The organism is Arthrobacter sp. Soil782, from assembly GCF_001428435.1.
GTDB lineage: Bacteria > Actinomycetota > Actinomycetes > Actinomycetales > Micrococcaceae > Arthrobacter_D > Arthrobacter_D parietis.
Map to the genome: position 1 here is coordinate 1 of NZ_LMSO01000009.1, position 56,812 is coordinate 56,812.

At 64.5% G+C, this 56,812-nt stretch carries 55 protein-coding genes (1 of these 55 cut by a window edge); 11 read left to right on the forward strand and 44 right to left on the reverse strand.

The features are described 5' to 3' along the window. Positions 1–393 precede the first annotated feature (393 nt). The 3 genes from tyrS to ASH00_RS10750 are packed head-to-tail and all read right to left on the reverse strand — an operon-like array spanning position 394 to position 4,734. A complete protein-coding gene (gene tyrS / locus ASH00_RS10740) occupies positions 394–1,716 on the reverse strand; it encodes a tyrosine--tRNA ligase (protein ID WP_327019690.1) in 1,323 nt (440 codons plus the stop codon). Between the two features lie 12 nt (positions 1,717–1,728). After that, on the reverse strand, positions 1,729–3,981 hold the full coding sequence (locus ASH00_RS10745) for a HelD family protein (RefSeq protein ID WP_056548399.1): 2,253 nt from the start codon (positions 3,979–3,981) through the stop codon (positions 1,729–1,731). A 36-nt stretch (positions 3,982–4,017) separates the two neighbouring features. Next, on the reverse strand, positions 4,018–4,734 hold the full coding sequence (locus ASH00_RS10750) for a DNA-3-methyladenine glycosylase (protein WP_082566057.1): 717 nt from the start codon (positions 4,732–4,734) through the stop codon (positions 4,018–4,020). Between the two features lie 92 nt (positions 4,735–4,826). On the opposite strand from ASH00_RS10750, the gene ASH00_RS10755 reads away from it, so the two are divergent. Continuing rightward, the gene (locus ASH00_RS10755) at positions 4,827–6,350 is read left to right on the forward strand and encodes an AlkA N-terminal domain-containing protein (RefSeq protein WP_056548400.1); all 1,524 of its coding nucleotides are present in this window, start codon (positions 4,827–4,829) and stop codon (positions 6,348–6,350) included. After that, positions 6,347–6,877 (forward strand): methylated-DNA--[protein]-cysteine S-methyltransferase, encoded by a 531-nt coding sequence (locus tag ASH00_RS10760; protein WP_056548402.1) that lies wholly within the window; start codon positions 6,347–6,349, stop codon positions 6,875–6,877. The genes ASH00_RS10755 and ASH00_RS10760 overlap by 4 nt, the downstream gene beginning before the upstream one ends. Here the strand turns inward: ASH00_RS10760 and ASH00_RS10765 are convergent. From ASH00_RS10765 to argC, 10 genes are all read right to left on the reverse strand, one after another. Beyond that, positions 6,844–7,710 (reverse strand): SRPBCC domain-containing protein, encoded by an 867-nt coding sequence (locus tag ASH00_RS10765; RefSeq protein ID WP_056548403.1) that lies wholly within the window; start codon positions 7,708–7,710, stop codon positions 6,844–6,846. The genes ASH00_RS10760 and ASH00_RS10765 overlap by 34 nt on opposite strands. A 139-nt stretch (positions 7,711–7,849) precedes the next feature. Further along, the gene (locus ASH00_RS10770) at positions 7,850–8,617 is read right to left on the reverse strand and encodes a maleylpyruvate isomerase family mycothiol-dependent enzyme (RefSeq protein ID WP_235563271.1); all 768 of its coding nucleotides are present in this window, start codon (positions 8,615–8,617) and stop codon (positions 7,850–7,852) included. A 77-nt stretch (positions 8,618–8,694) separates the two neighbouring features. Then, entirely contained in the window at positions 8,695–10,152 is a 1,458-nt protein-coding gene (gene argH / locus ASH00_RS10775; RefSeq protein ID WP_056548406.1) for an argininosuccinate lyase, read from the reverse strand. A gap of 3 nt (positions 10,153–10,155) precedes the next feature. Then, on the reverse strand, positions 10,156–11,358 hold the full coding sequence (locus ASH00_RS10780; protein WP_056548408.1) for an argininosuccinate synthase: 1,203 nt from the start codon (positions 11,356–11,358) through the stop codon (positions 10,156–10,158). Between the two features lie 57 nt (positions 11,359–11,415). Beyond that, positions 11,416–11,973, reverse strand: a complete 558-nt coding sequence (locus ASH00_RS10785; RefSeq protein WP_082566058.1) for an arginine repressor — start codon at positions 11,971–11,973, stop codon at positions 11,416–11,418. After that, a complete protein-coding gene (gene argF / locus ASH00_RS10790) occupies positions 11,970–12,917 on the reverse strand; it encodes an ornithine carbamoyltransferase (RefSeq protein WP_056548410.1) in 948 nt (315 codons plus the stop codon). The genes ASH00_RS10785 and argF overlap by 4 nt, the downstream gene beginning before the upstream one ends. Then, positions 12,914–14,218 carry an acetylornithine transaminase gene (locus ASH00_RS10795; protein WP_056548412.1) on the reverse strand — a complete coding sequence of 435 codons (1,305 nt, stop codon included), beginning with the start codon at positions 14,216–14,218 and terminating at the stop codon, positions 12,914–12,916. The genes argF and ASH00_RS10795 overlap by 4 nt, the downstream gene beginning before the upstream one ends. After that, positions 14,215–15,126, reverse strand: a complete 912-nt coding sequence (argB, locus tag ASH00_RS10800; protein ID WP_056549186.1) for an acetylglutamate kinase — start codon at positions 15,124–15,126, stop codon at positions 14,215–14,217. The genes ASH00_RS10795 and argB overlap by 4 nt, the downstream gene beginning before the upstream one ends. A gap of 44 nt (positions 15,127–15,170) precedes the next feature. Then, positions 15,171–16,340, reverse strand: coding sequence for a bifunctional glutamate N-acetyltransferase/amino-acid acetyltransferase ArgJ (gene argJ / locus ASH00_RS10805; RefSeq protein WP_056548413.1), 1,170 nt, complete (start codon positions 16,338–16,340; stop codon positions 15,171–15,173). Further along, a complete protein-coding gene (gene argC, locus ASH00_RS10810) occupies positions 16,337–17,368 on the reverse strand; it encodes an N-acetyl-gamma-glutamyl-phosphate reductase (protein ID WP_056548414.1) in 1,032 nt (343 codons plus the stop codon). Before argC ends, argJ begins: the two co-directional genes overlap by 4 nt. 130 nt (positions 17,369–17,498) lie before the next feature. On the opposite strand from argC, the gene ASH00_RS10815 reads away from it, so the two are divergent. Further along, positions 17,499–18,464 (forward strand): quinone oxidoreductase family protein, encoded by a 966-nt coding sequence (locus ASH00_RS10815; RefSeq protein WP_056548415.1) that lies wholly within the window; start codon positions 17,499–17,501, stop codon positions 18,462–18,464. 104 nt (positions 18,465–18,568) lie between these two features. Here the strand turns inward: ASH00_RS10815 and pheT are convergent, their stop codons facing one another. Both pheT and pheS read right to left on the reverse strand, forming a co-directional pair. Next, complete coding sequence (gene pheT, locus ASH00_RS10820; protein WP_056548416.1) at positions 18,569–21,109, reverse strand: phenylalanine--tRNA ligase subunit beta; 2,541 nt, start codon at positions 21,107–21,109, stop codon at positions 18,569–18,571. 2 nt (positions 21,110–21,111) lie between these two features. Continuing rightward, the gene (pheS, locus tag ASH00_RS10825; protein ID WP_056548417.1) at positions 21,112–22,191 is read right to left on the reverse strand and encodes a phenylalanine--tRNA ligase subunit alpha; all 1,080 of its coding nucleotides are present in this window, start codon (positions 22,189–22,191) and stop codon (positions 21,112–21,114) included. 162 nt (positions 22,192–22,353) lie between these two features. Between pheS and ASH00_RS10830 the strand changes: the two genes are divergently transcribed. Next, the gene (locus tag ASH00_RS10830; protein ID WP_056548418.1) at positions 22,354–22,845 is read left to right on the forward strand and encodes a hypothetical protein; all 492 of its coding nucleotides are present in this window, start codon (positions 22,354–22,356) and stop codon (positions 22,843–22,845) included. Here ASH00_RS10830 and pcp read toward each other — a convergent pair. Next, complete coding sequence (gene pcp, locus ASH00_RS10835; protein WP_056548421.1) at positions 22,781–23,422, reverse strand: pyroglutamyl-peptidase I; 642 nt, start codon at positions 23,420–23,422, stop codon at positions 22,781–22,783. The genes ASH00_RS10830 and pcp overlap by 65 nt on opposite strands. Before the next feature lie 61 nt (positions 23,423–23,483). On the opposite strand from pcp, the gene ASH00_RS10840 reads away from it, so the two are divergent. Further along, positions 23,484–24,542, forward strand: a complete 1,059-nt coding sequence (locus tag ASH00_RS10840) for an Rv2578c family radical SAM protein (RefSeq protein WP_056548422.1) — start codon at positions 23,484–23,486, stop codon at positions 24,540–24,542. A gap of 22 nt (positions 24,543–24,564) precedes the next feature. On the opposite strand, the gene ASH00_RS10845 is transcribed toward ASH00_RS10840, so the two are convergent. Together ASH00_RS10845 and ASH00_RS10850 are read right to left on the reverse strand one after the other, a co-directional pair. Beyond that, positions 24,565–25,014 (reverse strand): (deoxy)nucleoside triphosphate pyrophosphohydrolase, encoded by a 450-nt coding sequence (locus tag ASH00_RS10845; RefSeq protein WP_056548423.1) that lies wholly within the window; start codon positions 25,012–25,014, stop codon positions 24,565–24,567. Between the two features lie 30 nt (positions 25,015–25,044). Further along, the gene (locus tag ASH00_RS10850) at positions 25,045–26,607 is read right to left on the reverse strand and encodes an FG-GAP-like repeat-containing protein (RefSeq protein ID WP_056549188.1); all 1,563 of its coding nucleotides are present in this window, start codon (positions 26,605–26,607) and stop codon (positions 25,045–25,047) included. A gap of 293 nt (positions 26,608–26,900) precedes the next feature. Here ASH00_RS10850 and ASH00_RS10855 point away from each other — a divergent pair, with 293 nt between their 5' ends. Further along, positions 26,901–28,127 (forward strand): MFS transporter, encoded by a 1,227-nt coding sequence (locus ASH00_RS10855; RefSeq protein WP_056548425.1) that lies wholly within the window; start codon positions 26,901–26,903, stop codon positions 28,125–28,127. A 41-nt stretch (positions 28,128–28,168) separates the two neighbouring features. Here the strand turns inward: ASH00_RS10855 and ASH00_RS10860 are convergent, their stop codons facing one another. The 4 genes from ASH00_RS10860 to infC all read right to left on the reverse strand — a co-directional run bounded on the left by ASH00_RS10860 (position 28,169) and on the right by infC (position 30,981). Further along, on the reverse strand, positions 28,169–29,071 hold the full coding sequence (locus tag ASH00_RS10860) for a TrmH family RNA methyltransferase (RefSeq protein ID WP_056548427.1): 903 nt from the start codon (positions 29,069–29,071) through the stop codon (positions 28,169–28,171). Between the two features lie 42 nt (positions 29,072–29,113). Continuing rightward, entirely contained in the window at positions 29,114–29,497 is a 384-nt protein-coding gene (rplT, locus tag ASH00_RS10865; RefSeq protein ID WP_056548429.1) for a 50S ribosomal protein L20, read from the reverse strand. 92 nt (positions 29,498–29,589) lie between these two features. Next, on the reverse strand, positions 29,590–29,784 hold the full coding sequence (gene rpmI, locus ASH00_RS10870; protein ID WP_026545492.1) for a 50S ribosomal protein L35: 195 nt from the start codon (positions 29,782–29,784) through the stop codon (positions 29,590–29,592). Between the two features lie 111 nt (positions 29,785–29,895). After that, positions 29,896–30,981 carry a translation initiation factor IF-3 gene (infC, locus tag ASH00_RS10875; protein ID WP_056549190.1) on the reverse strand — a complete coding sequence of 362 codons (1,086 nt, stop codon included), beginning with the start codon at positions 30,979–30,981 and terminating at the stop codon, positions 29,896–29,898. 325 nt (positions 30,982–31,306) lie between these two features. Between infC and ASH00_RS10880 the strand changes: the two genes are divergently transcribed. Next, complete coding sequence (locus tag ASH00_RS10880; protein ID WP_157359090.1) at positions 31,307–31,717, forward strand: DUF1844 domain-containing protein; 411 nt, start codon at positions 31,307–31,309, stop codon at positions 31,715–31,717. Positions 31,718–31,746: 29 nt separating this feature from the next. Here the strand turns inward: ASH00_RS10880 and ASH00_RS10885 are convergent, their stop codons facing one another. From ASH00_RS10885 to ASH00_RS10915, 8 genes are all read right to left on the reverse strand, one after another. After that, entirely contained in the window at positions 31,747–33,054 is a 1,308-nt protein-coding gene (locus ASH00_RS10885; protein ID WP_056548433.1) for an MFS transporter, read from the reverse strand. Between the two features lie 39 nt (positions 33,055–33,093). Continuing rightward, positions 33,094–33,960, reverse strand: a complete 867-nt coding sequence (locus tag ASH00_RS10890) for an SseB family protein (RefSeq protein ID WP_157359091.1) — start codon at positions 33,958–33,960, stop codon at positions 33,094–33,096. Between the two features lie 2 nt (positions 33,961–33,962). Further along, positions 33,963–34,715 carry a bifunctional 1-(5-phosphoribosyl)-5-((5-phosphoribosylamino)methylideneamino)imidazole-4-carboxamide isomerase/phosphoribosylanthranilate isomerase PriA gene (priA, locus tag ASH00_RS10895; protein ID WP_056548434.1) on the reverse strand — a complete coding sequence of 251 codons (753 nt, stop codon included), beginning with the start codon at positions 34,713–34,715 and terminating at the stop codon, positions 33,963–33,965. A gap of 44 nt (positions 34,716–34,759) precedes the next feature. Next, complete coding sequence (locus ASH00_RS16890) at positions 34,760–34,915, reverse strand: hypothetical protein (protein ID WP_200954798.1); 156 nt, start codon at positions 34,913–34,915, stop codon at positions 34,760–34,762. A 3-nt stretch (positions 34,916–34,918) separates the two neighbouring features. Beyond that, entirely contained in the window at positions 34,919–35,557 is a 639-nt protein-coding gene (gene hisH / locus ASH00_RS10900; RefSeq protein ID WP_056548435.1) for an imidazole glycerol phosphate synthase subunit HisH, read from the reverse strand. After that, positions 35,554–36,171, reverse strand: coding sequence for an imidazoleglycerol-phosphate dehydratase HisB (gene hisB, locus ASH00_RS10905; protein WP_056548436.1), 618 nt, complete (start codon positions 36,169–36,171; stop codon positions 35,554–35,556). Before hisB ends, hisH begins: the two co-directional genes overlap by 4 nt. Positions 36,172–36,238: 67 nt before the next feature. Beyond that, entirely contained in the window at positions 36,239–37,348 is a 1,110-nt protein-coding gene (locus tag ASH00_RS10910; RefSeq protein WP_056549192.1) for a histidinol-phosphate transaminase, read from the reverse strand. A 120-nt stretch (positions 37,349–37,468) separates the two neighbouring features. Then, positions 37,469–37,858 carry a LysM peptidoglycan-binding domain-containing protein gene (locus ASH00_RS10915; RefSeq protein ID WP_082566061.1) on the reverse strand — a complete coding sequence of 130 codons (390 nt, stop codon included), beginning with the start codon at positions 37,856–37,858 and terminating at the stop codon, positions 37,469–37,471. Positions 37,859–38,148: 290 nt separating this feature from the next. Here ASH00_RS10915 and lexA point away from each other — a divergent pair, with 290 nt between their 5' ends. Next, positions 38,149–38,880, forward strand: coding sequence for a transcriptional repressor LexA (gene lexA, locus ASH00_RS10920; RefSeq protein ID WP_056549196.1), 732 nt, complete (start codon positions 38,149–38,151; stop codon positions 38,878–38,880). A gap of 20 nt (positions 38,881–38,900) precedes the next feature. Here lexA and ASH00_RS10925 read toward each other — a convergent pair whose 3' ends face one another. Further along, a complete protein-coding gene (locus ASH00_RS10925; RefSeq protein ID WP_056548437.1) occupies positions 38,901–40,922 on the reverse strand; it encodes an ATP-dependent DNA helicase in 2,022 nt (673 codons plus the stop codon). Further along, complete coding sequence (gene hflX, locus ASH00_RS10930; protein ID WP_056548438.1) at positions 40,915–42,480, reverse strand: GTPase HflX; 1,566 nt, start codon at positions 42,478–42,480, stop codon at positions 40,915–40,917. Before hflX ends, ASH00_RS10925 begins: the two co-directional genes overlap by 8 nt. Positions 42,481–42,625: 145 nt before the next feature. Here hflX and ASH00_RS10935 point away from each other — a divergent pair, with 145 nt between their 5' ends. Continuing rightward, complete coding sequence (locus tag ASH00_RS10935; protein ID WP_056548442.1) at positions 42,626–43,255, forward strand: class I SAM-dependent methyltransferase; 630 nt, start codon at positions 42,626–42,628, stop codon at positions 43,253–43,255. On the opposite strand, the gene dapF is transcribed toward ASH00_RS10935, so the two are convergent. The 6 genes from dapF to ASH00_RS10965 all read right to left on the reverse strand — a co-directional run bounded on the left by dapF (position 43,252) and on the right by ASH00_RS10965 (position 48,848). Further along, entirely contained in the window at positions 43,252–44,193 is a 942-nt protein-coding gene (gene dapF / locus ASH00_RS10940) for a diaminopimelate epimerase (RefSeq protein WP_056548444.1), read from the reverse strand. The genes ASH00_RS10935 and dapF overlap by 4 nt on opposite strands. 1 nt (position 44,194) lies before the next feature. After that, on the reverse strand, positions 44,195–45,130 hold the full coding sequence (gene miaA / locus ASH00_RS10945; protein WP_056548446.1) for a tRNA (adenosine(37)-N6)-dimethylallyltransferase MiaA: 936 nt from the start codon (positions 45,128–45,130) through the stop codon (positions 44,195–44,197). 1 nt (position 45,131) lies between these two features. After that, entirely contained in the window at positions 45,132–46,673 is a 1,542-nt protein-coding gene (miaB, locus tag ASH00_RS10950) for a tRNA (N6-isopentenyl adenosine(37)-C2)-methylthiotransferase MiaB (protein WP_056548449.1), read from the reverse strand. Positions 46,674–46,745: 72 nt separating this feature from the next. After that, positions 46,746–47,342, reverse strand: a complete 597-nt coding sequence (locus tag ASH00_RS10955; protein ID WP_082566062.1) for a regulatory protein RecX — start codon at positions 47,340–47,342, stop codon at positions 46,746–46,748. A 6-nt stretch (positions 47,343–47,348) separates the two neighbouring features. Continuing rightward, positions 47,349–48,410 (reverse strand): recombinase RecA, encoded by a 1,062-nt coding sequence (gene recA, locus ASH00_RS10960; RefSeq protein WP_056549200.1) that lies wholly within the window; start codon positions 48,408–48,410, stop codon positions 47,349–47,351. A gap of 219 nt (positions 48,411–48,629) precedes the next feature. Beyond that, positions 48,630–48,848: a DUF3046 domain-containing protein gene (locus ASH00_RS10965; RefSeq protein ID WP_056548451.1), complete on the reverse strand. Its 219-nt coding sequence runs from the start codon at positions 48,846–48,848 to the stop codon at positions 48,630–48,632. 41 nt (positions 48,849–48,889) lie between these two features. Here ASH00_RS10965 and ASH00_RS10970 point away from each other — a divergent pair, with 41 nt between their 5' ends. Next, a complete protein-coding gene (locus tag ASH00_RS10970) occupies positions 48,890–49,363 on the forward strand; it encodes a MarR family winged helix-turn-helix transcriptional regulator (protein ID WP_056548452.1) in 474 nt (157 codons plus the stop codon). A 66-nt stretch (positions 49,364–49,429) separates the two neighbouring features. Here ASH00_RS10970 and ASH00_RS10975 read toward each other — a convergent pair whose 3' ends face one another. The 6 genes from ASH00_RS10975 to dapA all read right to left on the reverse strand — a co-directional run bounded on the left by ASH00_RS10975 (position 49,430) and on the right by dapA (position 56,626). After that, on the reverse strand, positions 49,430–49,870 hold the full coding sequence (locus ASH00_RS10975; RefSeq protein ID WP_056548454.1) for a helix-turn-helix domain-containing protein: 441 nt from the start codon (positions 49,868–49,870) through the stop codon (positions 49,430–49,432). 94 nt (positions 49,871–49,964) lie between these two features. Continuing rightward, positions 49,965–50,498, reverse strand: coding sequence for a CinA family protein (locus ASH00_RS10980; protein WP_442854352.1), 534 nt, complete (start codon positions 50,496–50,498; stop codon positions 49,965–49,967). Next, a complete protein-coding gene (gene pgsA / locus ASH00_RS10985) occupies positions 50,495–51,085 on the reverse strand; it encodes a CDP-diacylglycerol--glycerol-3-phosphate 3-phosphatidyltransferase (protein WP_056548456.1) in 591 nt (196 codons plus the stop codon). Before pgsA ends, ASH00_RS10980 begins: the two co-directional genes overlap by 4 nt. A 9-nt stretch (positions 51,086–51,094) precedes the next feature. Continuing rightward, a complete protein-coding gene (locus ASH00_RS10990) occupies positions 51,095–53,941 on the reverse strand; it encodes an FtsK/SpoIIIE family DNA translocase (RefSeq protein ID WP_056548459.1) in 2,847 nt (948 codons plus the stop codon). 51 nt (positions 53,942–53,992) lie between these two features. Further along, the gene (locus tag ASH00_RS10995; RefSeq protein ID WP_056548460.1) at positions 53,993–55,684 is read right to left on the reverse strand and encodes a ribonuclease J; all 1,692 of its coding nucleotides are present in this window, start codon (positions 55,682–55,684) and stop codon (positions 53,993–53,995) included. An 18-nt stretch (positions 55,685–55,702) separates the two neighbouring features. Next, positions 55,703–56,626, reverse strand: coding sequence for a 4-hydroxy-tetrahydrodipicolinate synthase (gene dapA, locus ASH00_RS11000; RefSeq protein ID WP_056548462.1), 924 nt, complete (start codon positions 56,624–56,626; stop codon positions 55,703–55,705). A gap of 43 nt (positions 56,627–56,669) precedes the next feature. Here dapA and ASH00_RS11005 point away from each other — a divergent pair, with 43 nt between their 5' ends. Further along, on the forward strand, positions 56,670–56,812 hold the 5' portion of the coding sequence (locus tag ASH00_RS11005) for a heparan-alpha-glucosaminide N-acetyltransferase domain-containing protein (protein WP_056548464.1). The gene runs 1,039 nt beyond the window's last position; the window shows 143 of its 1,182 coding nt (coding positions 1–143); it begins with the start codon at positions 56,670–56,672; its stop codon lies beyond the right edge, outside the window.

The window sequence follows — 56,812 nt, forward strand, 5'->3', positions numbered from 1 at the left end:
CCAGCCACCCCACGGGATGAGATGACCAGCAAATCAACCAATCAAAAAACAATCGGTATCAACAAACATGGCACACTATTGAGTTCTCAAACAACAGAAGCAATTCACATAGTTTGTAAAGTTTTCATTTACATTTCCGTGCTGCGGTGTTACTAAATCTATTTCATCCGAATTGTTTCTGTCAAATCGGCTTATTTGCCGGAATTCGACCGAACAATTCGAATCCGCCCACCACAAACTGCCTGGCTTTGGGCTTTCACGCTCAGCGCACGCCCGAACCATTCGGTTTTAGGAGGGGGTTTGTCACCACTCAGCGGCGGCGACTCAGAAAACATTACACGGCCTGCCGGCCCCTTGCAAATCGCCTTCTGACGAGCGGGAAACCGGCGGGAATTAGCTGACTTCGACGGTTGCGAGTGTCCGCTTTCCGCGACGGAGCAGCAGGAACCGACCGTGCAACAGCTGCTGCGGATGGACGGTGGCGTCAGGATCGGACACCTTTTCGTTGTTCACGTAGGCACCGCCTTCAGTGACGGTTCGGCGGGCTGCGGAATTGCTGGGAGACAGCCCGCTGCTCACGAGGAGATCGATGATGCCAAGCCCGCCGCCGTCGACCTTTGCGGTTGGCAGCTCAGCGGTTGCAGCGCGAAGAGTGACCTCGTCCAGCTCGGTCAGGTCGCCCTGACCGAACAGTGCCGCAGAGGCAGCAATCACCTTGTTTGTTGCCTCGACACTGTGAACCAGTGAAGTGACGTCGAACGCGAGGGCGCGCTGCGCCTCACGCAGGTGCGGTCGGTCGGCCACGGATTCCGCCAGCTGATCGATGTCCGCACGGCTTCGGAAGGTGAAGACCTTCAGCCGGTCGATGACATCTGCATCCGACGTGTTCAGCCAGAACTGGTACATCGCGTACGGTGTGGTCATTTCCGGGTCCAGCCAAACGGCATTGCCCTCGCTCTTGCCGAACTTGGTGCCATCCGAGTTGGTGATCAGGGGGGTTCCGATTGCGTGGACGGTCTTACCCTCCACCTTGCGGATGAGTTCCGTACCACTGGTCAGGTTGCCCCACTGATCAGACCCGCCGGTCTGCAGTACACACTGGTGGTCGCGGAAGAGATGCAGGTAATCCATGCCCTGCAGCACCTGGTAGCTGAACTCCGCGTAACTGATGCCTTCCTCGGAGTGCAGACGCTTGGCAACTGTTTCCTTCTTGACCATGGTGCCGACGCGGAAGTGCTTGCCGACCTCGCGCAGGAAATCGATTGCGCTCATTGGCGCAGTCCAGTCGAGGTTATTGACCATTCGGGCGGCGTTGTCGCCCTCGAAGCTCAGGAACCGCTGCACCTGCCCCTGTAGGTATCCGACCCACTCTGCAACGGTTTCCTTGGTGTTCATGGTGCGCTCAGCGGACGGCCTGGGGTCTCCCACCAGCCCCGTGGATCCACCGACCAGGCCAATCGGCCTGTGACCGGCAAGCTGAAGCCGGCGCATTGTCAGCAACTGGACGAGGTTTCCCAGATGCAGGCTCGGAGCCGTGGGGTCAAAACCGCAGTAGTACGTGATGGGTTCGCCGGCGAGAAGTTTCTCCAACTCCGCCTCATCAGTGGAAACGTGGATCAGCCCGCGCCACTTCAGCTCCTGCCAGAGGTTCTCGAAGGAGCTGTCGTTTTGCTGCTGGTTCACGACCGCGTGCGCGGCTTCGGTAGGTTGTTGCACTGCTTCAAAATATCAGCCCTCAATGCCCTCCGGAATTTCGCCCGTCGAAATGAGGCGGAGACGCTGGGTCGGCCTGGTCATTGCGACGTACAGGTCCCCTACCCGGACGGCTTCCTGCTTCAGCATCTCGGCCGGTTCCAGGACCACTACGCCGTCAAACTCCAGGCCCTTTGCCTCGCGTGGTGTGGTGACCACGATGTCCTGGCCCAGCCCGCCTGCGCCCCTGCCGACCCGGCTGCCGTACGCCGCCGTGACGGCGGCCCGGACCTGCTCGACGATGCGCGCAGGCGCGATGACGGCAAGAAGACCATCGGAAATGGCATCCAGTTCCTCCGGCAAGGCAGACAGTAACGCCGGTTCGAGCTCCGAAACCTTGTCGATCACCGGATCCCACCGCCCTTCGCGGACCGCCTTCGGGGCAGACACGACGAGGCCTGCGGCATTAGCCATGCGTACTGCCGCCTCGGCAATCTGTGCCGGCGTCCGGTAGTTGACCGTCAGTTCCTCAAGCTGCCACCGCTCCCCCACGAACGGCTCGAGTGCCTGCTGCCACGAGTGGGAACCGGCGATGGAGCTGGTTTGGGCAATGTCACCGACAATCGTGAAGGACTTGAGAGGGCATTTGCGCATGAGCAGCCTCCACTGCATCGGCGAAAGCTCCTGCGCTTCATCCACTACGATGTGCCCATACGCCCATGTGCGGTCACCGGATGCACGCTCGGCAGCCGTCAGCCGCGATTCCGCAACCGTGTTGTGCTCCGCGAGTTGTGCGGCACTGAGCATGCCGTCAATGCCGGCGTCCTCAAGTGTGCCGCTGACGTTCTCCAGGGCGCGCTCGGCGTTTGCTAGGTCCCGGCGTCGTTCCTGTTCCTGTTCCGCGGCGTTGCGTCCTGCGGACGCATCAAGCTCACCCAGCAGTTCCGCAGCCTCATCGAGGAGAGGGACGTCCGCTTCCGTCCATGGCGCGTCTTCCGTTCGGTGGAGCAGCTCCAGCTCGGCATCGCTCAAGTGGGGTGCGGCGGCCTCGAGCTGGGCAGGCTTGGCGTAAAGGTCCCGCAGGAGTTTCTCCGGCGTCATGGGCATCCAGGCGAGATTGAGCGCGATCCGCACGTCCCGCGAGGTCCGTACGTCCTCGGTGAGATATGAGCGGTCCGCGGTGTTTCCGGCACCCGAGGATTCTTCGAGCTGCTCAGTCAGCTGCTCGGTGAGCTCGCGCAACATGATCTTCACGAACGTAGTACGCGCCTCATTGTGCGGTTTCCCGGTGGCGCGGGCGCGGTCCCGCGCCCGGCGGACCTGCCGGGGAGTGAGGGTCAGGGTGGTCCCCTCGACGTTGAGCTTTCGGTTCTCAGCCGGTATGCGCTGCCGGTTGGCCACAGCCTGCTTGATGACGCCGGCCATGTCCAGCCTGCCCTTGAGCTCTGCCGTCTCTTCTGACTGCTCCTGAACAGCCTGAATCCCCGGCATCAGGCTGCCGATGCTCGCCATCACCACTCCGGTTTCACCCAGCGAGGGCAGCACGCGCTCGATGTACTTCATGAAGGCATTGGTAGGACCGACCAGCAGCACTCCGGCAGATTTGAGCCGCTCCCGGTGTGTGTACAGCAGGTAGGCAGCCCGGTGCAGGGCGACGGCCGTCTTGCCTGTACCCGGACCGCCCTGTACGACGACGACGCCCGGCAGCGGCGCGCGGATGATGCGGTCCTGCTCGGACTGGATAGTTCCGACGATGTCCGACATCTGCCCGGTGCGCCGCGAATTCAGTGCGGCCAGCAGCGCTCCCTCCCCCTGCAGCGAGTCGGCGTCAGTAAGCATGGAAGCGTCGAGGACATCATCTTCCACAGCGACGACGTCCCGTTGGGAAAGGATCAGGTGACGACGGCGGCGGACGCCCATCCGCTCGAAAGCTGTGGCCTGGTAGAAGGTACCCGCTTCCGGTGCACGCCAGTCCACCATGAGCTGCTGCAGATCCTCGGAGGACAGACCGATGCGGCCTATGTAGCGCTCATCACCGCTGTCCAGATCGAGACGCCCGAACACCAACCGGTCATCGACCGCATTCAACTGGGCGAGGCGGTCCTCGTACATGGTGGCGAACGCATCGCGCTCGGACCGGTTCTGATGCGATCCGGCCGATGTTGTCCGGCGCACCTGATCGAGCTGGCGCTGCTTTTCGGCCCGCAGTTCATCAAGCCGTTGATACAGGCCGGCCACATAACCCCGCTCGTGGTCCAGCTCGTTCCGGGCTACTGACATTTCATGCATTGCGCGTTTCCCTCTCGCCAAGGCGGACCGTCAATTCTATCCCCCTTCGGCGCGAATTTCCTTTATGCCGCTATGCACGCTGCCGGATGTTTCGCCCGATGCGGTTCTCCGTGCGGGATCAGCCGCCCTCCGGGCGCCTCGGGGCTTGGCGGCCGGCCGGTACACGGAGACGCTCGGGTCCCCGGCCAGCCAGTAGCGCCAGGGGTAGGCCGGTGATCCACCGGGTCCACTCACGCCGACGCGCGGGCCCGTCTGAAGACGCAGGGGGTCTGCAGGATGGTCCGGCAAAGTGAGCTGGAGCCGGTCAGAGAAAACATCCGTTCCGTCCAGCTCCCGGTCGATCCCGAGGGCCTGCGCCAGGCGCGCCGGACCGCGCGCAAGGTCCCGGTCCAGGCGGGGGTTGCCCCGACGGCGCCGGGCCGCGTCCACTCCGCCGACGATCTCCCCTGCGCGCAGGAGCAGTCCGGTGGCATTGCCTGGCCACCCACAGACCACGTTGGCGCAATAGTGCATGCCATAGGTGAAGTACACGTACAGGTGCCCCGCTTCACCGAACATTGTCGCGTTACGGGCCGTCTGTCCGCGGAATGCATGGGAGCCCGGGTCTTCTGACCCCATATAGGCTTCCACCTCGGTGATGCGCACCGTGACCGGCTCCGCGCCGTCGTCATGGGTCAGGTGCGCGCCCAGCAGGAGCGGTGCAACCTCGATGGCCGGGTGCGCAAGCCGGGTGCGCTGGAGAGCTGGATCCACGGAAAGACCGTATCAAGACGCAGGGACTCAGCCTGCACGGTCATGTCCGATTTCCGCTAGCAGCACACTCGTCCGCCTGCGAGGATGGACTCATGGATTTCTGGCAGCAGTACCGGGCGATCGAATCGCGGGACACCCGGTTTGACGGGCAATTTGTCACCGCAGTGGCGACGACGAAGATCTACTGCCGCCCGTCCTGCCCTGCACGCACTCCGAAACCGGCCAACGTCAGCTTTTATCCGACCTCTGCGGCGGCACACGAGGCCGGATACCGTGCCTGCAAGCGATGCCTGCCCGAAGCGGTGCCCGGTACGCCAGCGTGGAACCTGCGCTCGGATATCGCTGCGCGGGCAATGAGGCTGATTTCCGACGGCGAGATTGACCGCGTCGGCGTTCCGGGGCTGGCGCTGCGGCTCGGCTACTCAACCCGCCAGCTTGGCCGGATCCTCCACCACGAGCTGGGTGCCGGCCCGCTCGCGCTCGCGCGCGCCACCCGAGCACRAACGGCGCGGACACTGCTCACCGCCACCGATCTGGCGCTTTCCGACGTAGCCTTCGCCTCCGGATTCAACAGCATCCGCCAGTTCAATGAGACGGTCCAGGAGATCTACGACCTCTCCCCCTCGCAGCTGCGGCACCGCAGCCGTACTCTTTCCCATGCATCGACGGCGGCCGGCTCCCCGACGTCCCTCAGCCTGACACTGCCCGCGCGCATGCCCTACGACGACGGCATCTTCTCCTTCCTGCGCGCCCGCGCCGTCAACGGTGTTGAGCAGGGTGATCCGGCAAGTTATGCCCGCCTGCTGCGCCTGCCCGGCGGCGAGGGTTGGTTCAAGGCCGAACCAGGACCGCGCGGACTCGATGTCTCCGTGACGGTGGAGCAGTTGAAGGACCTGCCCATCCTGCTGTCCCGCATCCGACGCCTGTTCGATCTGGACGCTGATCCCGCGGCCATCGACGATATCCTCTCGGCAGACCAGATCCTGGAAACCCGCGTGCAGCAATATCCGGGGATTCGCCTGCCGGGTGCCGTGGATCCGCAGGAGATCCTGATCCGCGCCATGGTTGGCCAGCAGATCACCGTAGCGGCCGCCACCGGTATCCTGGACACTCTCAGCGTGCTCGGCGAGCCCTCCAGGCTCGGCCGTCCCGGTCATACCCGGCTGTTTCCCACCGCTGCTGCCCTGGCCGATGGGGCGGGCCCGCTGCTGAAGGGACCGGCGCGGCGCCGCTCGAGTCTGCTTGCCGTCTCAGCGGCCCTGGCCGACGGCAGCTTGAGGATCGGCGTGGCTGACACACCCGGTGAACTGGCGGAGAAGCTCCTGCCGTTGCCGGGAATCGGGCCGTGGACTGTCCGCTACGCCGCCATGCGGGTACTTGGTGCTACAGATATCCATCTGGACAACGACGCCGCGGTCCGCACAGGTTTCGCCCGGTTATCCGGACGCACCGCCGATCCGCGGGAAACAACCGCCTGGTGTGAACAGTTCAGTCCCTGGCGTTCCTACGCGACCATGCACCTCTGGCGCCTCGCCTCCGAGAAACCGCTCGCCGCTGATCAGCAATCACAAACCCAGGTAGCACCCGATACCCCGAGAAAGGCGCTGGCATCATGACCACCCAGACCACCACCGTTCCCACTCCCGACGGGCCGTTTACGGTCGTGGAACGGGACGGTGCAGTCCTGGCCTCCGGCTGGACCGCTGAGCTCTCCGAGTTAACGGGTCAGATTCACCCAACCCTCAGGGCGGAACCTGTTCAGTCTGTACGAAGTCTCGCGTCCATCACGGACGCCGTGTCAGCCTATTACGACGGCGACCTCGCCGCCATCGAGAGGGTACGGGTGCATCAGCTGTCAGGACCTTTCCGTAACCACGCCTGGGACGTGCTGCGCACCGTTGCCCCCGGAAGGCCTGTGACCTATTCGGAGTATGCCCGGCTGGCCGGCCGGCCCGCCGCCATCCGTGCCGCCGCCGGAGCCTGCGCCTTCAACGCTGCTGCGCTGTTTGTTCCGTGCCATCGAGTGATCCGGACGGACGGCAGTCTCGGCGGCTTCCGCTGGGGCGTTGCAGTCAAGACCAGCCTGCTGGCCCGCGAGAAAACAGCCTCTCAGTCCGCTGACCCGGTAAGCGTTGCACGGTAGAAATCTTCGAGCGCGTGCAACTTGCGCATGCTGGTATGCGGCTGGTCGCCGTCCACCGACACCGCGACAGCATCCAGATGGGCGTGCCACTGAGCCAGCAGGGCGGGAGCTTCGTCCTGGCCCTCCACGACGTGCCGGACGGCCACCCGGGTACTGCCGCCGTCCGCAGTGAAATCGACCTCAGCCTGCTCAACCCTCGGCTGTTGTTCGGGATCCGCAGTGAGCGCATCCTTTACGAGCGGCAGGGTGGAAGGGAGGCGACGGTCGAAATGGACCATGGTGACGCCGTCGTCCGTTTCCACCCATCCCATGGTGTTGGACACGTTGAACTCTTCGGCATAGGCGTCCCGCAGGGCCGCCCAACCTCCATCGGGCGCCGGTTCCCGGCCGGCGGCGACGTCCTCCAGCGCGGCGAGGATCTGTTGCCAGCCGGCTGCTCCCTCGGTCAGGAAGTCCGGTGTCTCGGAGCGTGCGCGCAGCTGCAGCAGGGCGCCGCCCCTGCACTCAAGCACGCGCCATTCAAGGATCGATTCGAGACCCAGTGCATCATCCCAGGTGATCTGGAGACTGGTGGGCGGATTGAGCTGCAATACCGTACCCGTGGTGACCCCGCCACCCATATCCAGCGAGTATTCCTTCCCCAGTTCCCAGTGGCCGGCCAGTTCTCCCAGCCATAGGCGCACCTTGCCCGGGTCCGTCAGCAGGTTCCAGATGTATGAGCGCGGGTAATCGAACTGGCGGTCGAAGGCGAGCACGTAGCCGCCGCTCAAACGCTCGATGCGGCCACGCGGCACCACGGGATGAGCCGCTGATCGATCAACATCCGACGTCATGGCGTCTGCCTTTACCTCGTCCTGAACCTGCGGTAGTTCTGCTCGCGTGCTTCCCAACTTAGCGCAGTGCCGTGCGCCTGATAAGAGTTGCGCGGCGCAGATCCGAATCTTTCAGACGCTGCGACGTGCAGCGTAGTCCTCAGCCACGCGGCGCCATGGCTGACGGCCAGGGCAGCAGCTCTGGAAGGTCAACGCCGTCCGCCGCGGCGGTCGTGTTCAGCCCGCCCAGCGGCTTCCGACCTGCCAGCCAGGCGGCGATGTCCTGCAGGAGGCCGGTGACGACGACAGTGCGTGCGGGGGTTCCCGAACCGTTGAGGAGGGTGCGTGGTTGCTCCCCCAGCGGCTGAAGCTTGAGTGCGGTGCCTGCGGGAACCCGTGCTGTGAGGAACTCGAAAAGGTAGTGGCAGAAGGCGCTGTCCCAGTCGAGGGAGGTGCGTCGGAGGCCGAGATCGGAGGCGTGAATGACCAATTCCCGCCAGAGCGCGAGCGCGCCGTCGCGTACGGTGCCGTCCCGGTAGGAAATACGACTGTCCCACTCGCTGCCGGTCACGCCGGCAAACACCGCCACGGCGGTGCTGACGGCGTCGGTCAGGGTGTTAAGTTGCTCTTCTGCAGCGCGCTGTGCCCGCCGCTCGATGTCCCGGTTGCGGCCGTCGTGCCCGTCGTCGTAAAAATCGACGGTTTCACCGCGGGCAGCGAATTCGAGCTGACGCGTCATCGCCCGGCACACGCCCTCGACGTGGGCGATGACGAAGGCGCGATTCCAGCCCGGGAGGTCAGACGGTTCCGCGAGGGCGACGTCGCTGAGCCCGGCCGCTGTTGCCAGCAGTTCCCGGCCCGCGTCGGCAAGGAGTCCCGGAAGTCTCCGGGGATCGTGCTGGGGTGCTTCCGGCTGTGACGTGTTCACGGACATCCTCGGGATCGGGATCGGGTGGTGTGTCCCGAGGATACCCGCAACTTCCAGCGCTGTGCCTGTATCTGGAGCTAGGACAACGCCGGCGCCGATCGCGCCTGCGCCACCTGCTCGGCCAGTTCATCCAGCTGGCGGCGTACTGCGGCCGGGGCGGTTCCGCCCTGTGAGTCGCGGCTGTTCAGCGACCCTTCGACGGTCAGTACCTCCCGGACACCCGGCGTCAGCTGCGCGGAAATGCCGGCGTAGTCCGCATCGGTCAGGTCCCACAGTTCGACGCCGCGGCTTTCAGCCAGCTTGACCGCTTCGCCGGAGAGCTCATGCGCCTCCCGGAACGGCACACCCTGGCGAACCAGCCATTCAGCCACGTCCGTGGCGAGAGCGAATCCGAGCGGCGCAAGCGAGGCCATCCGTTGGGTGTGGAACGTCAGCGTCGCGATCATGCCCGAGACGGCAGGCAACAGCACCTCGAGGGTGTCGACGGCGTCGAACACCGGCTCCTTGTCCTCCTGCAGATCCCTGTTGTACGCCAGTGGCAGTCCCTTGAGCGTTGCCAGCAACCCGGTCAGGTTACCGATGAGCCGGCCTGCCTTGCCGCGGGCAAGCTCGGCCACATCGGGGTTCTTCTTCTGCGGCATGATCGATGAACCGGTGGAGAAGGAGTCATGCAGCGTGACGAAGGAGAATTCCTTGGTTGCCCAGATGATGACCTCCTCGCTGATGCGCGAGAGGTCAACTCCGATCATTGAGGCCACCCAGGCAAACTCCGCATACACGTCCCGCGCCGCAGTGCCGTCGATCGAATTATGCGTCGCCGAATCGAACCCCAGCTCGGCAGCGACCGCCTCCGGGTCAAGGCCGAGCGACGATCCCGCGAGCGCGCCGGAGCCGTACGGCGAGACCGCCGCCCGGCGGTCCCAATCCTGGAGCCGCTGCACATCGCGCAGCAGAGCCCAGGCGTGGGCGAGCAGGTGGTGGCTTAGGAGCACCGGCTGCGCGTGCTGAAGGTGGGTACGGCCCGGCATCGGCACCTCCAGATGCTCCTGAGCCTGTTCGACCAGTGCGTCAATCGTGGCGAGGACGCCGCCGGCAATGATGCGGGCGTGTTCCCGCAGGTACATCCGGCCGAGCGTGGCCACCTGGTCGTTGCGGGAGCGGCCGGCACGGAGCTTGCCGCCGAGGGCCGGCCCCGCCCGCTCGATCAGGCCCCGCTCAAGCGAACCGTGCACGTCCTCGTCGGAGTCCGCCGGCACGTACGCGCCGGTGCGGACGTCGTCGTCGAGCGTATCCAGGGCGGCCAGCATGCCGGCCAGCTCGCCGTCGTCGAGCAGGCCGGCGCGGTGCAGGACACGGGCGTGCGCACGTGAGCCGGCGATGTCATGACGGGCGAGTCGCCAGTCGAAATGCGTCGACTTGCTCAGCGCGGCGAGGGCGTCCGCGGGACCGCCGGAAAACCGGCCGCCCCATAGCGACCCTTCGTTCGTCCCGTGTGCGGCAGTACCGTGTGCGGCAGTACCGTGTGCCTCCGTCACCGTTCAGCTTCCTGCGCGCTGATCGCGGCCTGAGGCCACCTTGGAGGACAGCCCGAAGATTTCGATGAAGCCGCGGGCCATCGATTGGTCGAAGGTGTCTCCCGTGTCGTAGGTGGCAAGGTTGAAGTCGTAGAGGCCGACGTCGGACCGGCGCCCGGTGACGGTTGCCCGCCCGCCGTGCAGCTCCATCCGCACGTCGCCGGACACGTAGCGCTGGGTATCGTCGATGAAGGTTTCCAGCGAGCGCTTCAGCGGGGAGAACCACTGGCCGTCATACACCAGCTCGGTCCAGCGCTGGTCAACGGTCTTCTTGAACCGGGCCTGCTCGCGTTCAACCGTGACGTTCTCCAGCTCGCGATGGGCGGTGATCAGGGCCATGGCTCCGGGCGCCTCGTAGATCTCGCGGCTCTTGATACCCACCAGGCGGTCTTCGACGATGTCGATCCGGCCTACGCCCTGTGCGCCCGCGCGGCGGTTCAGTTCCTCGATGGCCTGCAGCGGCGTGACGGCGTGGCCGTCAATCGCCACCGGAATGCCCTCGCGGAAGGAGATGACCACCTCATCGGCCGCCGGTGAGAACTCGGGCGAATCGGTGTAGTCGTAGACATCCTTGGTGGGGCCGTTCCAGATGTCCTCGAGGAAGCCTGTTTCGACGGCGCGTCCCCAGACGTTCTGGTCGATCGAGAATGGGTTCTTCTTGGTGGTCTCGATCGGCAGGCCTTTCTCCTCAGCGAAGGCGATGGCCTTGTCGCGGGTGAGTGCGAGGTCACGGACGGGTGCGATGCACTTCAGATCCGGGCCGAGGGTCTGGATGCCGACCTCGAACCGGACCTGGTCGTTACCCTTGCCGGTGCAGCCGTGCGCAACGGTGGAGGCGCCGAACTCACGCGCCGCGGCGACGAGGTGCTTGACGATCACCGGCCGGGAGATGGCGGAGACCAGCGGATAGGCGTCCATATACAGGGCGTTCGCACGCAGCGTGGGCATGCAGTACTCGTTGGCGAACTCATCACGTGCGTCCGCAACGTAGGCTTCCACGGCGCCGCAGCCCAGTGCGCGCTGGCGAATGGTCTCGAGCGATTCCCCGCCCTGTCCGACGTCGACGGCGACAGCCACCACTTCTGCTCCGGTTGCCTCGGCGATCCAGCCGATGGCCACCGACGTATCCAGTCCGCCTGAGTAGGCGAGGACAATGCGTTCAGTCACTTGGGTAGCTCCTCTTGTGTGTTGGGGTATTTCGGTGATGTGGAGAAAATCTGGTGTTCAGGACGCTTCGTGCGCGAACTGCAGGAATCGGGCAGCCACCTCGGCGCCGCCGGAAGGATCGCGGCTGACCAGCAGAATCGTGTCGTCTCCGGCGATCGTACCGAGCACCGACGGCATGACCGAATGGTCGATGGCCAGCGCCAGGAAGTTCGCGGCTCCCGGCGGCGTACGCAGGACCACCAGGTTCCCGGACGCCTCGGCCGTCACGAGAAGCTCCCCGCACAGCCGGGACAACCTGCTGTCCAGGATTTCCTGCGTGACGCCGCTCTGCGGTGCCCGCCCGCCGCCTTCACCGGGCACGGCGTACACCAGTGCGCCGTCCTTACCGCGGACGCGCACGGCTCCCAGCTCGACGAGGTCACGGGACAGCGTGGCCTGCGCCACCTGCAGACCGTCATCCGCAAGCAGTTCGGCCAGTTCAGACTGGGACCGCACCGACTGCGCGGTGAGCAGGGCAGTAATCCGGGCCTGGCGGGCGATCTTCGTCGTTGGCTGACCAGTCGGCTGACCAGGAGGCTGGCCGGCCGATTGACCTGGTGACGCCGCAGTAGTCACGAGCGCTCCATGAGCCACACCATAAGCGCCTTCTGCGCATGTAGCCGGTTCTCCGCCTCGTCCCACACAACGGACTGCGGCCCGTCGATGACCCCGGCGGAAATCTCGTAGCCGCGATAAGCCGGCAGGCAGTGGAGGACGACGGCGTCGGCCGCCGCCTGCGCCAGCAGCGCCTCATCAAGGGCGTACGGACGGAACAGCTCGAATCTCGCAGTCTTCGCGGCGTCGTCCTCGATCTCCTGCCCCATGGAGACCCAGGTGTCGGTTGCAAGGACATCGGCCCCGGTTGCTGCCTCGCCTGCATTCGTGGTGATCAGCACCGAGCCGCCGGTTTCCGTGGCGCGCTTGTTGGCGGCGTCGACAATGTGTTGTTCCGGCAGGTAGCCCTCGGGACCCGCAATGCGTACGTGCATACCGGCGGTAACCCCGGCGAGCAGGTAGGAGTTCGCCATGTTGTTCGCGGCATCACCGAAGTACGCGAGCGTGAGGCCTGCCAGCGCGCCCTTGTGTTCCCGGACGGTCAGCAGGTCGGCGAGCAGCTGGCACGGGTGGTAGTCATCGGAGAGCGCGTTGATGACGGGCACGGAGGATGCCGCGGCCATCTCCTCGAGCCCGGCCTGCGCATAGGTGCGCCAGACGATGGTGGAAACCATCCGCTCAAGGACCCTGGCCGTGTCAGCGATGGATTCCTTGTGACCGAGCTGCGACTCGCCAGCACCGATGATGAGCGGCACCCCGCCGAGGTCCGCGATCCCCGTGGCAAAGGACACGCGGGTCCGGGTGGAGGTCTTGTCGAAGATCACGGCGACGGTCTTGCGTCCCGATCCATCACCGGCATAGGCGGAGTTCGAGTACGGTGCCTTCTTCAGTTCAAGCGCGAGCTCGAGGACCTCGTTTTGTTCACCCTGGGTGAGGTCGGTGTCGAGTAGGAAGTGGCGGGTCATTCGGATGCCTCCGTGGTCTGGGCTGCGTTGTTTCCGGCTGCACCGCTGTTTCGTGCCGTCTCGAGGATCGCCGGCAGTGCATCGAGGAAGCTCTGTGCCTGGGTGCGCGTCAGGATCAACGGCGGCGCGAGCCGGAGTGTGTGCGGCGTGGGAGCGTTGATGATGAACCTCTGGGTAAGGGCCTCCGTGACGGCGTCCGGGGCGTAGTCGCCGTCGAGGTCGAAACCGATCAGCAGGCCCTCTCCGCGGACCTCGCTCACCCCGCTCACGCCGGCCAGCTTGCTACGAAGGTAGCTGCCGACGTCGTTCGCGTTCTGCAGCACCGAACCTGCCTCAAGCGCGTGCAGGGTGGCCAGCGCAGCGGCCGTCGCGACTGGATTCCCGCCGAAGGTCGTTCCGTGCTGGCCCGGCGTGAGCAGCGAGGACACCTCGCTGCCGAATGTCACCAGCGCACCGATGGGGAAACCGCCGCCCAGTCCTTTGGCCAGGGTCATGGCATCAGGGGTGATACCGCTGGCCTGGTGCGCGAACCAGCGCCCGGTGCGCCCCACGCCCGTCTGTACCTCGTCGAGGATCAGTAGCGCGCCGACTTTCGTGGTCAGTTCGCGTGCCTTCTGCAGATAGCTGATACTGAGCGGACGCACGCCCGCCTCGCCCTGGATGGGTTCGAGGACGACGGCGGCAACAGACTCATCGAGCGCGGCCTCCAGCGCCGCGATGTCATTGCACGGCAGATGCTCGACGCCGCCGGGCAGCGGCTCGAACGGTTCGCGGTAGGCCTGCTTCGCGGTCAGCGCCAGAGCGCCCATGGTGCGGCCGTGGAAGCCGCCCTCAAGCGCAAGAATCCGGGTGCGCGGGTGCGAATCCTGCAGCGATGTGTTGTTGCGGCGGGCGAGCTTGAAGGCCGCTTCGACCGCCTCCGTACCGGAGTTCGCGAAGAATACCTTCGACCCCTCGCCGGCACCGGCCAAAGACAGGAGCTTCTCGGCGAGCGCCACTTGGGTGGGGCTGGTGAAGAAGTTCGAGACATGGCCGAGGGTGGCCAACTGGGAGGAGATCACCGATGTGACAAAGGGATGGGCGTGCCCCAGCGCGTTGACGGCGATTCCGCCGAGGAGGTCGAGGTATTGCTTGCCGTCGGCATCCCAGACGTGGCAGCCAGCTCCGCGCACCAGGACGCGCTGCGGCGTGCCGAAAACCCCGAGGACGGCGTTCGAATAGCGCTGCAGCCACTCTTTCCCCTGTGCAGTATCAACCAGCGTCGCTGCCGATGCGGGTTCCAGGGCGGTTTCCTCGGTCACAGTGCTCCGTCCTCGTCCGGCACTACCTGTGTGCCTATTCCGGCGGTCGTGAAAATCTCAAGCAGCATCGAGTGCGGCAATCGTCCGTCGACGATGTGCGCCCGCTCCACTCCCCCGTCCACGGCCTTGAGGCAGGCGGTCATTTTGGGGATCATCCCCGATTCGAGTTCGGGCAGGAGACCGCGCAGATCGGCTGCGGTCAGTGAGGAAATGAGGCTGGTGCGGTCCGGCCAGTTGGAGTAGAGACCTTCGACGTCGGTCAGGATGACGAGCTTTGACGCACCGAGCGCTTCGGCGAGCGCTGCGGCGGCGGTGTCGGCATTGACGTTGAGGACCTGTCCCGTTCCGTTGCCCATGGAGTCGATCTCCGGTGCCACCGTGGAGATGACCGGGATGCGGCCTGCTTCGAGGATGTCGAGGATGGCGGCCGGGTTGACTCCGACCACTTCGCCGACCAGCCCGAGGTCCACTTCCTCGCCGTCAACCACGGTGCCGGTGCGGACGGCCCGGAGCAGGCCGCCGTCCTCACCGGAAAGACCAACGGCATAGGGCCCATGGGAGTTGATGAGGCCGACCAGCTCCCGGCTTACCTGGCCGGTCAGCACCATGCGGACAACGTCCATGGCTTCCGGGGTGGTGACGCGCAGGCCGCCCTTGAATTCGGAAGTGATGCCGAGCCGGTCCAGCATCCCGTTGATCTGGGGGCCGCCGCCATGCACCACGACGGGGCGCACCCCGGCGTGGTGGAGGAACACGATGTCCTCGGCGAAGGCGCGGCGCAGCTCATCGTTGACCATGGCGTTGCCGCCGTACTTGATGACCATGGTGGTGCCGGCGAACCGCTGGATCCAGGGCAGCGCCTCGATCAGGGTTGCCGCCTTGTCCTGGGCGGCGTTGAGAGTGTTCATTTTGTCCTTTGACTCAGCGTCTTCTGCGTCAGCATCTCGCAAGTTCAGCTCGAGTAGGCCGAGTTCTCATGCACATAGTCATGCGTGAGATCATTGGTCCAGATTGTGGCCGATTCGGAGCCGGCGTTGAGGTTGATCTCGACGGTGACCAGGCGCGCGGTCAGGTCGACCAGTTCACGTGGTTCACCGATTCCGCCGTCGCGGCAGATCTGCACCCCGTTGATCGCTACATCGAGGCGATCGGGCTCAAAAACGGCGTCGGTGGTGCCGACAGCCGCCAGGACCCTGCCCCAGTTCGGATCGTTGCCGAAAATGGCAGCCTTGAAGAGGTTGGACCGGGCGACGGCGCGACCAGCGGTTTCGGCGTCTTCCTCGGTGGCTGCGTTAATGGTCCGGATCGCGATGGTGTGGCTCGCTCCTTCCGCATCCTCAATGAGCTGATGAGCCAGTGAAGAGCAGACGCCGGTGAGAGCTTCGGTGAACTGGGCCGGATCCGGACGGACTCCGCTCGCGCCGGAGGCAAGCAGCACCACGGTGTCGTTGGTGGACATGCAACCGTCCGAGTCAGCGCGGTCAAAGGTGACTCGGGTTGCGGCACGCAGCGCGGCGTCGAGGACTGCAGCGTCCAGGACGGCGTCAGTGGTGAGGACAACCAGCATGGTGGCGAGGCCCGGCGCAAGCATTCCCGCGCCTTTTGCCATTCCGCCGATGGAGTAGCCCTCGCTCGGCTCATCCTGCGTGGCGGGGTAAGTTGCGGTCTTGGGCACCGAGTCAGTGGTCATGATTGCCTCGGCAGCAGCCCGGCCGCCGCCGTCGGACAGGAGCGCCGCCGCCTCGCCGACTCCGGGTAGCAGCTTCTCCATGGGCAGCTGTTCTCCGATGAGCCCGGTGGAACAGACGAAGACATCGCTGGCTGAGACGCCAAGCGCCTCCGCCGCGAACTCCGCGGTGCGGTGCGTGTTCTGAAAGCCCTGCGGCCCGGTGCAGGCGTTTGCACCACCGGAATTGAGCACGACGGCATCCACCCGCCCGTCCGAGACCACCTGACGCGACCAGTGAACGGGCGCAGCTGCGACCCGATTGGAGGTGAAGACCGCCGCTGCCTGGTGGTGCGGACCATCATTGATGACGACGGCGACATCCCGCGCCCCGGTCGACTTCAGTCCTGCCGCCACGCCTGCTGCGCGGAATCCCTGCGGTTCGGTAACGCTCATGGTGCAACTCCTGATCCGGTGAGGCCCGTGGTCTCCGGCAGACCGAGGGCAATGTTCATAGACTGCACCGCACCACCGGCAGTCCCCTTGGTGAGGTTGTCGATGGCACAGCTGACGACGACCCGGCCGGCATGCTCGTCGAAGGCCAACTGGAGCTGCGCAAAGTTGGACCCGAGGACGGATTTGGTGGCGGGCCACTGACCAAGCGGCAACAGCGTGACGAAGGGTTCGTCGTCGTACGCGGTTTCCCACGCCTCACGCAGCTGCTCTGCGGTGGTACCGGGGGTGACACGCGCCGTCGCCGTCGTCAGGATGCCGCGTGACATCGGCGCGAGGGTCGGTGTGAAGGAGACCGTGACCCGCGCACCGGCAGCCCAGCCCAGCCCCTGCTCCACCTCCGGGGTGTGCCGGTGGCTGCCGCCGACTCCGTATGGGCTCATCCCGCCCATCACCTCTGAGCCGAGCAGATGCGGTTTCAGCGCCTTGCCGGCGCCGGAGGCACCGGAGGCAGACACAATGACGACGTCGTCCGGCTGGAGCAGCCCCGCAGCGAATCCCGGGGTGAGGGCCAAGAGTGCGCTGGTCGGGTAGCAACCGGGGACGGCGATGCGGCGGGCGTTCCGCAACGCGTCGCGGGCACCGGGCAGCTCCGGAAGTCCATAGGGCCAGGTGCCGGCATGCTCGGAGCCGTAGAAGCGGTGCCAGGCGTCGGCGTCTTCGAGCCGGTGGTCAGCTCCGGCGTCGATGACCAGGACTTCCGGCGGCAGCTGTGCGGCCACCTCGGCGCTGGCTCCGTGGGGCAGGGCGAGAAAGACGACGTCATGCCCGGCGAGGTTGGCGGGATTGGTTTCCTCGATGATCCGGCCGGCGAGGGAGTGCAGGTGCGGCTGCACCTCGCCCAGCCTGCTGCCGGCACTGCTGTGCGCGGTGATCGCGCCTATCCTCACCTCGGGATGGGTCGAAAGCAGGCGCAGGACCTCGCCTCCGGCATAGCCGCTTGCGCCGGATACCGCGACGGAAATACTCATGCCATTCATCGTACAGCAAAGCTATTCACTGGTGCTCATATTTATGCAACGGGTATCGAAGGCCGGAATGAGATCACCGTGGGCCCGGTTGCATCGCAGTAAGAGCACACGGATGAGAGGAAGCACTGACATGCCCATTGCCATTGTCGCTGAGCGCGCCGGAGGACCCGAGGTCCTCCAACCCGTGTCCATAGAGCGGCCTGCACCGTCCGGTTCGCAACTGCTGGTCAGAATCGCGGCCGTCGGAGTGAACTTCATCGAGACCTACCAGCGTGCCGGGATCTATGCCGTTGAGTATCCGTTTATTCCGGGCGGTGAGGCAGCCGGCGAAGTCATCGGAACTGGGCCGGAGGCCCACGGCTTCTCGGTTGGCGACCGGATAGCGTTCGCCGAGGGTTCCCGGTCCTACGCCGACTACACACTCGTTGATGCGGACAGGGCACTGCCGGTGCCCGACGGCGTGGACCTTGAGACCGCCGCCGCGCTTCCGCTGCAGGGGATGACGGCGCACTACCTGGTGAATTCCACGTACCCGGTACAGCACGGTGAAACTGTGCTGACCCACGCGGGGGCCGGCGGAACGGGACTCCTGCTGACGCAGATGCTCAAAGCCAAGGGAGCCCGGGTCATCACCACCGTCTCGACCGACGAGAAGGAAGCGCTGGCGCGGGAGGCGGGAGCCGACGTCGTACTTCGCTACGAGGGCTTCTCGGAGCGGGTGCGGGAGCTGACCGACGGCGCGGGTGTGGATGTGGTCTATGACGGAGTGGGCAAGGCGACCTTCGACGGGTCGCTGGAGTCACTGCGCGTGCGCGGGATGCTGGTCCTGTTCGGCGCTGCGTCCGGGCCGGTTCCCGACTTCAATCTGCAGCGGCTGAACAGCTCCGGTTCGCTCTATGTGACGCGGCCGAGCCTCCCGTTCTATCTGCGGTCCGCCGAGGAGCGGCGCTGGCGGGCAGGGGAGGTCTTCGGCGCGGTTGCTGACGGATCGCTCACCGTAAGGATCGGTGCACGTTACCCGTTGGCTGACGCCGCGCAGGCGCACGAGGACCTCCAGTCGCGCAGGACGACGGGCAAACTTCTCCTCGTCCCCTGAGACGCCAGGCTCTTCCGCCCGGCGTTGAGTTGTCAGGACACACCCCTTTTGGCTCTCCATAAGGGGTGTGTCCTGCACATTCAACGCGGGGATTCAACACGGGGTCAGCGCCGCTGCACGGCTCCGTGGCGCTCAGCTGCGAGGTGTACTGCCTGGTCGCGGGCGGCGCTCGCCTCATCTGCGGTCAGGGTGCGGTCGGTGGCGCGGAAGCGAAGACCGAAGGCGAGTGACTTCCTGCCGTCGCCAATCCCCTGTCCTGAGTACACATCGAACAGGTGCACCTCCTCCAGCAGTTCACCGGCGCCTTCGCGCAGCGTGGCGAGAACCTCATCGGCCGGCAGACCCGCGTCCACCACAAGGGCTACGTCCTGCGTGGTCGCGGGGAAGGTCGAGAGATGCCGGGCCACGATGACGTCCGGCGCGGCGTCGAACAGCAGGTCTGCGTTGATTTCCAGTGCAACCGTGCGCGGCGGCAGGTCCTGCGCGGCGACCAGCTTCGGATGCAGTTCTCCCGCGTAGCCGAGCTCCTCACCGCTGCGCAGACTGATGCGTGCGGTGCGTCCGGGATGGAAGGCCCGGTGCTCACCCTGTTCAATCACGAGGTCGACGCCGACGACGTCAGCCATCAACCGGACGGTGTCGAGGGCGTCCGCCCAGTCCCAGGCACGCGGAGAGTGGCCGGCTGCAGCCGGTGAGTCCTTGCCGAAGAACACGGCGGCGATAGTCAGCGGCTGCAGCGGGAGGCCGTTGTACAGCGTCTCGAGCGTCGCGTCGTCGGGCAGGGCTCCGAGCGGCGGGATGGTTGCGGTGCCGAGGGTCTCCTGCGGCAGGAACACCAAACCGGCCTCGAAGAGCGCCAGATCGCGGAAGCCGCGCGAGGAGTTCCGCTTGGCCACCTCGATCAGGCCGGGAAGGATGGAGCGCCGCAGGTAGCCGAATTCGGCACTCAACGGGTTGGCCAGCTTGACGGCGGGCCCCGTTCCCTCCGCTGCGCCGAACGTGTCGTTGGCCTCCATTGAAACAAAGGGATAGGACAGCACTTCGGTCAGCCCTGCGCCGGCGAGCGCAGCCAGAACGCGGCGCCGCTGCTGCTGGGTGCGCGTGAGGCCGCGCCCGGGAGGAGCGACCGGCAGCCGGGACGGGATCTGGTCGTAGCCCACCAACCGGGCAATTTCCTCGGCGAGGTCGTCTTTGATGGTCAGGTCCTGACGCCAGCTGGGGGCGGTAACCTGCCAGCCGCCGTCGTACTCCGCCACATCAGCACCGAGGTCGGTGAGTGCACCGACCACCTGTTCCGGCGCGAAATCCATACCGATCCGTTCCGAGGCATAGCCTGCCGGCAGGTCGATCAGGATGGGTTGGGGCGCGGTTCCGACGTCGGTGATCGATTCATCGGCGGTACCGCCGGCAAGCCTCACGAGCAGGTCCACGACGCGCTGGGCCGCGACATCGGCAACGTTCCAATCCACCCCACGCTCGAAGCGCTTGGACGCCTCCGACGGCAGCTTGTGGCGGCGGCGTGCGCGGGCGATTGACACCTCGTCGAAGTGTGCGGACTCCACGAGAACCTCCGTGGTGGAGTTCGAGACCTCCGTGGCCGCTCCGCCCATGACGCCGGCGATGCCGATGGCGCCCGAAGCGTCAGTAATGAGGAGATCCTCAGGGTGCAGCTCACGCTTGCGGTCATCGAGGGTCACGATGGTTTCGCCGGCGTTGGCCCGGCGCACCACAACGTCACCGGTGAGTTTGGCGACGTCGTAGCAGTGCGTCGGCTGGCCGAGCTCGAGCATGACGTAGTTCGAAATGTCGACCGGCAGCGAGATGGATCGGATGCCCGCCAGGCGTAGCCGGGAGACCATCCACTGCGGCGTCGGCCGGGTGGCATCCACCCCGCGCACCACGCGGGCCACGAAACGGTCGCAGCCGGCATTCCCGTAAATGGGAGCCTGGTCTTCCAGCCGCACAGGGTACCCTGCGCCGTCCGCCGGATCGACGACGACGGCGGCAGCCGGGTCGGTGAACGCCGACCCCGTGGCGTGGGCGTACTCACGCGCGATCCCCCGGATCGAGAAGCAGTAGCTGCGGTCGGGGGTCACATTGATTTCGGCCGCCTGGTCATAGAGTCCCAATAACTCCATGGCATCCGATCCGACCTCCGGGTCCAGCCCGAGAGTGGACAACACAAGGATGCCGTCGTGGTCCTCACCGATACCCAGTTCACGAACGGAAGCAATCATCCCGGCAGACACATGGCCGTAGGTCTTGCGTGCGGCAATGCGGAAATCGCCGGGAAGCACGGCGCCGGGAAGGGTGACCACCACCTTGTCACCTTCGACGAAGTTGTGTGCGCCGCACACAATTCCCTGCACGCCGGACGGATCGATACCGTCCGCGGTCAGGGTCTGCTCAGCGCCCTCGGGCACCACACGGACCTGGCACCAGTTGATGGTCTTACCGTTGGTCTGCGGCTCTTTCTCGACCGAGAGCACCTGTCCCACCACGATCGGCCCGGAAAGGGTATCGGTGGGACGATGGACGGCCTCTTCCTCCAGGCCGACCTTCACCAGTTCGGCCATGACGTCTTCGGCGGATGCCTCGCCAGGAACCTGTGCGTACTCACGCAGCCAGGACAGTGGTACTCGCACGGTTAGATCTCCATCCCGAAGTGCTCGCTGAAACGTACGTCGCCCTCAATCATGTCCCGCATGTCGCCTACCTCGTTGCGGAACATGAGGGTGCGCTCGATGCCCATGCCGAACGCGAATCCCGAGTACACGTCAGGATCGATACCTGCGGCTCGGAGCACGTTCGGGTGCACCATGCCACAACCGCCCCACTCAATCCACTGGGGGCCGCCCTTGGCACCCGGGTGCCAGATATCCAGCTCGGCCGAGGGTTCGGTGAAGGGGAAGTAGTTGGGGCGCAGGCGGATGCCGGCATCATCGCCGAACATGAGCCGAGCGAAGTGTTCGAGCGTTCCGCGCAGGTCCGCCATGCTCAGGCCCTTGTCGATGGCCAGGCCCTCGAACTGGTGGAACACGGGAGTGTGGGTGGCGTCCAGCTCGTCCGTGCGGAACACCTTGCCGGGGCACAGGACATAGATGGGAACCTCGCGCTCGAGCATCGCTCGCACCTGTACCGGTGAAGTGTGGGTGCGCATCACCAGGTGCGCCTCGGGCGGCTCAACGAAGAAGGTGTCCTGCATTTCGCGCGCAGGGTGATCTGGTTTGAAATTCAACGCGTCGAAGTTGAACCATTCGGATTCAACCTCGGGCCCTTCGGCGATTTCCCAACCCATGCCGACGAAGATGTCGCTGACCCGCTCCTGGAGGATGGACAGCGGATGCCGGGCACCAGCACGACGACGGCGCGGAGCAGCGGTCACGTCGACCGCCTCCTCCACGAGGATGCGCGCGTCGCGCTCAGCTTCCAGCTCGGTTACCCGGGCGGAGAGTGCCTGGTTGATGCGTCCGCGGGCGGGGCCGATGTTCTTTCCGGCGGCAGCCTTCTGGTCTTTCGCGAGCGAGCCGATCTGCCGGTTCGCGAGGCTCATCGGCGACTTCTCGCCTGTGTGGGCAAGCCGTACCGATTTGAGCTCGTCGAGGTTCCCTGCGGCGGCGATCTCGCCGAGCGCGCGGTCAACCGCGGCCGCGATGGCGTCGGCGTCCAGGGGATCCGGGGCGGCGGCGGTGTCCGGTGCGTCCGCGGGTGTGGTGGGTTCAGACATGAGTGTGCTTTTACCTTGGTGTCGTGAGCGCGATGGGTGCCGGCGGCACTGTTGATCCAGTACTCCGGCGGCCTTGCCAGTCTAAAGGACCGTTGGCAGGTGCCCCGAATGCCCCCAACCACGGCCGGGCATGTCCTGCACCATATCCTTAGACTTGGGCCTATGCATCGCCGCGACCGCCTGCGCTCGGTACTCAACTGGATGAACGGATCTACGCTGCTCGGCCTGGCCGCCGCGAAGCTGGTGGGCTGCGAGCTCCGCTCCGCTTCCCGCGGCCTCATCTTCGCGCACCGCTACTCCCCTGGGCTACCGAAGGCGTCTGCGTTCACCGTGGGAAACGTTGTGCTGTTCCGTGCGGGACCGGAAGTGGTGGCCCTCAGACCGCAGCTCGTCGAACATGAAGCACGCCACTGCACGCAGTACGCATTCTGCCTCGGTCTGCCGTTCCTGCCGGCCTACTTCCTTGCCGCGGGGGTGTCCTGGCTCCTCACTGGTGATCCGGCGTCGCGCAATGTCTTCGAACGCGGGGCCGGTCTCCAGGAGGGCGGCTACGTGGAGCGCCCGCTGCGCGCCGCGCTGACCCGGCGTGTCAGTGCTCCGCGCCGGCTGCGATCCTCAGATCCGCTCCGGCGTCGGCACTCGTCCGGGCAATAACAACCAGCGCGCGACCCATCTCCGCGATCGGCATCCCGGATGCGCCGTGAGCCTGGGCCTGCTCGGTCGAGAACGGCACATGGATGAAGCCGCCGCGCGGCGCACTGTCACCGCGGGCCAGTAGATCCATGAGCCCGTAGAAGACGTGGTTACAGACATACGTGCCGGCCGTCTGGGACACCGCCGCGGGCAGCCCGGCCTCCACCAGCGACCGCAGGCTCCGCTTGAGCGGAAGAGTGCTGAAGTAAGCCGCTGGCCCGCCGGCGCGCACGGCATCGTCCACCGGCTGGTTGCCCGCATTATCCGGAATCCGGGCATCATCGACATTGATCGCAATCCGCTCGAGGGAGATTTCCGACCGGCCTCCCGCCTGCCCCACGCACAGCACCAGCCGCGGCTGGTGGACGCGAACGGCATCAGTCAGCACATCGATGCTCGCGCCGAAGACACAGGGCAACCGAACCGCAACCGCGGCCTCGCCTTCGTCCGCCAGGATGGCTGCGGCCTGCTGGGCCGCCTCCCAGGAGGGATTGACGGTTTCGCCGCCGAAGGGCTCAAAGCCGGTGAGCAGGATCATCCAACCAGACTAACCCCGTGGCCTTCCGCAATTCGATGGGAACGTGTGTTCTAATAAAAGCATGCGATGGGATGCGCAAAAGATGACGACGACGGTGGCCGCCGCCGGAGAGCCGGAACCGCTGGTGCCGCTCGCCGGGCTCGTGCGGTCCGTTAGAACCCCCGAGTTCGCGGGCATCACCTTCCACGAGGTGCTTGCCAAATCGGCGCTGAACCGCGTCCCGGCAAGTTCGGGAATGCCCTTCTCGTGGACTGTCAACCCCTACCGTGGGTGTTCGCATGCGTGCGTTTACTGCTTCGCGCGCAAGACCCACAGCTACCTCAACCTGGACACAGGTCTTGACTTCGATTCGGAAGTCGTGGTCAAGACCAACGTCGCCGAGGTCCTCCGGCGCGAGGTAGCCAAACCCTCCTGGAACTGCGAACACGTGGCGATGGGCACCAACACCGATCCCTACCAGCGGGCCGAAGGACGGTACCGGTTGATGCCGGGCATCGTCCGTGCGCTCGCAGACAGCGGTACACCGTTTTCCATTCTCACCAAGGGGACGCTGCTCAGCCGGGACCTTCCGCTACTCAAGCAAGCCGGCACCCGGGTCAGCCTCGGCATGGGAATCTCGCTTGCGGTGCTCGATCCCGAGCTTGCCCACACGGTGGAACCGGGAACTCCCACCCCGCGCGCTCGCCTTGACCTGATCACCCGATTGCGGGATGCGGGTCTGCCCTGCGGCGTCATGGCCATGCCTATCCTGCCGTGGCTGACCGACAGCGATGAAGCCCTGGACGCCTTGTTCGCAGCCCTTGCTGCGGCAGGCGCCACGGGTGTGTCCGCCGGAGCACTGCACCTGCGTCCGGGAGCCCGTGAATGGTACATGGAATGGCTGGCCAGAAAGCATCCCGCTCTGGTCGGACGCTACCGGCGGCTCTATGGCGGAGGCACTTATGCCTCCGGTGAATACCGCACCTGGCTCTCGAAACGCGTGCAGGTGCACCGGCGTCGTCATGGGTTGGCTGCCGGGGCACGCTTCTTTCGGGAGGAAGCGGGAGCAGGTGGGCACGCGCCGTCGTCGTCGGCATCGCCCGGGCGGGAGGTGTCAGCAGACGAGCCCACACTCTTCTGAGTCCGGCTTCCCTCTTCTTCTCCTAAGTGAGATCTTCGACCGGAACCACAGTCTTGAGCAGAGCATCGACAATGGGACGGTCCGCAGGGATCCACGGAAGATCCCGGAGCTCGCCGGTATCCCTGAGACTGACCCAGCGGAGTTCGTCGTGGTCCTGCAGTGCGGCCGGTATGCCGGCGGTGATGACCGCCAGCCACACCCGCATTCCTGCTGAGGCATTCAGCGGCCAGCCGTCGGGATCAGGGCCGACGAGTTCAGCCCCGACCTGCACGTCCACGCCCAACTCTTCGCGCACTTCACGCTGGACCGCCTCCAAGTCATCTTCGTCCGGCTCAACCTTGCCGCCGGGGAACTCCCACTGCCCGGCGAACTGCTCCGGAGCGCTTCTGCGCGCTGCGAGCAGTTTGGACGGTGCAGTGAGCGAATCAACAATGGCGGCGCCGACAACTTGTGTGCGCTGAGTATCGGTCATCCAGCCAGTCTAGGGGCGCAGAACGACGGCTTAGAAGATGGCGTTGATTCCGTTCCAGCCTGAGCCGAGGGGACTGCGCGAAAGGAAGCCGGACCTGCCGTTGCCCGGGTACAGCCAGAGTGCACCGCTCGAATCACGTGCGGCGATGTCAGCAATTCGGTCACCGTTGAGGTCACCCGTTCCGATGATCGCGGTCATCGAGTTCCAGCCATGCCCGGCACGGACCCGTGGCAACCATCCGCCCGCACCGTTACCCGGGTAGAGCCAAAGGATGCCCGCGGCATCGCGTGCGAGGACGTCGCTGGTCCGGTCGCCGCTGAAATCGCCCGGCGCGATGATCGCGGTTATCGAGTTCCATCCACTTCCCACGAGGACGCGCGGCAGCCAACCACCGGAACCATTCCCCCTATACAGCCACAACGCACCCGTGGCCCGTTCGCGTGCAAGCAGGTCCACCCGCTGATCGCCGTCGAAATCCCCAGGTGCAGTGATGCTGCTCATTCCATTCCAGCCATGGCCCACCTGTACACGCGGCAACCAGCCGCCGGTGCCGTTCCCCCTGTAGAGCCACAGCACCCCGGTAGCTGCTTCGCGACCGATCACATCTGCGGGGCCGTCGCCGTTGAAGTCGCCGAGTGTCTCCAGCGCGTTGAAGATTCCCCAGCCATTGCCGATCTGGATTCCGGAGTTCAAACGCCCGGCACCGGTTCCCGCATACAGTCTCAGCTCGCCGGTCGCGCCGACGCGGGCCAGAATGTCATTACGCCAGTCCCCGTTGAACTCGGCGGTGGAGCCGGTCAGTGTAGAGGCCGGGATGGGCAGCGCAGTGAAGTTATACGGTTCGCACGTGCGGTCATAGTCACGGACATCGTCATACCACTGGGAAATGTAGACACGGCCGGCGGAGAAGCTGGGTGGAAAGCACCTGTCGAGTGCTTCGGTCGGGTAATCCAGCCTGCCTGCCGTAGCCCAGACAGGTACGCCCGTCAACCGCCATTGGCCAACGATTTCCTGCCAACCGGCGGTGTAGGAGTAGAAACCATAGGCGAATCCAGCGTCACGCAATCCGCGCATGAGCCCTTCGACGACGTATCTGTTGTCCAACCGCTGGGCGGCGGTTGCAGCCGGCCAGGGTTGGGCAGGGCGCGGTTCAACATCGATCCACACCACCGGCGGACGGAATCCGATCCGAGTGAGGCTCTGAACGGCGAAGCGGGCCTCCGAATAGCCCACGTTGGAAAGCCGCCCGGCGTGTGTTGTGGACGACCACGGCCCCTGCCCGCCGTAGGTGGTGAGCTGGGCCGCAGTCGGGTAGGTGGCCATGGCGTAGCCGTGGGCCGGCTTGGCGTTGGTGCGCGCCCAGGCTACCTGGTCTGCGAGGCACGGGTTCTCGGTGAAGGCAAGCCCGCGGGTCAGGCCGATGATGACAAACTGGGATGCCGGCGGCGGAAGAGGCAGCCCGAAGCCGCCCTGCGCCGTCGAACACTGTGGCCAGGAAACGTCATGACCGAAAAGGGGCGCCGCGTGAGCCGCGGGAACGGTAGCTCCCAGCATGCCCACAATGAGGCTGAACGTCAGAAGGCAGGTGGTCATCAGCCGGTGGACAGCCGAAGGCGGCGCAGGCGACCCGTAGTCAGATGATCTCCGGAACGAATACTGAGACGTTCCGGGAGAAATTGCTGGTTCAGGGGATGATCCATCCATGGCTCCGCGCTCCTCGTGCCGGTCCAATTTTAGAGCCGTTTGCCGTACTTTTCACCGCCCGGTACGGGATCTTTTTGGCATCGATCCAATCTCGGACCCGTAAAGTGGAAGGTGAAAGAAGTCCCTGCTCAACGATGCGCGGCCACATAACCGGCGCCGCTTAGGCGCTTCCCGTCGTCGAAATGAGTCCCGTGCCTGCAATGCCCGCCGAACGACCAACGCACACCCTTGTCCTGGCGATTCTCGCCCTGGCGGTGGGTGGCTTCGGGATCGGCACTACCGAGTTCGCCATCATGGGGCTGCTGCCCAACATGGTGGATGACCTCGGCGTGGATATCCCTGCGGGCGGGCACGTCATTTCGGCGTACGCGCTCGGCGTCGTCGTTGGTGCTCCCCTGCTCTCAACTCTCGGTGCCCGGCTCCCGCACAAGCGGGTAGCGCTGGCACTGATGGCCCTCTTCACCGTAGGAAACCTCTCCTCCTACATTGCCCACGACTACGGGTGGCTCCTGGTCTCCCGATTCATCTCCGGCTTGCCCCACGGGGCCTTCTTCGGAGTAGCCGCGGTCATCGCGGCATCACTGTCCTCGCCGACGCGGCGTGCCCACGCTGTTGCGATGGTCATGATGGGACTGAGCATTGCCAACGTTGTGGGAGTGCCTTTTGCGACCTGGCTCGGGCAGCAGTTCGGGTGGCGGACCATGTTCATCCTCGTAGGGTTCATCGGCTTCCTCACGCTGCTCCTGATCGCCCGCTTTGTACCCCATCAGAACGTGCGCGACGGCGCGAGCATCACCCGGGAGCTGGGGGCACTGAAACGGGGACAGGTCTGGATGACCCTGCTGATCGGCACGGTCGGTTTCGGCGGATTCTTCGCTGTGTACACCTACATTGCACCGACCATGACGGAAGTGGCCGGTGTCTCCGAAGCTGTGCTGCCGATCGTCGTCGCGCTCTATGGTCTTGGCATGGTCGCAGGCAACGTCGTAGGCGGGCGGCTCGCCGATATCTCCGTATTGGGGACCATCTACTGGGTGATGGGAAGCATCTCGGTGTGCCTTCTGCTTTTCGCCGTGGCGGTGCAGTGGGCACCGACAGCCCTGCTGTTCGTCTTCCTCGTCGGGGCGATCGGATCGGCTCTGATCCCCTCGCTGCAGGTGCGCCTGATGGATGTCTCCCCGGACGCGCCGTCGCTGGCGTCTTCCATGAACCACGCGGCGCTCAATACGGCAAATGCGTTGGGCGCGTTTCTCGGCGGCGCGGTGATCGCGCTCGGCTGGGGCTACACGGCACCGGCCCTGGTGGGTGCTGTGCTTGCGGCCTTCGGTCTGGGAGTGGCGTTGATCAGCGGTCGGATGGACCGCGCCGCCACGGCTCCGGAGAAGCCCTTTCTCGCCGCCGCCCGATGAGCTTTTGGCCGCCTCCCGCGGACCCGACGGAAGGAAGCCGTCTAACCGCGCTGAGCCCGGGCGGACGCGTAGAGGCACACAGTTGCTGCGGTGCCGACATTCAGGCTCTCAGCGCTGCCGTAAATGGGTACTGACACCCGGTGGCCGGCTGCCTCCAATACTTCCGGCGCCAATCCCTGCGCCTCGTTGCCGAAAAACCAGGCTGTGGGGGCCTCCAGTAACGGCTTCCGTGCGTCCTGCTCATTTACACTCAGGGACGACGGCGCCAGCCGCCTGGCCGCACTCGCGTCCTGAAGCTCGTCCAGGTTCCAGTCGCCGTAGCCGTCGGCCGCCAGCACCGTAACGGAACGACCGGCAAGCGCTGTCAGCAGGTCCCGGGTATCGACGCCGACCACCACGGGCAGATGGAAGAGGGAACCCACAGTCGACCGGACGGTCTTCGGGTTGTAGACGTCCACGCTTCCGCTGGTTAAAACCACAGCGTCAGCGCCGGCGGAGTCGGCGGCACGGAGGATAGTCCCGGCATTTCCGGGATCACGAACCTCCACCAGGACGGCAATCAGCCGCGGACTGCGCTCAAGCACTGACGCCAGCGACGAGTCGATGAAACGGCAGACTGCGAGGGCACCCTGCGGCGTGACGGTTGAGCTCATAGCCGCAAGCACCTCGGCCGTCACCATCCGCGGCGGAACCACAGCACCGAACTCCGGGTAGCGCGCCAGGGTCTCAGCGGTCAGATACACGTCCTCCACGACGCCGGCTCCCCCGGCCAGACGGCGGGCCTCGTGGAGGCGCAACGCTTCGCGTACAGCCTGCGGACCTTCGGCGAGGAAGGATTCCTGCCGCTGACGCGCCGAACGCCCCGCAAGCTTCGCTACCTCCCGGACCCGATCTGATCGGGGATTGGTCAGTAGCTGTGCCTGGGGGCGTTCGGATGTATTCATGGATTATTTCAACCGGCTCACGGAACCGGCTGGGTGCGCTGCCTAGGCGTGGACCGGCGCAGAGGTGTCGGACGGCAGTGCGTCCTTGGCGATCTGCACGAGGGCCGCGAACGCGTTGGCGTCAGTTACGGCGAGGTCTGCGAGCATGCGGCGGTCCACCTCAATGCCGGCAGCCTTCAAGCCCTGGATGAGGCGGTTGTACGTGAGGCCATTGGCACGGGACGCAGCGTTGATGCGCTGGATCCAGAGCCGACGGAAGTCGCCCTTGCGCTTGCGGCGATCGCCGTAGCTGTAGACGAACGAGTGGAGCAGCTGCTCCTTTGCCTTGCGGTACAGGCGCGAACGCTGCCCCCGGTAGCCTTTGGCGCGCTCAAGAATAACCCGACGCTTCTTGTGGGCATTGACTGCCCGCTTCACACGTGCCACGTGCGTACTCCTTAGATAGATCGTCCGAACAGAGGTTCCGTGGGCGGCAGTACAGCCGCCTGCGAGGGTGTCCGGAAGTGATAGGGGGTGTGTTAGACGCCGAGCATCTTTTTGATGACCTTGGTGTCAGCCTTGGACACGATCTGGTCGCTGGCCAGACGGCGCGTCAACGTGGAGGGCTTGTGCTCCAGGTAGTGACGACGGTTGGCCTGCTGGCGCTTGAGCTTTCCGCTGCCGGTCAGCTTGAAGCGCTTTTTGGCGCCACTGTGGGTCTTCATCTTCGGCATGGAAACCGATCTCCTTTGGTCTCCGCCGGCACTTTGCCGGCGGCTCTTGCGATCTCCGCAGCGGACTGCGGTGCTTACGTATTGCCTTGCTGCCTGGTGGGCAACCGACTCCTAGTTGGAGCCGGACGGCTTCGATCGGCTTGGCGTTCCCTTTGCCGGGGCGGCCTTGCCGGTTGGTTTTGGTGCAGCCGACGCAGGCCTGGGCTTCGGCGTTGCTGCAGGTTTGGGCGCGGCAGCAGGCTTCGGCGTTGCGGCAGCAGCGGCAGGCTTGGGCGCTGCAGCCGGAGCGGCAGCCTGCTTCGGTGCGGCTTCCTTCGGCGCGGCCTGCTTGGGCGCAGCTTCCTTCGGTGCGGCTTCCTTCGGTGCAGCCTGCTTCGGTGCAGCCTGCTTCGGTGCAGCTTTCTTCGGTGCTTCCTCTACCTGCGTGGCCTGAGCAGCCTTCGGCGCATCAGTAGCAGGCGCATCAACAGCAGACGCTGCGGTCTCAGGTACTGCCGTCACAGGTGCCGGGCTCTCAGCCACAGGAGCCTCAGCCACAGGAGCCTCCGCCACAGGAGTCTCAGACGCCGAAGCTGATCCTGCCGTACGCAGTTCCTCGGGCAGCAAGTCTCCGATGCTCTGCGTCATCGGTGCGGAGCCAGAGGTGTCAACCTTGTCCCTCGACGAATCATTGGCAGCCTTTGACTCGGCGCGCTGGGCAGCACGGCGTGCTTCAGCCTTGGCTTCGGCTTTGTTCTTTACCGGGCCGATAACCATCACCATGTTGCGACCGTCAATGCGGGGGGTGGACTCAACCACGCCGACCTCGGACACATCCTCAGCAAACTTCTGCAGGAGGCGGATGCCCATCTCGGGACGCTGCTGCTCGCGACCGCGGAACTGGATCATGGCCTTGACCTTGTCTCCGGCACCGAGGAAGCGGATAGCGTGGCCCCGCTTGGTCTCGTAATCGTGGGTATCGATCTTCAGGCGGAACCGGATTTCCTTCAGCACGGTGTTCGTCTGGTTCTTGCGCGCTTCACGCGCCTTCACCGCGGCTTCGTACTTGTACTTACCGAAGTCCATGAGCTTGGCAACGGGAGGCTTTGCCTGAGGTGCCACCTCAACAAGATCAAGGTCGGACTCAGCAGCGAGGCGGAGGGCGTCTTCGATGCGGACGATTCCAACCTGTTCGCCGGCAGGGCCTACCAACCGCACCTCTGGGACGCGGATACGATCATTGATTCTTGGCTCGCTAATGTGCTGCTCCTGATATCCGTTGAAAAACTGAACCGCCTGCAAAAGGAGAAGGCCTCCAACTGCATGCGCAATCGAAGGCCTCGGCATCAGTGCATCAACGGCGCTCCCTACCAAAGGGAGAGCCAGCGCACCGACCTGAACCCGGCTGCCTGTGGCTGCCTCTGGGGCAACGGCGGCAATCGCGGGTGGGAGAGGACTCCGCTTGCATACTGGTGATCTTTTCATGCCGTTCCCGGCCACAAAAAATAACGACCCCCAGTTGGTCTGTGACAAGCTTACCAGCATGAGCACAGCAGACAATAATCCCGACGCCGCACGCCACACCTTCCAAACGCCGGAGGAAACGCGCGCCGCGTCCGGCAATGCGAACAATCCCGTTCGGGACATTGCGGAAGTCGCCGCCGTCGAGGTGATTACGACGTCGGCAGTGCACCTGATGAGCGCAGCTGCCGTCAAGTGCGGACTGGCTGAGGGCACAGACGCCGAAACCTACAAGGACCTCGACGAGGCCCGCAAGCTGATTACTGCACTCGCCGGCTTCATCACCGCCGCAGCTCCGGAGATCGGCAGCCAGCATGCCGGCCCGTTGCGCGATGGCTTGAGGTCCCTGCAGCTTGCGTTCAGGGAAGCATCACTCATCCCTGACGCTCCAGGCCAGGGACCGGGCGAGAAGTTCACCGGTCCGGTCAACTGACTGTCCTTCGCGGAACGGGATCTGAGAGATCAGGCGAAGCGCCGCCGTCGTAGTACCTGTTGTGCTCCCAGACACGCCAGGCTCAGGGCGGCGGCCGCTGCGCCCACTGCGACGAACCCGCCCCACGGGCCCACGGAGTCGATCATCACGCCTGCCAGCGGCGCGCCCAGTGCCACTCCGGAGGTGAGGGCTGAGCCATACCATCCCATGGCTTCCCCCCTGCGTTCCTCGGTGACCAGATGAGCAATCCGCTCCGAGGCCGCGGAGAGAACCGGAGCACACAGCAGCCCTGGCGCAATTGAGAGCAACGCAAGAACCACCGTGCTGTCCGCAAAGCCCATCGGGATGGTGAGAACCGCCATCAGCAGCAGGAGCACCAGCGGCGAGAGCGGTCGGTGCATGGCACCGTAGACGAGGCCGCCCACAACGGACGCCGAGCACCAGGCGAGGAAGACCCAGCCCAGCTCGAAGGCCCTCTGATCGGCTTCCAGTACCGCGATGATGCCGACATCCGTTCCGGCAAGGACAAGGCCGGCACCGGCGGCCACGATCATGACCACGGCCACCGGCAGCGTGAGCCATGCGAAACTGTGCGCCATCCGCGCCCGCGCCCGTTCAGCACGGGCCGGCCGCGCTCCAGGAACGAGTTCTGCTGACGCTTCACTGACGTGGGCTGGAGCTGATGCCACCAACACTTCCACGGCCGCTGCATCATCCTGTGCTCCGGACAGCGTGGCACCGACGGCTCCCGGCTGGGTACTGCGTGTCGGCGGGTTGAACCACATGAGGAACAGCCCCGCCACGGCGGTGGAAAAGCCCACAACAGTCAGTCCCAGCACCGTGGACACCTGTGTTGCGAGCACAGCCCCTAGCGCCGGTCCGCCCATGAAGATCACCTCAGTGGCCACCGCGTCGAGGGTGAAAGCCGTCCTCCGGGAGTTTCCGCTCACGAGCACACCCAAAGACTGCCGGACAACGGAGAACACGGGAAGGGTAAAGACGCCGCCAACGAGCGCGGCCAGCAGCAGCCACTCGTATGACAGGTGGGGCGCCACCGACCAGATCACCGCCTCGGCAATCACCGATGGAATCAGCGCGGCCCGCAACCCTGCTGTATCGACACGCCGGCCGCGCCAGGGCGCACCGACGGCGATACCGATGGTCATCACTGCAGCTACGGCGCCCGCCTCGGCATAACCGCGTTCGAGGGTCTGCACCACGTGGAGGGTAAGCAGCACCCCTGCGGCAGAGTGGGGAAAACGTGCGATCATTCCGACGATCAGCAGTCGGCGGACCGGGACAATCCTGAGCAGATCCCGGTAAACGGCAAAATTCAACGTTCTTCATCTTTCACGCGGGCCCAACCGCGTGGAAGATCAACGCGTGAGCCGGATTTCGAGCGAGTCCACCCGCTCGACAAACTCCTGCAGGTTTTGGAGGCGGTCCTGGAACGCCGCCGCTGTGGAGCGGACGTCCTCCTGTGAGAGACCTTCCTCAAGTACGAGGGTCAGACGCAACTCGGGACCGGCACCGCCGCCTCCAACCACTTTACCGCCAGCTGTGCGGCTTGAAATTCCTCCCCCGGGCGCGATTTCGACCCTGCGAATGCTCCCGCCCGGAACGACCGCCTTCCCCACGAGGCGGGCCAGGTCCGGATCAGAGTACGACGGCGACCATTGGCCCTGTTGCGCCAGTGCCCAGAGAGCGGGGCGGCGCACGACGAATATCACTTCTGCGCCCGGATCGACCACCATGAGTTCAGCTTTCTCGGATACCGCCGCCAGGGCTGCCCGAGAAGCGGAGACCGCAACGGGCCTGGCCTCCGGATGCCAGCTCTGGAGGTGCGCCGTGGCTGTGAAGACCGGCAGGGCGCACCGCCCGTCCGGCGCCGTGATGGTTACCAGCGCCATGTCGGCTTCCTTGTCACCTTCATGGTGCCGGTGCCCCGGGCCTGCAGTGACATCATCAGCAGCTTCCGCGCCACCAAGCTGCGCGATCACCGGTACGAAGACCCGGATTTCCTTCAGCGCCCGCAGCACTGCGGCCTCATCAGCGGCGCCGTGCACCAGAGCCTGCAGGGCCGCGGCGTAAACCGTCGGCACCGCGCCGTCGTCCTTGTCGAAGGCGTGCAGCGGGTTCCCGCCGCCGGAAAGATCCCTTCCTTCCCAGGCGCGGCCTGCCGAGTCAGCGATGTTACCGCTGAGCGCCGCTTCGATGTGGGCAGGAAGCCTCCGCTCTGCCATGGCTAGCGCTCCCGGAGCCCCGCGACGTCGAGCGCCTGCGGCAGTGTGAAAGCGCCCGCATAGAGGGCCTTTCCTACAATGGCGCCTTCAAGCCCATCGGGGACCAACTGCCGGAGCGCGGCGAGGTCATCCAAACTGGAGATGCCGCCGGATGCCACCACGGGCCGCTCGGTTTTCTCGAGCACCTCCCGGAGGAGCTGGAGGTTGGGACCCCGAAGCGTTCCGTCTTTTGTCACGTCAGTCACGACATAGCGAGCACAGCCGGCATCATCGAGGCGGGCGAGTACCTCCCAGAGGTCACCGCCTTCCTCCGTCCAGCCGCGGGCAGCCAGGGTGGTGCCACGAACGTCGAGACCGACCGCCACGGCGTCGCCGTAGCGGGCAATTGCGCTGGCTGTCCACACGGGATTTTCCAGGGCCGCGGTGCCGAGGTTCACCCGCTCCGCTCCGAGCTCGAGCGCCTGGTCCAGGGACGCGTCATCCCGGATCCCGCCGGAGAGCTCCACTTTGATGCTCAGTTCCTTGACGACGCGGGCAAGCAAATCGCGATTTGATCCCCGGCCGAAGGCCGCGTCCAAGTCAACGAGATGGACCCATTCGGCGCCGTCGTTCTGCCATTGCAGTGCGGCATCGAGTGGATCGCCATAACTTGTTTCGCTGCCGGCCGCTCCCTGTACCAGCCGGACGGCCTGGCCGTCGGCCACGTCAACCGCAGGGAGCAGTTCGAGGATGGGCGATTCGGTGAAGGGACTCATTCGCTTCCTTTGTTCTTAAGATCGGTGCCGGCGCAGCCGGACAGTCAGGGGGTCAGGGTGAGCAGGTACGCGGCGAGCAGCGCCAGGACGGCGAGAACGCCGAAGCTGATGGTGAGCGCCAGGGGCATCTGCTGGCGATGGAATGAAACGACGCCGCCGATCAGCAGCCCCGCCAGTCCCATGAGAATCAGGCTCCACATGGATCAGCGAAGGCTCCCGGTCCAGTTGCGCAGCAACTGCGCACCGGCGTCGCCGGATTTTTCGGGGTGGAACTGCGTGGCGGAGAGTGGGCCATTCTCCACCGCGGCAATGAACGGGCTGCCGTGCGTGGACCAGGTGACGAGCGGCGGCCGCATAGCCGGCTGGGTGACGTCGAAGTTCCATTCCTGCACACCGTAGGAGTGAACGAAGTAGAAGCGCTCTTCAGCAATGCCCTCGAAAAGCACCGACCCGGCTGGGGCGTCGACGGTGTTCCAGCCCATGTGCGGCACAACTTCCGCCTTGAGCCGTTCGACCGTACCTGGCCACTCCCCCATGCCCTGGGTCCGTACGCCGTGTTCCACGCCCTCCTCAAACAGGATCTGCAACCCGACGCAGATTCCGAGGACGGGGCGACCGCCGGCAACACGACGGCCGATCATGCGCAGCGCGTCAACCTCTTTCAAGCCCTGCATGACGGCGGCAAACGCTCCCACACCGGGCACGACGAGCCCGTCGGCGTTGAGGACATCATCAGCCGCTGAACTCAGTGTGACTTCAGCGCCGACGTGTTCCAATGCCCGCACCGCCGAACGAATGTTCCCGGAACCATAGTCGAGAACCGTCACTTTCGGCGCGCTCATAGCGCTCCCTTGGTGGAAGGGATTCCGCTCACCCGTGGGTCCGGTTCAACCGCGGCGCGAAGGGCGCGGGCGAAAGCCTTGAACTGGGCCTCGACGATGTGGTGCGGATCCCGGCCGCCAAGGACCGTCATATGCAGGCAAATCTGGGCGTGCAGGGTAATCGCCTCGAAGACATGGCGCGTCAGGGATCCCGTGAAATGTCCGCCGATGAGGTGGTACTCCTGGCCTGTCGGTTCACCCGAGTGAACCAGATAGGGGCGCCCGGAAATATCGACGACGGCATTGGCGAGAGCTTCGTCCAGGGGCACAGTTGCCTCACCGAACCTCCGGATACCTGCCTTGTTGCCGAGAGCCTCACGCAGAACCTCACCGAATGTGATTGCTACGTCCTCCACAGTGTGGTGGACATCAATGTGGGTGTCGCCGGTGGCCCTCACCGTGAGATCGATCAATGAGTGCTTCGCCAGGGCCGTCAGCATGTGGTCGTAGAACGGCACGGACGTGCTGATCTCCGAGCGTCCGGTGCCGTCTAGATCGACCTCGACGAAAACCGACGACTCACTCGTGGTCCGCTCACGTCGGGCAGCGCGATTGGCAGTAGCTTCCGCGGTCATGGATGGTCCTTACGGTTGTTTCGGCAGCGAGACGGGCGGCGGGCCCGCATGTGCGTCCCGGTCCAGTTTAGGAGACACGCGGCCGGATCAAAGATTCGAGGGCTTTCAGGAAGGTTGTGGTCTCTTCCTGCGTTCCGGCAGTCACCCGAAGGTGGCCCGGAATCCCGACGTCCCGGATAAGCACCCCGGCATCAAGCAGGTCCTGCCAGACGGCGCCCGGATCATCGAGCCCTCCGAACAGCACAAAATTGGAGTCCGAAGGTGCAACGGGAAGACCCATCCCCGTCAGCCCGGACACAATGCGGTCTCTTTGCCGCTTGATCTCATCCACGTTGGCAAGCAGCTTCGCCGAATGGGTCAGCGCCGCGACAGCCGTGGCCTGCGTAATCGCCGACAGGTGGTACGGGAGACGCACGAGCCGAAGCGCATCCGCAATTTCCGGCGCTGCGGCCAAGTACCCGAGACGGGCTCCGGCCAGCGCAAAGGCTTTACTCATGGTACGCGAGACGATAAGCCGTTCCCTACCGGGCAGGAGCTCCAGCGCACTCGGAGTGCCGGAGTGGGAAAACTCTGCATACGCCTCGTCCACAATGACGATTGCCTGCGCCGCTTCGCCTGCATCGTAGACCTCGGAAACCACCTCCAGCGGAAGCGCTGTGCCGGTCGGGTTGTTCGGGCTGCACAGGAAGACAATGTTTGCGCCCGTGGCGGCTACCTCGCTGGCGGTGGTACGAGCGTCCAGGTCGAAGGATTCATCCCTCGAACCTGTCAGGTATCCAGTACCGGTGGAGCCTGCGAGCAGCGGATACATCGAGTAAGTGGGAGGAAATCCCAACGCAGTCCGGCCCGGTCCGCCGAACGCGAGGAGGACGTGCTGCAAAACCTCATTGGATCCATTCGCCGCCCAGATGTTGTCCGCGGTGAGTCCGTGCCCCAGGTACGTGGCGAGATGTTCGCGAAGCACGGTGAACTCCCGGTCAGGGTAGCGATTCAGCCCCGCCACGGCGCCCTCGACTGCTTCAACTATTGCACTGCGAACATCCTCAGGAACGCCATGGGTGTTCTCATTGACGTTCAGCAGGATCGGCACATCGATCTGGCGCGCACCGTATGGTCGAAGGCCGCGCAGATTCTCGCGGATCGGCAGTCTGTTCAGGCGTTCTAGCGGATCGGTCACCATGAGAGTTTAAGGCCGCCCCATCCGCCACGAAGAATTCCGCTGAAGCCGGGCGAACTGTTACGAGCCAACCTGTGTCGAGTCAGCGCGCCTACCGCTGTGCGGAAGCAGATCCGCTCCTTATGGATTTCCAACCGGAATATGAAGCGACTGCCCGGCCTGCACGGTCGACGAGCCTAGAACATTCAGTTCGACGATTTCCTCAACGACGGCTCGCGGATCACGTTCCGGCGCGTACTCGGCAGCAAGAGCCCAGAGTGTCTCGCCCGACGCAACACTGACCCGGACAGTGTCCGTGAGGTCACCGCCGGCTGTCGCTGCCTGCGCCTGGGAGGTGAAGAACGAAGCAACCACCAGCAGTACGGCAACAAGCAATGCGACCGGAATTGCCACCAGAACCACCCAGCCGCGACGGGTGAGATGAAGGCGCGGCGCCGCAGCCGGCCCGTTATTCTCACGGCCCTCTGGGTGAAGTACGGAAGCTGATCCTGCGATATGGAGCGTAGACATGGCGTCCACCTTTCTCGTTGTGTGGATCTCCCACAGCTTTGTTCGAAGCTGTGTTCTATTCCTCTGCACTTATTATTAGCACTTGTAAACTAATATTGTCGAGACTCACTCGAACAGATGTTTGAAAAGACGTCCCGCCTCCCCTAGCGTTGCTGGCAAGGGTGACGGTCCGGCTGCTTCACAAACCAGCTCATCACCCGCCACTGACAAAAATGGTTGGCGAGCCGGCAGTCCGGGTCCGGCCGGAGGAAGGGATGCATCTCGTGGCAGATCTCAGTGCGGCAAAGGACATGGCAGAGGTGCCTTCGCCCGATGCGAAGCGCGGACGCGGAAGGCCGCGCGGCAGGGCCATGCCAAAGGGAATGACAGCACGTCAGACAAAAATTCTCGAGACAATTCAGCGCAGCGTAGCTGCGCACGGCTACCCGCCCTCAATGCGCGAGATCGGTGACACCGTAGGGCTTGCGAGTCTGTCCAGCGTCACGCACCAGCTTTCACAGCTGGAACGCATGGGTTACATCCGCCGCGATCCCAAGCGCCCGCGAGCGATGGAAATCCTGCTTCCTCTCACGCTCGGTGACAGCACACCACGTGCGCTGCCCTCCTCCGCCGAAAGAGAGGAACCTGCGCGGGCATCGTCGGCCGTCGACGCGGCAATGGTCCCGCTGGTCGGACGGATTGCAGCCGGAGGTCCTATTCTGGCGGACCAGGTTGTTGAGGATGTCATGCCACTGCCCCGGCAGCTCGTCGGGCACGGCGATCTGTTCATGTTGCGTGTTTCAGGTGACTCCATGATTGATGCAGCGATCTGCGACGGAGACTGGGTAGTGGTCCGCCAGCAGAGCACAGCCGAGAACGGGGATGTGGTGGCAGCACTCCTCGATGATGAGGCCACAGTGAAGACCTTCCGGCAGCGTGACGGTCACACCTGGCTTCTGCCGCAGAACACCAATTACGAGCCGATACTCGGTGACCACGCCACCATCATGGGCAAAGTTGTCTCGGTGATGCGTGCGCTCTGACCGAGGCGCTCGGCATGATGCTAGGCGCGCTGCGTCTCAGCGAGCCGGGAGAGGACCCCGAGCGCCGTTGCGCGGTCCGTCGTCGACCAAAACGGCGGTAGCGCAGCCCTGAGGAAGCCGCCGTAGCCCGCGGTTGCCAGCCGGGAGTCCAGTACTGCCACCATGCCTCGATCATCGTGGGCGCGGATGAGGCGGCCGGCTCCCTGCGCAAGACGAACGGCCGCATGGGTAGCGGAAACATTCATGAATCCGTTGCCTCCGGCCTTTGCGACAGCTCGGGTCCGCGCAGTCATGAGCGGATCATCAGGTCGGGGAAACGGTATGCGGTCGATGGTGACAAGCCGGCAGGCAGCTCCAGGCACATCGACGCCCTGCCACAGCGACATAGTGCCGAACAGGCAGGTGTCGGGCTCCTCTGAAAACTGCTTCACCAGCGCGGACATGGAAGATTCACCCTGACAGAGAATCTCAACGTCGAGCCGGTCCCTCAATGCGTCAGCAGCGTCCTCCGCCGCACGCCGCGAGGAGAACAGTCCCAGCGCTCCTCCGCGGGAGGCTTTGATGAGCGCCTCCAGCTCATCCAGTTGTTCCCCGGAAGTCCCGCGGCCCGGTTTGGGCAGGTCCTTGGCAACGTACAAGACACCCTGACGGGGGTAGTCGAATGGGCTGCCAACGTCCACGCCGGTCCATGACGGCGCTCCCTCGCCCGTCAAACCGAGGGACCCGGCAACCGGTCCGAACTCCGAGCCGATTGCGAGCGTAGCTGACGTGAGCACAACCGTGTGGTCCTCGAACAATCCCCGCCTCAGACGCCCGGCAACCGACAGCGGCGCAATACTGATCGTGGCAGGCGAGGAGTCATCAGCCGCAGAGTAACCGGAGCCCGGTGTAAAGGTACTCGGCCGACTCGACCAGAGCACTTCGCCCGCGCCACCTGCTGCGACCATCCGTTCGGACAATTCGAGCAATACCAACAGCCGTGAGCGTGCCATCTGGCGGCCACCGTCTGCCGACTGGGAGGACCCGTCCGAACTCGATTCGGACAGCGCCAGGCGGCATGACTCCCGCAATTGCACGAGCGCGAGTTCCTGCAACTCGTCCAGTCCCCCAGCCATCAGACCCGTGGGCTGAGCGTCGAACGCGTTCTCGAAGGCATCCTGTGCGGCCGCCAATGTGTCCGTGTTGGAACCGAGATGGCGCCTCGCCGCTGAGGCCGCAGCGCCGATCAGTGCTCCTGAAAGTTGCCCAGACACCGCAGACGTGACGCGGTCGTGTAGCTCGTGCGCCTCGTCAATGACCACTACGTCGTGCTCCGGAAGGACCGCCAGCCCCTCGAAAGCGTTGATCGCCAGCAGCGCATGGTTGGTGATGACAATGTCCGCTTTTCCTGCCCTCTCCCGTGCGCGCTCGCTGAAGCATTCCTCAGCAACGGGACACTTTTGCGCACCAAGGCACTCCATGCTGGACACCGATACCTGGCGCCAGGCCCGGTCGCTGACACCGGGAAGGAGTTCGTCCCGATCCCCGGTCTCCGTTTCTTCCGCCCACTCCCGCAACCGCACGATTTCCCGTCCGAGCGGGGTGGAGGGTCCTGCCGCAGGGTGCGGCGCCGCAGTGTCACCGTCGAGGGAGAAGAGGGCTCCCGAATCATCCTCGTCGGGGAAACCTCCTGCCGTCTTATGCCTGCAGACATAGTTCCCCCGGCCTTTCAAAAGCGCTACGTCGACCGGCCGAGGAAGCGAACCACGCAGGGTCTCGAGAAGCTTCGGCAGATCGCGGTTGACGATCTGTGACTGGAGGGCAAGGGTGGCCGTCGAGACGATCGAGGTTGTGTCACCCTTCATGGCATGCGCGATGAGCGGAAGCAGATAGGCCAGTGACTTCCCTGTTCCGGTTCCGGCCTGCACCAACAGGTGTGTGCCGTTGCCGATTGCTTCCTCGACCTGGCGTACCATTTCATGCTGCCCGCTACGCTGCTGCCCGCCCATCGCCGCTACGACGTCATCAAGCAGTCGAAGGGGACTGATGCTTCCCTCAGCCATGCGTGATGAACGGCTCCAGTTCTGCCGCCAGACCTTCCCTGACCATCACTTCCACCCGAGTGCCGTCCTCCACATGTTCCAGACCGAGGATCTCCGCGTCCGGCTGATGCAGGCGGCTCACGATGTCGCCGCGCTGGTAGGGCACGAGCAGAGTCAGTTTCACGCTTGGACGCGGGATGGACTGGCTGATCAGTTCCAGCAGCTCCTCGATCCCCTGACCTGTGCGGGCGGAAACAATTGCATGGCGGGGTTCGCGCTGCCTGAGGCGTTCAAGCACAAACGGATCTGCCGCGTCGGCCTTGTTCAGGACGACGATCTCAGGCACTTTGCGTGCGTCGACTTCCGTCAGGACGTCGCGAACCGCTGCAATCTGCCCCTCGGGATCCGGATGGGATGCGTCCACGACGTGGAGGATCAGGTCCGCGTCAGCGACTTCCTCAAGCGTTGACCGGAAGGCCTCGACGAGCTGGGTGGGAAGCGACCGGACAAAACCGACGGTGTCCGCGAGTGTGAACTCGAGGCCGTCAGGCGTCTGTGCCCGGCGGATGGTGGGGTCCAGCGTCGCGAACAGCGCGTTCTCAACGAGCACGCCGGCATCGGTCATCCGATTGAGCAGGGACGACTTTCCCGCGTTCGTGTACCCGGCAATTGCCACTGATGGGACCTCATGACGACGACGGTTGGCGCGCTTGGTCTCGCGTGCGGGCTTCATGCCCGCGATTTCGCGCCGCAGCTTGGCCATCCGCGTGCGGATCTTCCGCCGGTCGAGTTCGATCTTGGTTTCACCCGGCCCGCGTGAACCCATACCGGCACCGGCGCCGCCAACCTGGCCGCCAGCCTGACGGGACATCGAATCGCCCCAGCCGCGCAGCCGCGGAAGGAGGTACTCAAGCTGCGCAAGCTCGACCTGCGCTTTGCCTTCACGGGACTTTGCATGCTGGGCAAAGATGTCCAGGATGAGCGCCGTCCGGTCGATGACCTTCACCTTGACGATGTCCTCAAGCCCCCGGCGCTGGGAGGGGGCCAGTTCGCTGTCAACGACAACGGTGTCCGCACCAGTGGCCATCACAATGTTCTTGAGCTCTTCCGCTTTGCCGGCCCCGAGGAACGTTCCGGGATCCGGCTTCAGGCGCCGCTGGATGATGCCGTCCAGAACTTCCGATCCCGCCGTCTCAGCCAGGGCAGCGAGTTCACGCAGTGAATTTTCAGCGTCATCAACCGTCCCTTCGCCCCAGATGCCGGCCAGCACCACCCGCTCAAGGCGAAGTTGGCGATACTCGACTTCGGTGACGTCTTCGAGTTCGGTGGAGAGCCCGGCCACACGCCTCAGTGCGCGCCGCTCCTCACGATCCTGCTGTTCACCGTCGTAACCCGTGTGCTCTTCGTCGAGATCAGACAGCGCCTGCGCGCGGCCACCGGGCCCGCTACCGAAACGCCGTTGGGAACCGTTCGAAGACGAGGCGGGGTCCTTGGCAAGTATCCGATCAATGACGGCCTGGATTTCATCCGGGCCCATTTCCGGCTCGGGCGTTGCGGGCGCTCCGTTATGTGTGGTCATACTCTCCCTTGGTGATCGTCTTTCCATGGTAGTCCGTTGCCCCCGCGGCATGGGCAAGAATTCTCCCAGCGCGGAGGGACAACTCCTGCACAGCCAGCGATCCCCGGCCGCACGGGTACGGCCCGGAGCACTAGGCTGGAGCATTATGGATTCGCAGCACTACTTCAGCGCCGCCCCCTCCGGACCCGATAAGCGCCGGCCGCTCCGCGTACCCATTGCGGGTCAGGAACGTGACCTCGTCACCTCGGGCGGCATCTTCAGTCCCGACGGCATCGACAAAGGCACAGCGATCCTGTTGTCGGAGGTGCCTCCCGTCAGCGGTTCCACTCTGCTTGATATTGGTTCCGGCTGGGGCCCGCTTGCCCTGACCATGGCCGTTCAGGCACCGCACGCCCGGGTCATCGCAATCGATGTGAACGAACGCTCGTTGGAGTTGACGAGGGAGAACGCCCGGAGGCTGGAGCTGGGCAATGTTGCGGCCATGCTGCCCGACGACGTCAACCCTGAGATTGCCTTCGACACGATCTGGTCCAATCCACCGATTCGGATCGGCAAAGAGGCGCTTCACGAACTCCTTTTGCGCTGGCTCCCGCGCCTTGCTCCCGGCGGGAGCGCATGGTTGGTAGTCCAGAAGAACCTTGGTGCGGATTCGCTGCAGCGTTGGCTTGCAGCGCAGCTGCCGCCCGACTATGACGTCGACCGCTCGACAACGTCGAAGTCTTTCCGCATTCTGCGGGTTGAGCGGACCGCACCGGAAAACGCCCGGAAGGCCTAGCTGAACGTACCTCGGGCCACGAGAACCGCGGGACCGCTGAGATGCACATGCTCTCCCCCCTGTGCGCTGACTGTGAAGCGGACGCCGACGATTCCGCCGGGCACTGTCACGCTCCAGACGTCGGGCGCGTCCGCTCCCGCCCAGTAGCGGGTGGCAACTGCAGCGGCGCAGGCTCCGGTTCCGCAGGAGAGGGTTTCTCCAACCCCCCGTTCGTGCACGCGCATGCTCAGCTGTCCAACGCCGTCGTGCATGAGGGGATCATGCGGGACGACGAATTCCACGTTGGTTCCGTGCGGCGGTGACGGGTCCACAGAAGGCGCGTCGAACAGACGCGTGGCGCGAAGCTCCGCGATTTCGGCAAGGGCGACGACCGTGTGTGGATTACCCATGCTGATTGACAGGCCGGGCCGGGCGACCTGCAGTCCGTCTGCTTCGACCAGCGAGTCCGTTGCACGCGCGGCCGCGGCTTCCGGGTAGATGAACTCCCACGGCCCCATGTCCACGGAGTACCCATCGACTGACCGCTTCACCACTTTGACGCCGCCGCGGGTGCCGATGGCCATCGAGGCGCCATCCGCCAACTCAACCAGACCGGATTCCAGGAGGAAATGGACGAAGACGCGGACACCATTGCCGCACATCTCTGATACCGAGCCGTCGCTATTGCGGTAGTCCATGAACCATTGCGCTTCAGGAGTGTCCTCAAGCAGGGCCCGTCCTTCGGGAAGGAACGACGACGGCACGGCACGGATCAATCCGTCCGCGCCGATACCCCGGTGGCGGTCACAGGCGGCAGCCACATCGGCTGCGGTCACATCGACCGAGCCGTTCGGGTCTGCCACCAGAATGAAGTCATTACCGGTACCGTGCCCCTTGGAGAAGGAGAGTCCCGACAGTCCCGGCCGTGCGGGCAATGCTGATTCGGTGTGTGAAGTCACGTTACCTAGGATAGGGGGCGTGCGCGGCGACGGCGCCCAGCGCCTTTGTGAGGAGCTCCGGATCACGCCAGTTGAGCCACTGAATCCGCTCGTCGGCCCGGAACCACGTCAGCTGCCGGCGAGCGAACCTGCGGGTAGCCGCAACGGTGTCTTCGGCTGCCTCTGCTGCCGACCAGCCGCCGTCGAGCACCCGCAGGAACTGGCTGTATCCCAGGGCCCGGGAAGCCGTGCGGCCGCTTCGCAGCCCGAGGTCGTCCAGCCTGCGGACCTCCTCCAGCAACCCCCGCTCCACCATTGAGTACACCCGGGTAGCCAGGCTCTCCCTGAGGACGTCCCGATCGACCTGCAATCCAATTTGGACGGCAGGCTGGTGATAGATGCGGCGCGGCATGTACGAGCTGAAGGGCCTGCCCGTGATCGTGTGCACCTCAAGGGCACGGATCACCCGGCGCTCGTCCCCCAGCCGTTCCGCCGATACCGCGTCGACGGCGGCAAGGCGCTCCCGCAGTGCAGGAAGGCCCACCTTGTCTCTTTCAGCCTCGAGACCGGCACGAACGACGGCGTCGGTCGGCGGAAATTCAAGCTCGTCGAGCGCCGCACGGACGTACAGGCCTGATCCGCCGACGAGAATGGGCACGTTACCCCGCACACGCACCTGCGCAATTACCTCGCGGCTGTGCTCCTGATAACGGGCGACACTTGCTTCCTCACGTACATCGAGGATGTCCAACAGGTGGTGGGGAACAGCTCTGCGTTCATCGACTGACAGCTTGGCGGTGCCGATGTCCATGCCGCGGTAAAACTGCATGGCGTCGGCATTGATGATCTCACCGCCGAGCGCCTCGGCGAGCGCGACGCCCAACTCGGACTTCCCCGATCCGGTGGGCCCGACGACGGCGATGACCGGCGTCGCGGGAGCAGCAACAGTGCGGCTCACCTCAGTTGCGGCGGACAGGAAGCGAGGGCATGCCGAGCACTATTGACTTGCCTGCCGCAGCGCCTACACCGGGGGCGGGCACCCCGCACGATTCCGCCTGCGACCGGTCCCAGGCGTCCCCTGCGCGTGAGCGCCGGAGCCGATAGTCCGACGCCGACGGATCGGCGACGAGGTGGAACGCGGCAGCTCCGGTGACAGTCACCGTCACGAGATCGCCGGGCCGCGGAGCGTCTGCTCCTTCGGGCACGGAGAAATGAACGAGCCGCTGGTCGCGCGCCCGGCCACTCAGTCGGTGGGTCTCATGGTCCTTGCGGCCCTGATGTGCAGTGACGAGCACTTCCACCTGCCGTCCAACCTGTGCCGCGTTCTCTTCGCGGCAGATGCGGTCCTGCAGCGCGGTGAGCCGCTCATACCGCTCCTGCACCACGGCCTTCGGGAGCTGATCCGGCAGGTCCGCGGCAGGCGTGCCTGGGCGTTTGGAGTACTGGAACGTAAATGCGGTCGCGAAACGCGCCTGCTCCACGACCCGAAGCGTCTCCTGGAAGTCCTCTTCAGTTTCTCCGGGGAATCCGACGATGATGTCGGTGGAAATCGACGCATGCGGCATCCGCGAACGGACCCGGTCAAGGATGCCGAGGAATTTTTCGGAACGGTAGGATCGCCGCATTGCTTTCAGGATCCTGTCCGATCCAGACTGCAGCGGCATATGCAGCTGCGGAGCAACATTCGGGGTCTCCGCCATCGCATCAATGACGTCATCGGTGAAGGCGGCCGGATGGGGGCTCGTAAACCGGACCCTTTCCAAACCGTCGATGCTTCCGCAGGAGCGCAGGAGTTTCGCGAACGCACCGCGGTCCCCGAACTCGACACCGTAGGAGTTGACGTTCTGGCCGAGCAGAGTCACTTCGATAGCGCCGTCCGCCACAAGGGCCTCGATCTCGGCGAGGATGTCCCCGGGGCGTCTGTCCTTTTCCTTGCCGCGCAGCGAGGGCACGATGCAGAAGGTGCAGGTGTTGTTGCAGCCAACGGAGATCGACACCCAGCCGGAGTACACGGCATCACGTTTGGTCGGCAGGGTGGACGGGAAAACGTCCAGGGATTCGAGGATTTCAAGCTGCGCTTCCTCGTTGTGGCGTGCCCGCTCAAGGAGCGCGGGCAAGGCTCCGATGTTGTGTGTGCCGAAAACGGCGTCCACCCACGGCGCCTTGCGGAGAATTGTTTCGCGATCCTTTTGGGCTAGGCATCCACCGACCGCGATCTGCATTCCCGGCCGTGACTGCTTGACCGGCGCGAGCTGGCCGAGGTTTCCGTACAGCTTATTGTCCGCGTTCTCGCGGACAGCACAGGTATTGAAGACGACGACGTCGGCCTCGTCGCCGCCGGCGCTCACATACCCGGCGGACTCAAGCAGCCCGGAGATCCGTTCGGAATCATGGACGTTCATCTGGCAACCGAAGGTGCGCACCTCATAGGTGCGCTGCGTGGCAGAGAGGGGCTCGGCCGGCTGTGCTGACGGGGAGGGGTAGGCAACTGTGGAACTCACTTGTTAAGGGTACGGCCCACCGGGAGCAGCCCCAACCCGGCCAACTACCGCCGGGAAGACGGGCGGTTGAGATTACTCCTGCTGGTCAAGGACATCCTTGACGATGGAGAACGCGAGTGACGGCGCATAGCCCTTGCGTCCGAGCATTGCCACAAGCCGGCGCACCTGCTTGTCACGGGATGCACGGTCACCAGGATCCGCAAGAGCCCTCGCCTTTCTCCGCACAAGGTCCTCGGCCGCTGACCGCTCGTCTTCGTCTGTCCGCTGGAGCAGTGCGTCCTCGGCCAGCTCTCCAGTGATGCCCTTCTCAGCGAGCTCGCGCTTGATGGCCGACCGCGCAAGCGATCTGGTCTGCGCCCGGCTTCGTACATACATGCGGGCAAACTCGGCATCATCAATCAGTTGAACTTCCTCGTAGCGATCCAGGATGCCCGCCGCCACCTCTTCTGAGACACCCCGCTCACGAAGTTTGGTGTGAAGCTGGTGGCGGCTGCGCGGGGCCATGGAGAGCTGGCGCAGGACGATGGCGCGTGCCACCTCATGGGGATCGGCCTCGGGCGTGAGATCAGCGGGCGAGCCCGGCGTAGGAGCCCGCTGGCCGCTCTTCCGTGCTGAACGCCGGGCACTGCGCTGCGTTGCTGCACCCGGCGTTCCGGAGAATCCGTTCATGGACCGCTAGCGGCCCTCGCCGCCGACTGCCTTCAGCTTGGGACCATCCTGTTCCGGTGTCTCCGCCACCGCACCTCCGACGCCGAGCTTCTGCCGGATCTTCTGTTCGAGCTCGTCCGCCAGGTCCGGGTTGTCGAGCAGGAACTTGCGGGCGTTCTCCTTGCCCTGTCCCAGCTGGTCTCCGTCATAGGTGAACCATGCTCCGGACTTCTTCACGAGACCGTTCTCCACGCCAACATCGATCAACCCGCCCTCGCGAGAGATTCCGAAGCCGTAGAGGATGTCGAACTCCGCCTGTTTGAACGGCGGAGCCATCTTGTTCTTGACGATCTTCGCCCGGGTCCGGTTACCAACCGGATTGGTACCTTCCTTGAGCGTTTCAATGCGCCGCACGTCGATCCGCACTGATGCGTAGAACTTCAGCGCCTTGCCGCCTGTGGTGGTTTCAGGGCTGCCGAAGAACACACCGATCTTCTCGCGGAGCTGGTTGATAAAAATGGCAGTCGTCTTGGTCTGGCTCAGACGGCCGGTGATCTTACGCAGCGCCTGGCTCATCAACCGGGCCTGCAGACCCACATGGCTGTCACCCATCTCTCCCTCGATCTCAGCGCGCGGAACGAGGGCGGCAACGGAGTCGATCACGACGATGTCAATGGAACCAGAGCCCACGAGCATGTCCATGATTTCAAGTGCCTGCTCACCGGTGTCCGGCTGGGAGACGAGAAGAGCGTCGGTGTCCACCCCAAGCTTCTTGGCGTACTCGGGATCCAGCGCGTGCTCCGCGTCAATGAAGGCGGCAATGCCGCCGTTGCGTTGGGCGTTGGCCACAGCATGCAAGGCAACGGTGGTTTTACCCGACGATTCCGGACCATAGATTTCCACCACCCGGCCCCGCGGCAGACCACCGATGCCAAGCGCTGCATCGAGTGCGATCGAACTGGTGGAAATGGTCTCGATAGGAGCGCGGACCTCGTCTCCAAGGCGCATGACTGAGCCCTTGCCGTATTGCTTGTCAATCTGTGCCAGTGCGGCTTCGAGAGCCTTTTCACGATCGGCTGGTACGGCCATCATTCACCTCGGTATACTCATGGCCGCCAGGGCCTGTTTTTCTCTTCCCCTTGACCGTAGCGTCCCCCTCCGACAGTTTGCCCCGCGAGGCATCCGATGTGGACATCCCACTTGAAGCGGCGGGATTGTGGAGGACGAATGGCATGGGAATCTTCTGATTCCAGCATAGTCCGGATCCGAACACATATTCGATTGATTCGCCCGGCGTGTTTGAACCGGCTAGCGCGGTTTCACATCGCGTCCGAGCCGTCTGTACTCGGGCACGTCCTGCATCTCACAGACCGCCAGCCAGACGGCCTTCGGGTCAGCCCCCGCCTGCAGGGCTGCAGCCGGCGTGCGGTCGCCGAGCCCGGACAGATGCAGTGTTTGTGCCAGCGTCCTTGAATAGGCCGGCCCGAATTCGTCGTCCATGAGCCGCCAGAAGTCGCTCGTGCGCATGCTGCATCCTCCTTCTCCAGATAAACCCTAGAATGAAACGCATGACTGTTGACCGCCAGGAACCCGATGCTTCCGTCGATGCTGCCGTGCAGGCGTTGGAACAACAACTCAGTATGCTGTGGCGGCGTGCGCGGTCGAACTCCTACAAGGTTGCGCGGCGGGTCCATCCGGATATGGAACCTGCTGCCTACGGGCTGCTGGTCATCCTACAGCGGGAGGGCTCCATGCGCCTGACCGATCTGGCCGCCAGCATTGGCGTCGGCAAGCCCTCCGTCAGCCGCCAGATCGCCATGCTCGAACACCTGGGCCTGGTTCAGAAAACCGCAGATCCGCTGGACGGCCGCGCCCAGTCGATCAGCCTCACCGCGGCTGGACTGACGCAGCTGTCCACAGCACAGGAAGCGCGCAAGGAGGCGTTCCATCAGCTGATGGAGGACTGGAGCCTTTCGGATCTCACGACACTCGGGGAGCTCATTTCCCAGCTGAACCAGACCTATACGAGAGACAACTGGTAGCCGCAGACCAGAAAGAGGCCCGCCGCATTCGGCGGACCTCCCTGTGGAATGTGGGTTGTGCCGGTATCAGTTCTTGGTGACTGCCAGTCCCCTGCTGAAACCACCGGTGAAATCCTCCGGCATGTCCCCGCCGAACTGCTGGGCAAACTCCTGCGGGACTGTGTCAGGGACAGCAACACCTTCGGCCTCGGCCAGCCGGTCACTGACCTCCCTAAGCATCATCGACAGCGGTACATCGAGAGCAGAGCAGATAGAGGACAGCAGTTCCGAGGACGCTTCCTTTTGGCCCCGCTCCACCTCGCTGAGGTAACCGAGGGAGACCCGGGCGCTATGCGACACTTCCCTGAGTGTGCGGCCCTGGCGCTGGCGGACGTCACGCAGGACGTCCCCGATCTCGTGGCGTAAAACGACCATTTTGCGCTCCTTCGGCTTACGTTGCGGATCTTCTGCCAACCCCACATCCCGCCAACGGATGACACCGTTCACGGATACGGGTTGCTTTACCATGTGTATCGCCTAACTCCCTTGTGCTGGCCGCTTTCGCTGCCGTCTGATTTAAGCCTAGCCCGTCTTGCTTCTCCGTGCTGGACACTATTGATAACTATTGCGGAACTCCGTTTGTTCCCGCGGACTCAAGCTCAAGCGCCTCCGTGAGCAGCATCACCGCAGCCGAACAGGATGCTTCCCGAATCTGGCTCCTGCTTCCCCGGAAGCGATATTCCCGAACCAGGTTGACAGATACCGCCACCACGCTGATGAACACAGTACCCACCGCTTTTCCATCGTGCGGTTCGGGGCCCGCCACTCCTGTGGTGGACACGCCGATGTCTGCGCCACAGCTATCTCTGGCACCAAGAGCCATTTGCCGTGCTACCTCCGCGTCAACAGCGCCCGCACGTTCCAGAAGTTCTGGTTCAACACCGAGCAAGGCCGCCTTCACGTCCCGGTGATAGGACACGACGCCGCCCCGAAGCACAGTCGAAGCCCCAGGAACCGAAGCAAGCGCGGCCGCAACCATCCCGGCGGTCAGCGATTCTCCGGTAGCTATGGTGAGCCCGCGCTCCTGTGCGAGGAGTACAACCCGATCAAGGGCGGCCCTGCCCAACCCGCCTGACACCCCAGCGGCAGCTGTCACAGTGCGGTGTTACGTGCTGAGCGCCGCAGCCGGAGCGCCTGCATGACATAATCTGCGCCGGTCACCACGGTAATGGCCAGGGCAGCCATCATGACGACGACGGCGGGCCACCACGCCCAGTCGCCGAGAGCCGGCACCAGCAGGTAGAGGAAAATAGCCAGCGTCTGAACGACAGTCTTCAACTTCCCACCGCGGGAGGCAGGCATGACTCCATAACGGATGACCGCGAACCTGAGCAGGGTAATGCCAAGCTCGCGGGCAAGGATGACGATGGTCACCCACCACCAGAGCTCGCCCAGTACGGACAGAAGTATCAAAGCGGAACCGATGAGCAGCTTGTCCGCGATCGGGTCTGCAATCTTCCCGAAATTTGTGATGAGACCACGGCTGCGCGCCAGGTCACCATCGAGCTTGTCGGTATAGATAGCCACTGCGAACGTGGCTACCGCGAGCCAGCGTAAAAGCCCGCCCTCGCCGGAGTCGGCCAGCAGGAACCAGACGAAAAACGGTACCAGCAGGATTCTCACGACCGTCAGCACATTCGCGACGTTCAGGACTGGCACCGCTCCAGCGTCAGAATTACTCACTGCTCAAGGCTACCTGCCTGTCAGCTCCCAGGCGTCTTCACCGCCGTCGTCATCATCATCGTTGTAGTCCACGGCCTGCGGACGCGAGTCCAGGTCCTCCGCCACCAGGTCCGCGGTGCCCGGCTGGTAGCGCGACTGATCAACCTCCGGCGATGCGGCCGGCGCCGGCGGGTCATCGCCACGCATAGCTGCGAGAACGGGACCGAGGTCATCAGGCTTCACCAGGACGTCACGCGCCTTCGATCCCTCCGACGGCCCAACCACTCCCCTGGACTCCAGCAGATCCATCAGGCGGCCGGCCTTCGCAAATCCCACGCGCAGTTTGCGCTGAAGCATGGAGGTGGAACCGAACTGCGTCGTGACAACAAGCTCGGTCGCCTGCAGCAGGACCTCGAGATCGTCCCCGATGTCGTCGTCGATCTGCTTTTTGGGTGCTTCCACCGCCACATCATCGCGATAGACGGCTTTCAACTGTTCCTTGACGTGTTCCACCACTCGGTGGATCTCAGACTCGGTCACCCAGGCACCCTGGACGCGCATGGGCTTCGACGCACCCATGGGCAGGAAGAGCGCGTCGCCCTGGCCAATCAGTTTCTCAGCGCCCGGCTGGTCAAGGACCACCCGGGAGTCGGTCACCGACGAAGTGGCGAATGCCATGCGGGAGGGCACATTGGCCTTGATCAGACCTGTCACAACGTCCACAGACGGCCGCTGGGTAGCGAGCACCAGGTGAATACCCGCTGCCCGGGCCAGCTGGGTGATGCGGACGATGGAGTCCTCGACGTCCCGCGGCGCGACCATCATCAGATCCGCCAGCTCGTCGACCATCACGAGCAGGTACGGGTACGGCCGCACCACGCGCTTGGAGTCCGGTGGAGGAACCACCTTGCCGTTACGAACTGCCTTGTTGAAATCATCGATGTGCTTGTAACCGTAATTGGCGAGGTCGTCGTAGCGGGTGTCCATCTCACGGACCACCCATTGGAGCGCTTCCGCCGCCTTCTTGGCGTTGGTGATGATCGGTGTGATCAGGTGCGGGACGCCCTCGTAGGCAGTAAGTTCCACCCGCTTGGGGTCGATCATGATCATGCGCACCTCATCCGGGGTGGCCCGCATGAGGATGGACGTGATCATCGAGTTCACAAAGGAGGACTTACCAGCACCGGTGGCACCCGCGACGAGCAGGTGCGGCATCTTGGCGAGATTCGCGACCACGAATCCGCCCTCGACGTCCTTTCCTACGCCCATGACCATCGGGTGATCCGTCTTGCGGGCGTTGCCGGATCGAAGTACGTCGCCCAGCGACACAGTCTCGCGGTCTGTGTTCGGAATCTCGATGCCGATCGCGGACTTGCCCGGAATCGGCGAAAGGATGCGCACGTCCGAGCTGGCGACCGCGTAGGAGATGTTCTTGGACAGCGCGGTTACACGCTCCACCTTGGTTCCCGACGCCAGTTCGATCTCGTAGCGCGTCACCGTCGGTCCGCGTGAGAAGCCGGTGACCTTTGCGTCGACGTTGAACTGCTCCAGGGTGTGGGTGAGGGCGGCGACGACCGCGTCGTTGGCCTCCGACCGTTCCTTGGGCGGAGTCCCCGGCGGCAGGTAGTCCGAGGGCGGCAGCGTGTAGGTCACGTCTCCGGCGAGGGACAGTTGCTCAGTGCGCTGCGGGATCGGCGTAACGGGCGCCTGGGGCTGAACCGGATTGGACGGGACCGGAACGGGTTGGGCGGCCGGTGCGCTTGCAGGCGGAAGCACCGCCATGGCTTCGGTTGCAGGTTCTGTCTCCCCGAGCCCCTGGTTGCGCTTGATCCTTTCGGTGGCAAGCTCCTGCTGGGTGGGACGGCGCACGCCCGGTCGGACGGCCGGCGACGGGGACGTTGTGCCGCCGTCGTCGTTCCCCTCGTCGTCGTCGAGCACTGCGCGTTCGAAGGCTTCATCGCCGACATAGCCGTCCAGGTCATCATCCTGATCGGTGTTCTTCTTCTTTCTACCGAACAGGCCGGACTTCTTCCTGGGCTTGGCCGCCGCGCGCTCGCGGTCGGACAGGTAGCTCTGATCGTGAGCGTCGCCGTCCGCGCTGCCCTCGTGCAGGTCCTGTCCCATGAGGTGCTCATAGAGCTGGCGTAGCCGAGACGGAATATGGCGGAACGGAGTAGCCGTGATGATCAGGATGCTCACGAAGACGAGGAAGGTGAGTACAGCGGCAACCGGCCACACCGAGAGAATTGCAGCGACGGGTCCGGCAACGAGGTAACCGATGACACCGCCTGCCCGCCACAGCGCATCAAGTCCGGCGGCGAGCTCGGGCCGGCCGCCCACCAGATGGGCAATGCCCGCGCCCGCGAAAGTCAGGACGGTGAGCCCGATGCCGATACGGTTGTTGGCACGTGGATTTTCCGGATACCGGAACAACCGGACCGCGCCAATCAGTAGGACGAAGGGCAGCAGCAGCGCCATCCAGCCCACAGAACCTCCGGCCACAGCATGCACGACACCTGCAACCGGCCCGGGCAGCGCCCACCACTCAACCGTGGCGACGGCTGCCGCGCACAGGAAAAGGAAAAAGCCCGTACCGTCCCTGCGGAGGTCCTTTTGCGGCTGGACATCGTGGCCGAATTTGCGGATAGCGCCGGCCACCAGGTGTGCCAGGCCCATCCAGAAGCCACGGACGGCGCGCAGCGGCAGCGGCAGCTTTTCCTCGGCTGCCGGCAACGGTTGGGTCTTGCTTGTGCCTCGCGCGGTTGAGCCGCGGCCGGCCGCGGAGGTGCTGCCGGTGCGCGACTGCTGGGATCCTCGCGGCTTCGGAGCTCGCGGCTGTGAACCTCGCGGCGCTGTGGGGGAAGTACGAGTCGCCATACCCGCTACGCTACCGGACAGCGCCCGCCGTTCCCGGGATTAGCGCGCCCGTCAGGCTTCAAGCACAACCGGAATGATCATCGGGCGACGCCGGTAGCGGCGGTTTACCCAGGTCCCTACGACGCGGCGAACGACCTGCTGCAGCTGATGCGCTGTGTGGTCCTTGTTGCTCATGACAGCTTCTGCCAGTGCGGTGCTGATCCTGGGTTTGATGTCATCGAAGACGGAGTCATCCTCGGCGAATCCGCGCGCGTGGATGTCCGGACCGGAAACGATTGTCCCGGTGCTGCGGTTGACTACCGTGATGATCGAGATGAAGCCTTCCTCACCGAGGATGCGCCGGTCCTTCAGATCAGCATCGGTGATCTCGCCGATGCTGGAGCCGTCCACATAAACGTAGCCGCACTCGACTGCACCAACGATCCGGGCGACGCCGTCCGACAAATCCACCACTGAGCCGTCGTCGGTCTGGAGCACGTTTTCCGCCGGGACGCCCGTCTGGATTGCGAGTTTTCCGTTGGCTATAAGGTGGCGGGTTTCGCCGTGGACAGGCATGACGTTCTTCGGCTTGAGGATGTTGTAGCAGTAGAGCAATTCACCGGCAGCGGCATGACCGGATACGTGTACCCGGGCATTGCCCTTGTGGATGACGTCGGCGCCCAGTTTGAGAAGTCCGTTGATGACGCGGAAGACGGCGTTCTCATTTCCGGGGATGAGCGAGGAGGCAAGGATGACCGTATCTCCCTTTCCGACGGTGATCTGATGGTCCCCGTTGGCCATGCGTGAAAGCGCTGCCATCGGCTCACCCTGTGAGCCCGTGGACATCAGCACCACCCGGTCATCGGGAAGGCTATCCACGTTCTTGACGTCGACGAGGATTCCATCGGGTACGCGCAGGTATCCCAGCTTGGCGGCAATTGTCATGTTGCGCACCATGGAGCGCCCGGCAAAGCAGACGAACCGGCCGTGGGCCTCCGCCGCGTCGAGCACCTGCTGAACCCGGTGGATATGCGAGGAGAAGGACGCGACGATGACGCGCTTGCTCACCTGGCCGAAGAGCCGGTCCAATTCCGGACCGATCTCACGCTCGGCGGTGGTGAAGCCTGGAACATCGGCGTTGGTGGAGTCAACCATGAACAGGTCGACGCCCTCTTCTCCCAGCCGCGAGAATGCACGAAGGTCGGTGATACGACCGTCGAGCGGCAACTGATCCATCTTGAAATCGCCCGTGTGGAGGACAGTGCCGGCCGCAGTGCGGATAAAGACGGCAAGCGCGTCAGGGATGGAGTGGTTGACTGCAATGAACTCGCATTCGAAGGGCCCGAACTGCTCAATCTGGCCCTCGGCGACGGTGAGCGTGAACGGCTTGATCCGGTGTTCCTGGAGCTTCGCCTCGATCAATGCGAGCGTCAGCTGGGATCCAATCAACGGGATGTCGTTCTTGAGACGCAGGAGGTACGGCACTGCACCGATGTGATCCTCGTGTCCGTGAGTAAGCACCAAGCCCACGATGTCATCCAGACGATCCTCGATGTAGGAGAAATCAGGCAAGATCAGGTCTACACCGGGCTGGGTCTCCTCCGGGAACAAGACTCCGCAGTCAACGATCAGCAGCTTCCCGCCGATCTCGAAAACCGCCATATTCCGGCCGATCTCACCGAGGCCGCCAAGCGGAACAATCCGGAGCGTTCCCTCGGCGAGCGGTGGAGGCGAAACGAGTGCGCTTCCTGCGGGTTCTGTCATGGATTGGCCTTTCAGATGCTATCGGGTGGTGCCCGCAGAGAAGTCCCAACCCGCTTCCGCGAGGTCGGCGAGTACCGGCTCCATTTCGACGGCGGTGGGCTCGACCAGCGGCAGCCTCACCACGGAGTTGGCCAACACACCTTGCATCCGAAGGATGTGCTTGGCTGAAATTGCGCCGGGGATGTGCGTCATGACGGCACGTACAACGGGGTCAAGCTCGAAGTGGATCTTGCGCGCCATGGCGAGGTCACCGGCGGCCAGTGCGTCCACGAGGGACCGGAACTGGACCGTGGCGACGTGGGCGCTGACGCTGACGACGCCGACGGCCCCCGCTGCCATCCACGGCAGAGTCAGCCCGTCGTCGCCGGCGTAGACATCCAGGGCAGTGTTGGCTAGCACACGCGTCACCGCTGCGTAGTCTGCTTTTGCATCTTTCAGTGCGAGAATTTTCGGGTTGTCCGCCAGTCGAATCATTGTTTCCGTGCTGATCGGGATCCCGGTCCGGCCCGGAATGTCATAGATCATGATGGGCAGGTCCGACGCAGCGGCAACGGCGTCGAAGTGCGCGAGGACGCCGGCCTGGGTTGGCTTGTTGTAGTAGGGGGTCACGACAAGCTGCGCATCCGCGCCGGCGCGCTGCGCGCGTTGCGCCATTTCGACGGAGTGCGAGGTGTGGTTGGTGCCGGTGCCGGCGATCACCTTTGCACGGCCGCCGACGGCTTCTGCGACCACGCGGAAAAGGTCTTCCTTTTCCTGGTCCTCCAGGGTGGATGTCTCACCGGTAGTACCCGATACGACGAGGCCGTCGCAGCCATCCTCGACAAGCCGGACAGCCAAGGCAGCCGTGGCATCGAAGTCCACAGCGCCGTCAGCGGTGAACGGTGTCACCATCGCCGTGACGAGGGAACCGAATGGGAGCGGGCGAATGTCGGAGGCAGCCATGGGTCAAACTTACCCGCTGCGGCAGGCGTGAGAACATTCCATCATGGCCATCACACAAACCCCGGGCCGGCTCAGCGGCATAGACGCGGCCAGGGGCATCGCCCTCTTCGGCATGATGTCCACCCACGTATTTCCGCTCTATGTGGAGGGGACCTCGGACGCGTCCTGGATAGGCGCCACCTTCTC

What these genes read in the sequence shown, in the direction of transcription:
- hisB (WP_056548436.1), bottom strand. Translation starts at nt 36,171, where the DNA reads ATGACCGCGGAAGCTACTGCCAATCGCGCTGCCCGACGTGAGCGGACC.
- ASH00_RS10995 (WP_056548460.1), bottom strand. Translation starts at nt 55,684, where the DNA reads ATGACAGAACCCGCAGGAAGCGCACTCGTTTCGCCTCCACCGCTCGCC.
- ASH00_RS10830 (WP_056548418.1), top strand. Translation starts at nt 22,354, where the DNA reads ATGCATCGCCGCGACCGCCTGCGCTCGGTACTCAACTGGATGAACGGA.
- ASH00_RS10745 (WP_056548399.1), bottom strand. Translation starts at nt 3,981, where the DNA reads ATGCATGAAATGTCAGTAGCCCGGAACGAGCTGGACCACGAGCGGGGT.
- pheS (WP_056548417.1), bottom strand. Translation starts at nt 22,191, where the DNA reads ATGTCTGAACCCACCACACCCGCGGACGCACCGGACACCGCCGCCGCC.
- ASH00_RS16890 (WP_200954798.1), bottom strand. Translation starts at nt 34,915, where the DNA reads ATGTGGAGCCTGATTCTCATGGGACTGGCGGGGCTGCTGATCGGCGGC.
- ASH00_RS10935 (WP_056548442.1), top strand. Translation starts at nt 42,626, where the DNA reads ATGGATTCGCAGCACTACTTCAGCGCCGCCCCCTCCGGACCCGATAAG.
- ASH00_RS10855 (WP_056548425.1), top strand. Translation starts at nt 26,901, where the DNA reads ATGAGTCCCGTGCCTGCAATGCCCGCCGAACGACCAACGCACACCCTT.
- ASH00_RS10890 (WP_157359091.1), bottom strand. Translation starts at nt 33,960, where the DNA reads ATGGCAGAGCGGAGGCTTCCTGCCCACATCGAAGCGGCGCTCAGCGGT.
- recA (WP_056549200.1), bottom strand. Translation starts at nt 48,410, where the DNA reads ATGGCCGTACCAGCCGATCGTGAAAAGGCTCTCGAAGCCGCACTGGCA.
- ASH00_RS10760 (WP_056548402.1), top strand. Translation starts at nt 6,347, where the DNA reads ATGACCACCCAGACCACCACCGTTCCCACTCCCGACGGGCCGTTTACG.
- argB (WP_056549186.1), bottom strand. Translation starts at nt 15,126, where the DNA reads ATGAACACTCTCAACGCCGCCCAGGACAAGGCGGCAACCCTGATCGAG.
- ASH00_RS10850 (WP_056549188.1), bottom strand. Translation starts at nt 26,607, where the DNA reads ATGACCACCTGCCTTCTGACGTTCAGCCTCATTGTGGGCATGCTGGGA.
- ASH00_RS10860 (WP_056548427.1), bottom strand. Translation starts at nt 29,071, where the DNA reads ATGAATACATCCGAACGCCCCCAGGCACAGCTACTGACCAATCCCCGA.
- ASH00_RS10955 (WP_082566062.1), bottom strand. Translation starts at nt 47,342, where the DNA reads ATGAACGGATTCTCCGGAACGCCGGGTGCAGCAACGCAGCGCAGTGCC.
- ASH00_RS10880 (WP_157359090.1), top strand. Translation starts at nt 31,307, where the DNA reads ATGAGCACAGCAGACAATAATCCCGACGCCGCACGCCACACCTTCCAA.
- ASH00_RS10845 (WP_056548423.1), bottom strand. Translation starts at nt 25,014, where the DNA reads ATGACCGATACTCAGCGCACACAAGTTGTCGGCGCCGCCATTGTTGAT.
- ASH00_RS10965 (WP_056548451.1), bottom strand. Translation starts at nt 48,848, where the DNA reads ATGCGCACGAGCGACTTCTGGCGGCTCATGGACGACGAATTCGGGCCG.
- argC (WP_056548414.1), bottom strand. Translation starts at nt 17,368, where the DNA reads ATGAGTATTTCCGTCGCGGTATCCGGCGCAAGCGGCTATGCCGGAGGC.
- hisH (WP_056548435.1), bottom strand. Translation starts at nt 35,557, where the DNA reads ATGAGCGCGCCGAAAGTGACGGTTCTCGACTATGGTTCCGGGAACATT.
- ASH00_RS10840 (WP_056548422.1), top strand. Translation starts at nt 23,484, where the DNA reads ATGCGATGGGATGCGCAAAAGATGACGACGACGGTGGCCGCCGCCGGA.
- dapA (WP_056548462.1), bottom strand. Translation starts at nt 56,626, where the DNA reads ATGGCTGCCTCCGACATTCGCCCGCTCCCATTCGGTTCCCTCGTCACG.
- rpmI (WP_026545492.1), bottom strand. Translation starts at nt 29,784, where the DNA reads ATGCCGAAGATGAAGACCCACAGTGGCGCCAAAAAGCGCTTCAAGCTG.
- ASH00_RS10925 (WP_056548437.1), bottom strand. Translation starts at nt 40,922, where the DNA reads ATGGCTGAGGGAAGCATCAGTCCCCTTCGACTGCTTGATGACGTCGTA.
- lexA (WP_056549196.1), top strand. Translation starts at nt 38,149, where the DNA reads ATGGCAGAGGTGCCTTCGCCCGATGCGAAGCGCGGACGCGGAAGGCCG.
- ASH00_RS10975 (WP_056548454.1), bottom strand. Translation starts at nt 49,870, where the DNA reads ATGGTAAAGCAACCCGTATCCGTGAACGGTGTCATCCGTTGGCGGGAT.
- ASH00_RS10990 (WP_056548459.1), bottom strand. Translation starts at nt 53,941, where the DNA reads ATGGCGACTCGTACTTCCCCCACAGCGCCGCGAGGTTCACAGCCGCGA.
- ASH00_RS10915 (WP_082566061.1), bottom strand. Translation starts at nt 37,858, where the DNA reads ATGTCTACGCTCCATATCGCAGGATCAGCTTCCGTACTTCACCCAGAG.
- ASH00_RS10815 (WP_056548415.1), top strand. Translation starts at nt 17,499, where the DNA reads ATGCCCATTGCCATTGTCGCTGAGCGCGCCGGAGGACCCGAGGTCCTC.
- ASH00_RS10765 (WP_056548403.1), bottom strand. Translation starts at nt 7,710, where the DNA reads ATGACGTCGGATGTTGATCGATCAGCGGCTCATCCCGTGGTGCCGCGT.
- ASH00_RS10970 (WP_056548452.1), top strand. Translation starts at nt 48,890, where the DNA reads ATGACTGTTGACCGCCAGGAACCCGATGCTTCCGTCGATGCTGCCGTG.
- priA (WP_056548434.1), bottom strand. Translation starts at nt 34,715, where the DNA reads ATGAGTCCCTTCACCGAATCGCCCATCCTCGAACTGCTCCCTGCGGTT.
- argF (WP_056548410.1), bottom strand. Translation starts at nt 12,917, where the DNA reads ATGACCCGCCACTTCCTACTCGACACCGACCTCACCCAGGGTGAACAA.
- hflX (WP_056548438.1), bottom strand. Translation starts at nt 42,480, where the DNA reads ATGACCACACATAACGGAGCGCCCGCAACGCCCGAGCCGGAAATGGGC.
- pcp (WP_056548421.1), bottom strand. Translation starts at nt 23,422, where the DNA reads ATGATCCTGCTCACCGGCTTTGAGCCCTTCGGCGGCGAAACCGTCAAT.
- argJ (WP_056548413.1), bottom strand. Translation starts at nt 16,340, where the DNA reads ATGAGCGTTACCGAACCGCAGGGATTCCGCGCAGCAGGCGTGGCGGCA.